Source organism: Pseudomonas sp. J380 (assembly GCF_009827115.1).
Taxonomy (GTDB): Bacteria; Pseudomonadota; Gammaproteobacteria; order Pseudomonadales; family Pseudomonadaceae; genus Aquipseudomonas; species Aquipseudomonas paracarnis.
In genome coordinates, this window is record NZ_CP043060.1 from 1,948,622 (window position 1) to 2,006,292 (window position 57,671).

Annotated in this window: 52 protein-coding genes (1 of these 52 cut by a window edge); 18 read left to right on the forward strand and 34 right to left on the reverse strand. The window is 59.6% G+C overall.

All coding sequences use genetic code 11. From position 1 onward, the window contains the following. Positions 1–864, reverse strand: partial view of a methyl-accepting chemotaxis protein gene (locus FXO12_RS08620; RefSeq protein WP_060772677.1) — the 5' portion only. 762 nt of this gene lie to the left of the window's left edge; the window shows 864 of its 1,626 coding nt (coding positions 1–864); its start codon is at positions 862–864; the stop codon falls past the left edge of the window. 96 nt (positions 865–960) lie between these two features. Next, positions 961–1,983: an amidohydrolase family protein gene (locus tag FXO12_RS08625; RefSeq protein WP_057976714.1), complete on the reverse strand. Its 1,023-nt coding sequence runs from the start codon at positions 1,981–1,983 to the stop codon at positions 961–963. Positions 1,984–2,122: 139 nt separating this feature from the next. Here FXO12_RS08625 and FXO12_RS08630 point away from each other — a divergent pair, with 139 nt between their 5' ends. Then, complete coding sequence (locus tag FXO12_RS08630; protein ID WP_034127200.1) at positions 2,123–2,539, forward strand: OsmC family protein; 417 nt, start codon at positions 2,123–2,125, stop codon at positions 2,537–2,539. Between the two features lie 62 nt (positions 2,540–2,601). After that, entirely contained in the window at positions 2,602–3,468 is an 867-nt protein-coding gene (locus FXO12_RS08635) for a pirin family protein (RefSeq protein WP_057976712.1), read from the forward strand. 98 nt (positions 3,469–3,566) lie between these two features. Here the strand turns inward: FXO12_RS08635 and FXO12_RS08640 are convergent, their stop codons facing one another. The 4 genes from FXO12_RS08640 to FXO12_RS08655 all read right to left on the reverse strand — a co-directional run bounded on the left by FXO12_RS08640 (position 3,567) and on the right by FXO12_RS08655 (position 7,415). After that, positions 3,567–4,295, reverse strand: a complete 729-nt coding sequence (locus tag FXO12_RS08640) for a dienelactone hydrolase family protein (protein WP_160049602.1) — start codon at positions 4,293–4,295, stop codon at positions 3,567–3,569. Between the two features lie 200 nt (positions 4,296–4,495). After that, a complete protein-coding gene (gene htpG / locus FXO12_RS08645) occupies positions 4,496–6,400 on the reverse strand; it encodes a molecular chaperone HtpG (protein WP_014717738.1) in 1,905 nt (634 codons plus the stop codon). A gap of 89 nt (positions 6,401–6,489) precedes the next feature. Beyond that, positions 6,490–6,942: a PaaI family thioesterase gene (locus FXO12_RS08650; RefSeq protein ID WP_057976708.1), complete on the reverse strand. Its 453-nt coding sequence runs from the start codon at positions 6,940–6,942 to the stop codon at positions 6,490–6,492. After that, positions 6,939–7,415 (reverse strand): PaaI family thioesterase, encoded by a 477-nt coding sequence (locus tag FXO12_RS08655; RefSeq protein WP_014717736.1) that lies wholly within the window; start codon positions 7,413–7,415, stop codon positions 6,939–6,941. Before FXO12_RS08655 ends, FXO12_RS08650 begins: the two co-directional genes overlap by 4 nt. Positions 7,416–7,572: 157 nt before the next feature. Here FXO12_RS08655 and FXO12_RS08660 point away from each other — a divergent pair, with 157 nt between their 5' ends. Beyond that, positions 7,573–7,821, forward strand: coding sequence for a hypothetical protein (locus tag FXO12_RS08660; protein WP_057976707.1), 249 nt, complete (start codon positions 7,573–7,575; stop codon positions 7,819–7,821). Between the two features lie 84 nt (positions 7,822–7,905). Here FXO12_RS08660 and FXO12_RS08665 read toward each other — a convergent pair whose 3' ends face one another. Beyond that, positions 7,906–8,646 (reverse strand): DUF599 domain-containing protein, encoded by a 741-nt coding sequence (locus FXO12_RS08665; RefSeq protein ID WP_034127195.1) that lies wholly within the window; start codon positions 8,644–8,646, stop codon positions 7,906–7,908. Between the two features lie 216 nt (positions 8,647–8,862). Between FXO12_RS08665 and FXO12_RS08670 the strand changes: the two genes are divergently transcribed. Beyond that, positions 8,863–12,624 carry a dermonecrotic toxin domain-containing protein gene (locus FXO12_RS08670; protein ID WP_060772679.1) on the forward strand — a complete coding sequence of 1,254 codons (3,762 nt, stop codon included), beginning with the start codon at positions 8,863–8,865 and terminating at the stop codon, positions 12,622–12,624. 90 nt (positions 12,625–12,714) lie between these two features. Here the strand turns inward: FXO12_RS08670 and brnQ are convergent, their stop codons facing one another. The 10 genes from brnQ to sdhC form a co-directional block, all read right to left on the reverse strand. Beyond that, positions 12,715–14,028 (reverse strand): branched-chain amino acid transport system II carrier protein, encoded by a 1,314-nt coding sequence (brnQ, locus tag FXO12_RS08675; protein ID WP_054920086.1) that lies wholly within the window; start codon positions 14,026–14,028, stop codon positions 12,715–12,717. Between the two features lie 428 nt (positions 14,029–14,456). Further along, complete coding sequence (sucD, locus tag FXO12_RS08680; protein ID WP_003190013.1) at positions 14,457–15,338, reverse strand: succinate--CoA ligase subunit alpha; 882 nt, start codon at positions 15,336–15,338, stop codon at positions 14,457–14,459. After that, positions 15,338–16,504 carry an ADP-forming succinate--CoA ligase subunit beta gene (gene sucC / locus FXO12_RS08685; protein ID WP_003190011.1) on the reverse strand — a complete coding sequence of 389 codons (1,167 nt, stop codon included), beginning with the start codon at positions 16,502–16,504 and terminating at the stop codon, positions 15,338–15,340. The genes sucD and sucC overlap by 1 nt, the downstream gene beginning before the upstream one ends. Positions 16,505–16,708: 204 nt before the next feature. Next, positions 16,709–18,145 carry a dihydrolipoyl dehydrogenase gene (lpdA, locus tag FXO12_RS08690; RefSeq protein WP_003190010.1) on the reverse strand — a complete coding sequence of 479 codons (1,437 nt, stop codon included), beginning with the start codon at positions 18,143–18,145 and terminating at the stop codon, positions 16,709–16,711. Positions 18,146–18,244: 99 nt separating this feature from the next. Then, positions 18,245–19,468, reverse strand: coding sequence for a 2-oxoglutarate dehydrogenase complex dihydrolipoyllysine-residue succinyltransferase (odhB, locus tag FXO12_RS08695; RefSeq protein WP_034127192.1), 1,224 nt, complete (start codon positions 19,466–19,468; stop codon positions 18,245–18,247). A 44-nt stretch (positions 19,469–19,512) separates the two neighbouring features. Then, positions 19,513–22,344, reverse strand: coding sequence for a 2-oxoglutarate dehydrogenase E1 component (locus FXO12_RS08700; protein ID WP_054920093.1), 2,832 nt, complete (start codon positions 22,342–22,344; stop codon positions 19,513–19,515). 262 nt (positions 22,345–22,606) lie between these two features. Beyond that, the gene (locus FXO12_RS08705) at positions 22,607–23,311 is read right to left on the reverse strand and encodes a succinate dehydrogenase iron-sulfur subunit (RefSeq protein ID WP_003172807.1); all 705 of its coding nucleotides are present in this window, start codon (positions 23,309–23,311) and stop codon (positions 22,607–22,609) included. Between the two features lie 11 nt (positions 23,312–23,322). Continuing rightward, the gene (gene sdhA / locus FXO12_RS08710; RefSeq protein WP_010211741.1) at positions 23,323–25,095 is read right to left on the reverse strand and encodes a succinate dehydrogenase flavoprotein subunit; all 1,773 of its coding nucleotides are present in this window, start codon (positions 25,093–25,095) and stop codon (positions 23,323–23,325) included. A gap of 3 nt (positions 25,096–25,098) precedes the next feature. Further along, complete coding sequence (gene sdhD / locus FXO12_RS08715; RefSeq protein WP_003172805.1) at positions 25,099–25,467, reverse strand: succinate dehydrogenase, hydrophobic membrane anchor protein; 369 nt, start codon at positions 25,465–25,467, stop codon at positions 25,099–25,101. After that, positions 25,461–25,835: a succinate dehydrogenase, cytochrome b556 subunit gene (sdhC, locus tag FXO12_RS08720; protein WP_014717729.1), complete on the reverse strand. Its 375-nt coding sequence runs from the start codon at positions 25,833–25,835 to the stop codon at positions 25,461–25,463. The genes sdhD and sdhC overlap by 7 nt, the downstream gene beginning before the upstream one ends. A 365-nt stretch (positions 25,836–26,200) precedes the next feature. Here sdhC and gltA point away from each other — a divergent pair, with 365 nt between their 5' ends. Then, on the forward strand, positions 26,201–27,490 hold the full coding sequence (gene gltA / locus FXO12_RS08725) for a citrate synthase (RefSeq protein ID WP_014717728.1): 1,290 nt from the start codon (positions 26,201–26,203) through the stop codon (positions 27,488–27,490). 246 nt (positions 27,491–27,736) lie between these two features. On the opposite strand, the gene FXO12_RS08730 is transcribed toward gltA, so the two are convergent. The 3 genes from FXO12_RS08730 to FXO12_RS08740 all read right to left on the reverse strand — a co-directional run bounded on the left by FXO12_RS08730 (position 27,737) and on the right by FXO12_RS08740 (position 30,787). Next, positions 27,737–29,395: a cation acetate symporter gene (locus FXO12_RS08730; protein WP_003190002.1), complete on the reverse strand. Its 1,659-nt coding sequence runs from the start codon at positions 29,393–29,395 to the stop codon at positions 27,737–27,739. Then, positions 29,392–29,703: a DUF485 domain-containing protein gene (locus FXO12_RS08735; RefSeq protein ID WP_003190001.1), complete on the reverse strand. Its 312-nt coding sequence runs from the start codon at positions 29,701–29,703 to the stop codon at positions 29,392–29,394. Before FXO12_RS08735 ends, FXO12_RS08730 begins: the two co-directional genes overlap by 4 nt. Before the next feature lie 232 nt (positions 29,704–29,935). Then, positions 29,936–30,787: a glycine betaine ABC transporter substrate-binding protein gene (locus FXO12_RS08740; RefSeq protein ID WP_003233255.1), complete on the reverse strand. Its 852-nt coding sequence runs from the start codon at positions 30,785–30,787 to the stop codon at positions 29,936–29,938. Positions 30,788–31,119: 332 nt separating this feature from the next. On the opposite strand from FXO12_RS08740, the gene FXO12_RS08745 reads away from it, so the two are divergent. Beyond that, positions 31,120–32,673 carry a glycosyl hydrolase family 17 protein gene (locus tag FXO12_RS08745; protein ID WP_057976703.1) on the forward strand — a complete coding sequence of 518 codons (1,554 nt, stop codon included), beginning with the start codon at positions 31,120–31,122 and terminating at the stop codon, positions 32,671–32,673. A gap of 106 nt (positions 32,674–32,779) precedes the next feature. On the opposite strand, the gene FXO12_RS08750 is transcribed toward FXO12_RS08745, so the two are convergent. Next, complete coding sequence (locus tag FXO12_RS08750) at positions 32,780–33,148, reverse strand: hypothetical protein (RefSeq protein ID WP_014717724.1); 369 nt, start codon at positions 33,146–33,148, stop codon at positions 32,780–32,782. 233 nt (positions 33,149–33,381) lie between these two features. On the opposite strand from FXO12_RS08750, the gene FXO12_RS08755 reads away from it, so the two are divergent. Then, entirely contained in the window at positions 33,382–34,680 is a 1,299-nt protein-coding gene (locus FXO12_RS08755) for a serine/threonine protein kinase (RefSeq protein WP_032892643.1), read from the forward strand. Continuing rightward, positions 34,673–35,461: a VacJ family lipoprotein gene (locus FXO12_RS08760; protein ID WP_003189993.1), complete on the forward strand. Its 789-nt coding sequence runs from the start codon at positions 34,673–34,675 to the stop codon at positions 35,459–35,461. Before FXO12_RS08755 ends, FXO12_RS08760 begins: the two co-directional genes overlap by 8 nt. A 56-nt stretch (positions 35,462–35,517) precedes the next feature. Here FXO12_RS08760 and FXO12_RS08765 read toward each other — a convergent pair whose 3' ends face one another. Continuing rightward, positions 35,518–36,432: a DUF808 domain-containing protein gene (locus FXO12_RS08765; protein ID WP_034127188.1), complete on the reverse strand. Its 915-nt coding sequence runs from the start codon at positions 36,430–36,432 to the stop codon at positions 35,518–35,520. A gap of 134 nt (positions 36,433–36,566) precedes the next feature. Here FXO12_RS08765 and FXO12_RS08770 point away from each other — a divergent pair, with 134 nt between their 5' ends. Next, positions 36,567–37,172, forward strand: coding sequence for a TetR/AcrR family transcriptional regulator (locus FXO12_RS08770; RefSeq protein ID WP_032897537.1), 606 nt, complete (start codon positions 36,567–36,569; stop codon positions 37,170–37,172). Positions 37,173–37,300: 128 nt separating this feature from the next. On the opposite strand, the gene FXO12_RS08775 is transcribed toward FXO12_RS08770, so the two are convergent. Further along, a complete protein-coding gene (locus FXO12_RS08775) occupies positions 37,301–37,741 on the reverse strand; it encodes a heme-binding protein (protein WP_020302584.1) in 441 nt (146 codons plus the stop codon). Between the two features lie 256 nt (positions 37,742–37,997). Between FXO12_RS08775 and gcl the strand changes: the two genes are divergently transcribed. From gcl to FXO12_RS08820, 9 genes are all read left to right on the forward strand, one after another. Then, entirely contained in the window at positions 37,998–39,773 is a 1,776-nt protein-coding gene (gcl, locus tag FXO12_RS08780) for a glyoxylate carboligase (RefSeq protein WP_003189987.1), read from the forward strand. Positions 39,774–39,783: 10 nt separating this feature from the next. Continuing rightward, positions 39,784–40,566, forward strand: coding sequence for a hydroxypyruvate isomerase (hyi, locus tag FXO12_RS08785; RefSeq protein ID WP_014717718.1), 783 nt, complete (start codon positions 39,784–39,786; stop codon positions 40,564–40,566). A gap of 128 nt (positions 40,567–40,694) precedes the next feature. Continuing rightward, the gene (locus FXO12_RS08790) at positions 40,695–41,585 is read left to right on the forward strand and encodes a 2-hydroxy-3-oxopropionate reductase (RefSeq protein ID WP_034135176.1); all 891 of its coding nucleotides are present in this window, start codon (positions 40,695–40,697) and stop codon (positions 41,583–41,585) included. Positions 41,586–41,742: 157 nt separating this feature from the next. Beyond that, on the forward strand, positions 41,743–43,023 hold the full coding sequence (locus tag FXO12_RS08795; protein WP_057976701.1) for a glycerate kinase: 1,281 nt from the start codon (positions 41,743–41,745) through the stop codon (positions 43,021–43,023). Then, on the forward strand, positions 43,013–44,428 hold the full coding sequence (gene pyk / locus FXO12_RS08800) for a pyruvate kinase (protein ID WP_034127184.1): 1,416 nt from the start codon (positions 43,013–43,015) through the stop codon (positions 44,426–44,428). Before FXO12_RS08795 ends, pyk begins: the two co-directional genes overlap by 11 nt. 131 nt (positions 44,429–44,559) lie before the next feature. Further along, positions 44,560–45,435: an urea transporter gene (locus tag FXO12_RS08805; protein WP_054920108.1), complete on the forward strand. Its 876-nt coding sequence runs from the start codon at positions 44,560–44,562 to the stop codon at positions 45,433–45,435. A 31-nt stretch (positions 45,436–45,466) separates the two neighbouring features. Beyond that, positions 45,467–46,291: an ion transporter gene (locus FXO12_RS08810; protein WP_014717713.1), complete on the forward strand. Its 825-nt coding sequence runs from the start codon at positions 45,467–45,469 to the stop codon at positions 46,289–46,291. A 93-nt stretch (positions 46,292–46,384) separates the two neighbouring features. Continuing rightward, complete coding sequence (locus FXO12_RS08815) at positions 46,385–47,389, forward strand: sulfate ABC transporter substrate-binding protein (protein ID WP_160049603.1); 1,005 nt, start codon at positions 46,385–46,387, stop codon at positions 47,387–47,389. Between the two features lie 251 nt (positions 47,390–47,640). Then, complete coding sequence (locus FXO12_RS08820) at positions 47,641–48,846, forward strand: MFS transporter (RefSeq protein ID WP_034127181.1); 1,206 nt, start codon at positions 47,641–47,643, stop codon at positions 48,844–48,846. Between the two features lie 289 nt (positions 48,847–49,135). On the opposite strand, the gene phnN is transcribed toward FXO12_RS08820, so the two are convergent. The 11 genes from phnN to ccmA form a co-directional block, all read right to left on the reverse strand. After that, positions 49,136–49,708, reverse strand: coding sequence for a phosphonate metabolism protein/1,5-bisphosphokinase (PRPP-forming) PhnN (gene phnN, locus FXO12_RS08825; protein WP_057976699.1), 573 nt, complete (start codon positions 49,706–49,708; stop codon positions 49,136–49,138). Positions 49,709–50,147: 439 nt separating this feature from the next. After that, positions 50,148–50,555: a hypothetical protein gene (locus FXO12_RS08830; protein WP_057976697.1), complete on the reverse strand. Its 408-nt coding sequence runs from the start codon at positions 50,553–50,555 to the stop codon at positions 50,148–50,150. Positions 50,556–50,571: 16 nt separating this feature from the next. Next, positions 50,572–51,762 (reverse strand): c-type cytochrome biogenesis protein CcmI, encoded by a 1,191-nt coding sequence (gene ccmI, locus FXO12_RS08835; protein ID WP_054920117.1) that lies wholly within the window; start codon positions 51,760–51,762, stop codon positions 50,572–50,574. Beyond that, entirely contained in the window at positions 51,755–52,228 is a 474-nt protein-coding gene (locus tag FXO12_RS08840; protein ID WP_020301388.1) for a cytochrome c-type biogenesis protein, read from the reverse strand. The genes ccmI and FXO12_RS08840 overlap by 8 nt, the downstream gene beginning before the upstream one ends. Continuing rightward, positions 52,225–52,761 carry a DsbE family thiol:disulfide interchange protein gene (locus tag FXO12_RS08845; RefSeq protein WP_057976695.1) on the reverse strand — a complete coding sequence of 179 codons (537 nt, stop codon included), beginning with the start codon at positions 52,759–52,761 and terminating at the stop codon, positions 52,225–52,227. The genes FXO12_RS08840 and FXO12_RS08845 overlap by 4 nt, the downstream gene beginning before the upstream one ends. Continuing rightward, a complete protein-coding gene (locus FXO12_RS08850; protein ID WP_057976693.1) occupies positions 52,758–54,746 on the reverse strand; it encodes a heme lyase CcmF/NrfE family subunit in 1,989 nt (662 codons plus the stop codon). The genes FXO12_RS08845 and FXO12_RS08850 overlap by 4 nt, the downstream gene beginning before the upstream one ends. A 3-nt stretch (positions 54,747–54,749) precedes the next feature. Next, positions 54,750–55,208 (reverse strand): cytochrome c maturation protein CcmE, encoded by a 459-nt coding sequence (ccmE, locus tag FXO12_RS08855; protein WP_014717703.1) that lies wholly within the window; start codon positions 55,206–55,208, stop codon positions 54,750–54,752. Next, positions 55,205–55,381, reverse strand: a complete 177-nt coding sequence (gene ccmD / locus FXO12_RS08860; RefSeq protein ID WP_034127174.1) for a heme exporter protein CcmD — start codon at positions 55,379–55,381, stop codon at positions 55,205–55,207. Before ccmD ends, ccmE begins: the two co-directional genes overlap by 4 nt. Further along, positions 55,378–56,133 carry a heme ABC transporter permease gene (locus tag FXO12_RS08865; protein WP_054899080.1) on the reverse strand — a complete coding sequence of 252 codons (756 nt, stop codon included), beginning with the start codon at positions 56,131–56,133 and terminating at the stop codon, positions 55,378–55,380. The genes ccmD and FXO12_RS08865 overlap by 4 nt, the downstream gene beginning before the upstream one ends. An 87-nt stretch (positions 56,134–56,220) precedes the next feature. Then, positions 56,221–56,889 (reverse strand): heme exporter protein CcmB, encoded by a 669-nt coding sequence (ccmB, locus tag FXO12_RS08870; RefSeq protein ID WP_014717701.1) that lies wholly within the window; start codon positions 56,887–56,889, stop codon positions 56,221–56,223. Beyond that, a complete protein-coding gene (gene ccmA / locus FXO12_RS08875; RefSeq protein ID WP_057976690.1) occupies positions 56,886–57,521 on the reverse strand; it encodes a cytochrome c biogenesis heme-transporting ATPase CcmA in 636 nt (211 codons plus the stop codon). Before ccmA ends, ccmB begins: the two co-directional genes overlap by 4 nt. Between the last annotated feature and the right edge of the window lie 150 nt (positions 57,522–57,671).

Here is a 57,671-nt window from a genome sequence, read left to right on the forward strand (position 1 = left end):
GGTCGCATCCTCGGTGACGCAACTGAGCTCTTCGGAAGCCGACGCCAATTGGTTCGACGATTCTGATATGCGCCGGATAGTGTCGCGCAAGCTCTCCTGCATGCGCTTGAGCGCCTGTTGCAAGCGCGCCGGCTCGTCGCTGCCACTGAGCCTGATGTCGCCCGTCAAGTCGCCACTGGCAACGCCCTGGGCCACTTTCAACGACTGTGCCAGCGGCAGCACGATGCTGCGTGTCAGCCACACCGCCAGGCCAATCGTGACCAACGCCGTGACGCCAATCATGGTCATCACCCAGACCCGCGACTGGCTGAACACCTGCTGTGCCAGCCGGGCGGCCTCGTTGGCGCTGGACTTGTTCAGATTGACCAACTCACGCAGCGTCACGGCCATCTGGTCAGCCATCTGATTCATTTCGCCATTGACCACCGCAATGGCTTCCTCCAGCCGATTGGCCTTGGATAAGCCCACCACCTGCTCCTGGCGTTGCAGGTACTGCTGCTCCTCGACCTTGAAGCGATCAAACAGCACGCGCTCCTCAGGCAAGACGATCAATGCCTCGTACACGCCTTCAGCGTGGTGCAAACCGGTTTTTATCTCGGCAATTTTCTGCTCGTTCTGCGCCACCGCCTGGGGGTCGCGGTTGACCAGCAAGCGCAACGTCAGCGCCCGAATGCGCAACACATCTTGGTTCATCTCCCCTACCGCCATCACGCTGGGCAGCCAGTTGGTCTCCACCTGGTCCGACTGCTGGCGCATATTGGCCATCTGCAACAGGGCAAAGCCGCCCAAGACGAACACCATCAACGCCAGCACACCAAAGCCCAGGCCGGCGCGAGGGGCGATATTCAAACTGCGGATATTCATGCCAGGGTTCCTTCCAAAAGTACTGCATCCACCTGCAGCGGGTCTCTTGGACGTTATCGGCACCTCAGGTCATTGGCGTAAGATCAAAACGCGATATCAAGGCGCGTCGCCATCGCCATGCGGCTTGGGCAGGATGGCGAGGAAGTTGTCGCGCGCAACCTTGTGGGCAACGTCTTCGGGCAACGCATCGAGGAAAGGATCGAAACGGCGCATCTCCTTGCCCAACTTATTGAAGCGCCCCACAACATCGGAGCCGAGCATGAAGCGATCCGGGAAGCGCTCCACCAGCGCAACCCATTGCGACCGTGGCTTGCCGGCGTCATCCAGCAGATAGGGCGTGAGCATGCTCCAGGACAGGTCGATATACAGGTTGGGGTACGCCTCAAGCAGGCGCGTCAGGGTAGGCAACAAAAAGTCCATCTGCACCTGATGACGGTGAATTTCCTTGCTGGTACCGGCATGGGCCCAGATAAAACGCGTGTGCGGGTGATTGCGTAACGGCTGTTCGACTTCCGCCAGGTACAGCGGGTTGCGCTCACGTTTGGAGGTGATGTTGGAGTGCAGCATCACCGGCAGGTCGTTTTCGGCCGCTAGGTGATAGATGCGCGTCATGGCTTCGTTATTGGCGCGCGGGGTGTCACCGGAGGTCAGGGCGGTAAGGTCATCGTGCCGGGTGAACACTTCACCGATGCCCTGCCACAGCCCTGGGTTGAGGTCGAGCATACGCTGGATGTGGGCGGCGGAGTTTTTGTCGTTGGGATTGAAACCGGCGAGGAAAGGATGAAAGTGCTGGCGTTGCTCGGGGGAAAGTTTATTGACCGCCGCCGCGACGATCACATCCGTGGCGCTGTACCAATAGGCATCGGCGTAGTCACCGGCGTAATAGCGCGGGCGCTTGGGCTCGTCTTCGTGCCATTTCTTGGCCACGGGAATCCCGGAAATCATGACGTGCTCAATGCGGTTGTCCGCCATGGCCTTGAGCAGCTTGTCCATGCCGGCGGTTTCCTGGAAAAAATCCACGTAATGCAGGTGCGCGTCGCTGTAGGTATAGTCACGGGCCTGCGCGACAAGGCTGCTGGCGGCGAGCAACAAGGCAAGACTCAGGCGGGCTCCAGACACGGTAAAACCTCAATAAGGGTTGAAACGGGTAGACCTTGCGCCAGCCTTCAGGGTTCAGCATGGAAAAAACCGGAACACTGGGGTGCCAGCATGCTCTATAACTGCATGACCTTCATCCTGCGCCCTTATGAGGTTTGCCATGCCTGTTACCGTTAATACGCTGAACGCTGAAAACTTCCGTCACAGCGTGAATATCAATAATCACGAGCTGTTTACCGACCTGCCCAAGAGCCTGGGCGGTGACGATTCGGCGCCCTCCCCCCACGATTATTTCGATGCTGCGCTGGCGTCGTGCAAAGCTTTGACCGTGAGGCTCTACGCGCAGAAAAAAGATATCCCGCTGACCGGCGTGACCGTGGAGGTCACTCACGACAGCGACGAAGAGCAAAAGGGTAAATACAAACTCAACGTCAAGCTGACCCTCAAGGGCGTACTCACCGACGCCCAGCGCGATGAACTGCATCGCGTGGCCGATAAGTGCCCGGTACATAAGCTGATGACCACCGCCGAAGTCACTATCGAGACGAAATTGTCGGAAGGCGCCTTCAGCCAATAGCCCCAACTTCCCATCGAGCGGGTTATGCTCAAAGCATCCAACCCGCTCAGACTGGGATGCCCATGACCACCCTCACCGTGATTCGCCCTCGCCCCGAAGATGTAGAAGGCCAGCCTATCCTGCGGCCCCTGCCCTCACGTGAATGCCGCAGCGTCGGTCCCTTTGTATTTTTCGACCATATGCTGCCGACCCGCTACGCACCGGGTAACGGCATGAATATCCGCCAGCATCCCCACATCGGCCTGTCCACCCTCACCTACCTGTTTGAAGGCACCTTGCAGCACAAGGACAGCCTTGGCTCGGACCAGGTGGTGCAAGCCGGCGGTGTCAGCTGGATGACCGCCGGCAGCGCGATTGCCCACGTCGAGCGCACACCTGAAGCGGTCAAGGCCAGGGGTTTCAACCTGCATGGCCTGCAGGTGTGGCTGGCCTCGCCCAAGGACCACGAGACCGGGCCCGGACACTACAGTCACCACCCAGCCGCAAGTTTGCCGATAAGCGATAACCTCGGCGTGCAGGTGCGTTTGATCGCCGGTGATGGTTTTTGCCTCAGATCACCGGTGCCGGTGCTGTCGCCGACGCTGTATGCCGAGGTACAGATGCAAACCGCCACCACCCTGTTGATTCCTGATGAACATGAGGAACGCGCGGTGTATGTGCTGGAGGGTGAGGTGCAATTGGACGGTGAAGCCCTGGAGGTCAACAGCTTGGTGGTATTGCCGACTGGGCAGGAGATGACTTTGTATGCCGAGAGTGATTGCCACCTGATGGTATTTGGCGGGGCACCGCTGGATGGGCCACGGCGGATCAACTGGAATTTTGTGGCGAGCGACCCGGCTGTGATCGAGCAGGCGAGACAGCGTTGGGCGGCTGGGGATTGGCCCACTGTGCCGGGGGAGTCAGAAAGAATCGAGTTGCCTGTTAGATAGCATTCGCGAGCAAGCCCGCTCCCACATTTCGATCTGTGAACGCACTCAAATGTGGGAGCGGGCTTGCTCGCGAAGAGGCCCGAACAGGCGCCGAAGCATCAGCCCTTGAACACTTCATCCAACAAGTTATGCATCGACTGGAAAGCCCGTGCGCCGGTCTTGGCGTCGTACATCATCTTGCCCGACACATTGGCATGGGGGTCGGTGAAGGAATGCACCGCGCCGCCGTAGCTGAGCAACTGCCAATCCACACCCGCCGCGTTCATTTCATCTTCGAACGCTGGCAGTTGCTCTTTGGGCACCAACGGGTCCGAGGCGCCATGCAGCACCAGCACTGAACCCTTGATGTTCTTCGCGTCTGCGGGGTTCGGTGTATCCAGAGTGCCATGGAACGACACGGCAGCCTTCAGCGGCGCGCCGGTACGGGCCAGTTCCAGGGAGCAGCAACCGCCAAAGCAGAAGCCGAAGGTGGCCAGTTTGGACGTGTCCACCGCGGCTTCAACCTGGCCTTGCAGTTGCTCGAAGGCGGCTTGCATGCGCTTGTTCAGCAACGGGCGATCATTCTTCAACGGCATCATCGCCGCGCCCGCTTCATCGCCATTTGAAGGACGTACGTTTTGCCCGTAGAGGTCGGCAATCAGCACCACGTAGCCTTTGCCGGCAACGGCCTTCGCAATCTCTTCGGCCCCCGTACTCACGCCCATCCAGTTCGGCGCCATCAGCAGTCCCGGCAACGGGCCCTTGTGGCTGGCATCGAATGCCAGACGGCTTTCATAAGACTGGCCATCAATCTGATAGACCACGGAACGTACAGTGACTTGGCTCATCATTTTCTCCAATTCAGATGGATTGACGATGCTCCCTGTAGGAGCGAGGGGGACGCCTAGGTCTTGCTCGCGAAAAACGTGAGATCACCGCGCTCATTCAGCATTTGCGCGTTATCGTTGACGTTCTTCGCGAGCAAGCTCGCTCCTACAGTAGAGCCAGAACGAAAAAACCCGCCGAAGCGGGTTTTTCTACAACGGTGTTAAACCGACAATTCAACCAACAGCTTGTTCAGTCGGCGCACATACGCGGCCGGGTCCTTCAAGCTGTCGCCGGCTGCCAGGGCGGCCTGGTCGAAGAGGATGTGCGACAGGTCGCCAAACCGCTCTTCGCTCTGCTCGCCATCGAGTTTCTCGATCAGCGGGTGAGACGGGTTGAATTCGAAGATGGGCTTGGAATCCGGCACTTTCTGGCCGCTGGCTTCGAGGATCTGGCGCATCTGCATGCCCAGGTCCTGCTCGCCAATGGCCAGGATCGCAGGAGAGTCGGTCAGGCGGTGGGAAACCCGTACTTCACTCACCGCTTCGCCCAGGGAAGCCTTGATGCGCTCAACCAGGCCCTCTTTGGACTTGGCGACTTCTTCGGCTTCTTTCTTCTCTTCTTCGGAGTCCAGGTTACCCAGGTCCAGGTCACCACGGGCCACGTCGACGAAGGTTTTGCCGTCGAACTCGGTGAGGTAGCTCATCAGCCACTCATCGATACGGTCGGTCAGCAGCAGCACTTCGATGCCTTTCTTGCGGAAGACTTCCAGGTGCGGGCTGTTCTTGACCTGGGCGTAGGTTTCGCCGGTCAGGTAGTAGATCTTGTCCTGACCTTCCTTGGCACGTGCCAGGTAGTCAGCCAGGGACACAACCTGCTCACCGTCTTCGCCTTGAGTCGAGGCAAAACGCAGCAAACCGGCGATTTTTTCCTTGTTGGCAAAATCTTCTGCCGGGCCTTCTTTCATCACCTGGCCGAAGTTTTTCCAGAAGCTCTTATATTGCTCAGGCTCGTTCTTCGCCAGCTTTTCCAGCATGTCGAGTACGCGCTTGGTGAGCGCCGACTTCATGGAGTCGATGATCGGGTCTTTCTGCAGGATTTCCCGCGACACGTTCAGCGACAGGTCGTTGGAGTCGACCACACCTTTGATAAAGCGCAGGTACAGCGGCAGGAAGGATTCCGCCTGGTCCATTACGAACACGCGCTGCACGTACAGCTTCAGGCCTTTTGGCGCCTCGCGTTGGTACAGGTCGAACGGAGCACGGGCCGGTACGTAGAGCAGCGAGCTGTATTCGAGCTTGCCTTCAACCTTGTTGTGGCTCCAGCTCAGCGGGTTCTCGTAGTCGTGCCCGATGTGCTTGTAGAACTCCTGGTATTCCTCGTCCTTGATCTCGGTACGCGGACGGGTCCACAGGGCGCTGGCGCGGTTGACGGTTTCCCACTCCACCGCAGGGGCTTCTTCGCCTTCGGCAACGGTCTGTTCCTTGGGCAACTCGATCGGCAACGCGATGTGGTCGGAGTACTTCTTGATGATGTTGCGCAGGCGCCAGCCATCGGCGAATTCGTCTTCACCGGCTTTCAGGTGCAGCACGATGCGCGTGCCACGGTCAGCCTTGTCGATAGTGGCGATTTCAAATTCGCCCTCGCCCTTGGAAGCCCAGTGCACGCCCTCGCTGGCGTCAAGGCCGGCGCGGCGGCTGAATACTTCAACCTTGTCGGCGACGATGAAGGCCGAATAGAAGCCCACGCCGAATTGGCCGATCAGGTGAGAGTCTTTTTTCTGGTCGCCCGATAGGTTCTTCATGAAATCTGCGGTGCCGGACTTGGCGATGGTCCCCAGGTGGGTGATCGCATCGTCACGGCTCATGCCGATACCGTTGTCTTCGAGGGTGACGGTCTTGGCGTCTTTGTCGTAGCTCACACGGATCTTGAGTTCCGCGCCGCCTTCCAGCAACTCGGGCTTGGACAGGGCTTCGAAACGTAATTTATCGACAGCGTCAGAGGCGTTCGAGATCAATTCGCGAAGGAAAATTTCCTTGTTGGAATACAGCGAATGGATCATGAGGTGCAGCAGTTGCTTCACCTCGGTCTGGAAGCCCAGGGTTTCCTTTTGAGTTTCCACACTCATGGTCATCAAACTCCAATTGGATGGCAGTGGCCGCGCCCTTGAGGGTTGGCGGCGGGTTGTCATCAAAGTTGGGGACTAAGACCAGGATTTCAAGGGCGGACCAATTCCTCAATTTTGAAATGTGCCCGGGCAGTGGCGATCGGTTCGGCCGGCGTGCTCTGCCAAGCGGTAATCGCCACGTTGGCCACGCGCCGGCCCTGGCGCCATACCTGACACTTGGCATAGGTGTCCCGAAACTGGCCGGCGCGCAGGTAATCCAGGGAGAAGTCGATGATTTTCGGCAGGCCCGGAGCGCCAGTGAACACCAGCAGGTGCATGGCGGCTGCCAGCTCCATGAAGCCGGCGATCACCCCGCCATGCAACGCTGGCAATATGGGGTTACCAATATTGTCCTTGCTGGCCGGCAGGCGAAACAGCAACTCATCCCCCAGGCGGGTGCATTCGATGCCGATCAGCCTGGCATAGGGCACCAGCTCGAGCAGCGCATCGTAGTTGCCACGGTCGAGGGCTTGCTCCAGGCGCGTCTTGAACCGATGCCTCATGCCTGTTCTCCCTTGATGACAGTGCCCAAGCCTTGAGTGCCTTTGAGGCGCTTGCCCATGCGCATGAACGTGCCTACCACATGGGCGATAGGTTGTTGCGGGTCATCCTGATAGGCAACGCCACGGGTGAAGATCACGTCGGTGGTGACCCGGTAGCATTGCGCGAAGCCATACACCGGCTTATGGGGTTCGGCGGGATGCATGTAGTCGATACGCAGGTCCAGGGTGGGGCACACCTCGAACTCGGGCAATACGCACAGGGTCGCCATGCCGCAAGCGGTGTCCATCAAGGAGGTCAGCGCGCCGCCGTGGATCACCCCGGTCAGGGGATCACCGACAATATGCGGCCCATAAGGCAGTACGAGGGTCATGCCCTCCTCGCTGGCTTCATGCACCGCCACACCCAGCACCTGGCAATGGCGCAGGGCCGAAACGAAGCGCACGGCACGCTCCAACAAAGGGTTTACGGTCATTGTTTTTAGACTCTTATTAGTGTGAATTCGGCGGATTGGAATGACTGGGTAAAGTTCCTGTACGAAACATGCTATATATCTGTGGGACATAAGGAACTAATGCTGGCCCCTTGGGTTCGAAAGGCCAGTAGATATCTTCAATAAGGAGAAACACCCCATGCGTAAGACATTAGCTATTTCCATGATGCTGGCCGCTGCTCTCGGTCTGGCTGCCTGCGACAAGAAATCCGAAGACAAAGCCCAAGACGCTGCTGCACATGCTGAGCAAGCTCAGCAAGATATGGCTAAAGCACAGGATAAAGTGAACGACGCTGCGAAAGAAAACGCCGAAGCTGCCAAAGCTCAGGCCGAATCGAACGAAGCTGCTGCAAAAGAAGCTGCACCTGCAGAACCTGCCAAGCAGTAATCGCAGGGTTTGAAGCTGTATTGCAGCAAAAAGAAAGCCCGCTGACCAAGCGGGCTTTTCTTTGTCCAGGATTTGCTGCCAGCGCTAGGATGCGCCCTCTTTTACAGCGTCGACTGCTGGCATATCGGTCGGGGTGTACACCATCACCTGCAATACATCGGAATGGAACTCGCGGCGGTACAGCACCAACACCACCCCACTGCTCATCAACATGAACAACCAGGGGCTGACAAACCAGGCCAGCATGGTCATGCCGAAGTAATACGCACGCAGGCCAAAGTTGAACTGGTTGGCCGCCATCGAAATCACCCGTGCCGCCCGCAAGGCAAATGCATTGCGCTCCTGCTCCGACACATGTCGTTCACCAATCATCGGCGCCGAGCCCACCAGCACCGCCGCGAAGTTGTACTGACGCATGCACCAGCTGAAAGTAAAAAACGCATAGACAAATACCAGGGCCAGGCACAGCAACTTGACCTCCGACATGCCCTGGGACGCCTGCTGCACCATCGGAATGTCTGCCAGCAACGACACCGCCCGCTCCGAAGCACCGAGCACGGTCAGGATACCCGCAAGGATGATCAAGGTACTGGAGGCAAAGAACGAGGCATTACGCTCCAGATTGCCGATCACGCTGGCATCGGCGATGCGGTTATCGCGCAACAGCATGCGGCGCATCCAGTCTTCACGGTACAGGTGCAACACGCTGGCCAGGCAGGCCGTATCTCGAGCTTTCCAGGTGGCGTAACGGGTATAGCCGCCCCAGCACAGGATGAACCACAGGGCGGCAAGCAGGTGGACTTGATTGGTTTCGACGAACGACATGCGGGTCCTTCTAAATGTGAGCCCGGTGAGTTGTGCAACAAATATCAAAACCCCGGCCGTACTACCTGACTTTTATGAGAATTCCTGTTTCCAGATGTACATGAGTTCGGCCTCGGAACCAATAGGACGCCTCCACTCACTTAGTTGGCCCCAGGGCACGAAGCCTTGATCATTTCTCAGGCGGAAGGAACTGCATATCTATCCTTAGGATGTTAAATGCGCTCAACTTCTCTCTCTGTCAGCCAAACACCTGCGCCGCAAGCGATCCAACTGTCCGTGGGCACAGCCTCTGAATCGACAACGCAACACCCACTTTTATCGCATCACCTTCAGCCCAAGCCGTTGGGACTGGACACTGATGATCGGATCAAAATCCAAGTAGCCGGCATAAAGCCAGTCGTTGCCAATGATACAGGGCCGAACGCAGTCGCCGCGCAATCCCAATTGATTGAGCAGCATCAGGCGTACAACCAGAAAATTATTGATTTACTCAGTCAGCAGATGACATTCCAACGCTTCACCCAGGCTCAGTTGAAAAAAGCCTTTCCCCAGCTCACATCAATCGACCCGAACATTATCCACGTCAACACCTATCGAAAACAGCCGCCGGCAGAGCCCGTGCTGATTTCTACGCAAACCTTATCGGAGGCATTGCTCGAAAAAGTCGCGCAAGTCCACATAAACGCCGTCACTGGCACGCCCAACACTGAAGAGCACAGTGCCGACATACAAACGGGCTTTTACATTGACGGACCTGCGGGTGCTCCCCAAACCAGACTGGAGCATCAGGGTTCCCTGCTGACGCTTGCATACGATATCGCAACCCGCTTTTCAGGCGCGCTCAGTAGCTACTGGAAAAGATCACCCGTAGGCTCCCCCAAGCAGCCATCACGATCAGCCCAACTGCTCGCCCTGCATCGGCAAATGCTTTCCACCGAGGCAGCCCTGCGGGTTGAAGACGGAACCCTCAGCGAGGCTGGCAAAAAGCTGATCGACACCGCCTTTCAGTACCCCACCCTTGAAGCACGCGAGCGCGAACTTCCCGCAGGGGATCGGCCTGGGGTGTATCCGATCCGGATAGATGACAACTCCGCCAACGGCGCATTTTTAGCCGGTTGTTTTCTTATCACTCGCAGCGACGGCTCGTCGGCCGAGGCACCTTACACCGCAAGTGACACCCGTAATATCGGGCTGGATGACACCACCGGGCCTGTAGTGCTTTATACCCCCGGGGACGGTTTCGAGGAGTTCGCGAGCCCTGGCAAAGCCCGCGAAGCATTGATGCAGAGAATCGATAATGATGACGAGAAGGCCAACCTGCTACTCAAAAGTCTACCGGTGTCGGTAGAGCACAGTCGAAACCCTCCGTGGGGTGATGATTTAATGCTGGGATTCGCCCCCGTCTGCGGCGACGTAGTGGCACAAACCTTTCCCCAGTTGTTGCAGCGACAGGCTGACGAGGTCAATGAAACCATGCAGGCCGGGTTCGCCCAAGCGCAAGCCGAAGCTGGCTCCTCTCGCACACCGTCGTTGCTCTCTGCCCAAACTGTCGAAACCATCAATGATGCAGCGGATCTTTCACTGCATTTCGATGGCAGTAATGCCCTGCTCGCACGCAATGAGCAACTGCACAACAAACTGCAGCCACAATGGCTTAAAGAACTGACTCCCCAACAAGAAACGAGCTATAGGGAGCTGGAGGAAGCACAGGATACAAGCCTTACGCACTTGCAAGCGCTATTGGCAAACATCCCGGCCCCCAACATTTTCGCCAAACAGTTGCTGGCCCAGGCGTTGAAAGCCAAGCTGCCGGACCGCTACCGGCACGAGGAAATAGACCCTGACCACGTGATGGTTCAGATGACCACACAGCAGTCGAGCAATCGCGGCCTTTTAGGTTCCGCAAACGCACCAAAGCCGAAGATCCACACCCGATCGCTTACCGACCTGACGCTCATGAACACAACGCCATGGCATGAACGCTCGCCGACGAGCACCTGGGCCGCTCGCGTCGTAAGTGCCAATGGAAAATACCTGCTGACCCTGGATAAGCCGTTTCTCGAGGACCTGATCAGCCAAACCGATGTGGGCGGCAAATACCTCAAACTACTGGATGACAAACTCAGCCCCACTGCCACCTCCGACGAAGCCAGGGTGCTGCCCGACGCGTGGAAAAACCATCTGAAGGCAAGGATGGCCAAGGACGCGTTCATCACCAGCCTGGATCCCGACGCCTATCTGAACAGGCAAAAAATCGCCGAACAATGGATCGAAGCGACGCTTGAGCATAGCGACTCCACCACCTGGCCAATCGTGAATGGTGCGTCCATCGTCTCGCATAGAGTGGTCCTGAACGGCAAACCCGTCCAGGGCATGATGGTCATCAAACCGACCAACCACCCCTCGCTGGTGCTGTACAGCCCGGATGCTCCCGACGGACGTCCTTTCAGAGAAATTGTGGACGAGGATCAACTTAACACGCTGCTGAACACGTCCGAGTGGATGTCCTACATGGATCAGCGGGTATCACCTGTTGATCGATACAATATTCACGACACCCTGTTTTTGCCTCAGCTCGGCACGTGGCTCAAGAAATTCGCGGCCGACCATGAAGCGGGCATCCGGCTGAAGCCGTTCAAAGGTAGCATCACTGAAAACCTGTACATGCAGGAGGTGGGGTTACTCAGAGGGAGAGCGTCGGTTGGGATGACAACCAGCGCAGAGATATCGGCCCGATCCACAGCCAACAAATTAATGTTCGCCGCAGACATAGCCCAATTCGTTCTAAGCCTCATCCCGGTCAACGCTGGTATGTCAGCCACCAACAGGCTCTCCAAGGCTGCGCTAAGAACGTTGCGTACACCCGGACAAAGCCTGCCCAAGCTCCTCACCCAACCGGGACGCTGGGGGGCGGTGTACAACGACTTCGCCATGGCTGCGTCGGGTATCCCTTTACTCAAAAGGACCCCGTTGCGCCCAGTGTTCAGAAGCCCTGGGCGCACGCTCCAACAGCGACTGACAATCACGGCAGGTACAAACGGTACGCCAAGCGGTCACGTCGTACCGGTTCCGGGTACGTCGATATCGGCCGGCCGCCCCTCAAGCATCCCGACTCAATTGCCGAACCCGGCCCACCCTGTACAGAACCGTGGGGACCTCGCCGCGCACGCACTGGATAATCAGCTACTGGCAGGAAAACCGCTCAGCGCCACCGGGCCACAACAAGTCGGTGAAAAATGGTTGATCCGTTACACCGATAACTCAGACGTGAGCAGGGTCTATCAAATAAGCCCAGCGTTCAAATTCGAATCAGGATTTGTAAACGTTATAAACCCCGAGACAAAGCGTCGGGTGGCTACGCTTTTGAACAAAGGGAACGGCGAATGGGTGCTAACCGGTTTGCCGGGAGGCGCCAAACTACCTCAAACGCTAGCCCCCCTACCGCAGCCTCATTCTGCCTCCTCGGCGGAAAACCTAGTGCCTGCAAGCAGCTCCACCACCTCCGGCAGTTCGCGAATAGAGCCGCCCATTCGAAAGCCACTTGCAGTGCTGGTCAATACCAGGGCTCGTGACCTGAACGCCGAACTGCATCTGGCCGGAGCGGCATTGAACCCCCGAGCGGCCCGAGCGGAACTGGTTCGCATCACAAAGCCGGATGACCTGAAGGTTGTATTGAAACCCGATACAGTCAGCAAGTTCGTCTTCACTCAAGACAACCAACTGATCATCGGTACTATCGACAAAAGTGCACCGCCAAAATGGTTATCACATCCTGCCATCGCGGAAATCGGTGCTGGCAGTGGCCAATCAGAAAAGGTAGTCAGCGCAGGCTATATAAGGAAAGACGCCTTCGGGAAATTCCACCTTTCCGATGTCTCTGGACACTATCTACCCAAAAAAAGCGATTTAAGGCCCGCCCAGGAATATTTGAGGAACATGGGAGTGGATTCGACAAAGAGCAAGTTCCCGATACCCTGAAACAGGCAGCCTGGCTTGGCACTGCGTACAAAAAAAGCCCCGGATCATTTGATCCGGGGCTTTTTAATTGCAGCGTATAAGTCAGAGGTTTTAAGCGATCGCTTCGCTGCGCTTGCCCAGCATACGGTCAATCACCACGGCCACGACCAGCGTCATCAACGATGGTACCAGCCACGCCAAACCTTGCTCGCTCAGCGGCAAGTTGGCCAACTGTGTAGGCATCCAACCCGCCAGGCCCGCGCCCTTGAGCGCGTCGATGCAGCCAAAGATGAACGACACCAGCATCACCGGGCCGACGATACGGCCCTGTTCCTGCCAGAACCCTTTGCAGAAGCTCAAGGCCACCAACACGATGCACGGCGGGTAGATCGCGGTCAGCACCGGGATCGAGAAGGCAATGAGTTTGGTCAAGCCCAGGTTGGACACAAACAGCGAGAACAGTGCCAGGATCACCACCAGGGTCTTGTAGGACAGCGGCAGGATCTTGCTGAAGTACTCGGCGCAGGCACAGGTCAGGCCCACGGCGGTCACCAGGCATGCCAGGGAAATCAGCACGGCGAGGAAACCACTACCCAAGGAGCCGAACGTGTATTGCACATAGGCATGCAGTACCGCCGCGCCATTGCTGGCACCCGCGGCCACGGCATGGCTGCCCGAACCCAGACGGAACAGGCTGACGTACACCAGTGCCAGGCCCACGCCGGCAATTAGCCCGGCAATGATCGCGTAACGGGTGATCAGCTTGGGCGACTCGACGCCACGGGAGCGGATAGCGTTGACGATCACAATGCCGAACACCAGGGCGCCCAGGGTATCCATGGTCAGGTAACCATTGATAAAGCCTTGGGAGAACGGCGCGGCAACGTATTCCGGCGTGGCAACCCCCACCTCACCGGCGGGCAAGGCAAACGCAGCGATACCGAGGATAGCCAGGGCGATGATCTTCAGCGGCGCCAGGAAACGGCCCACGGTGTCCAGCAGTCGCCCTGGATACAGGGAGACAAAGAACACCACCAGGAAATACACCGAGCTGTAGAGGAACAACGCCAACGGGCTTTCACCGGTCAAGGGCGCCAGGCCCACTTCAAACGATACTGTTGCGGTGCGTGGGGTCGCAAACAGCGGGCCCACTGCCAGGTAGGCCGCTGCCGCCAGCAGGCCACCGGCAATCTTGCCAATTGGGCTGCTCAGCGCGTCCATGCCACCACCGACCTTGGCTAGGGCGATCACGGTGACCACCGGCAAACCGACTGCGGTGATCAGGAAGCCCAGCGCCGCCATCCACACATGCGGCCCGGACTGCAAACCCACGATAGGCGGGAAGATGATGTTGCCGGCGCCCACGAACAGGGCAAAGGTCATAAAGCCCAGCGCCAGGATATCCTGGCTTTTCAACACTTTCATTTGAGGAAATACCACACTACTGAATCGGAATTTAGAGAGGGCTTCCCTATGGATGAGGGAAATGCTGCCGGCCCTTGTGGGGACCGACCGGTCTAGCGCGCAGCTTCCTTTTGGGACGCGGACGCATAAAGAGGCGGCTAGAGTACAGAATCAGGCTGACAAACGCACTGTTGCGGGGCGAACTGTCCGATAAGCGACATTTGAATGTCGCGTTTTCATACTTAATTGGGCAACACAGAACCCTGTGGGAGCTGGCTTGCCTGCGATGGCATCGAATCGGTTTGGCTGATGCACCCAGTTGTCTGTATCGCAGGCAAGCCAGCTCCCACATTGAACCGAGCACATTCGTCAATCTGGCTATATCCAGAATGCACAAAGGCCACCCGAAGGTGGCCTTTGTGTGGTGAAGCGTCAGCTAAGCGCGAGGCTTACTTGACAGCCCAACCGGTCAGCTCGGCCAGGGCCTTGCCGATGTCTGCCAGCGAACGCACGGTTTTAACGCCTGCGTCTTGCAGTGCAGCGAATTTCTCGTCTGCAGTGCCTTTGCCGCCAGAGATGATTGCGCCAGCATGGCCCATGCGCTTGCCCGCAGGGGCAGTCACACCAGCGATGTAGGAAACAACCGGCTTGGTCACGTGTGCCTTGATGTAGGCAGCCGCTTCTTCTTCAGCCGAACCGCCGATCTCACCGATCATCACGATCGCTTCGGTCTTCGGGTCTTCCTGGAACAGCTTCAGGATGTCGATGAAGTTGGAGCCTGGGATCGGGTCACCGCCGATGCCGACGCAAGTCGACTGACCGAAACCGGCGTCAGTGGTCTGCTTGACAGCTTCGTAGGTCAGGGTGCCGGAACGGGAAACGATACCAACTTTACCTGGCAAGTGAATGTGACCTGGCATGATGCCGATCTTGCATTCGCCTGGGGTGATCACGCCTGGGCAGTTAGGGCCGATCAGGACTACACCCAGCTCGTCGCACTTAACTTTAGCGTCCAGCATGTCCAGGGTAGGAATGCCTTCGGTGATGCAGACGATCAGCTTGATGCCGCCGAAGGCCGCTTCCAGGATCGAGTCCTTGCAGAAAGGAGCTGGAACGTAGATCACGCTGGCAGTGGCGCCAGTGGCTTCTACCGCTTCTTTCACGGTGTTGAACACGGGCAGGCCCAGGTGCTCGGTGCCGCCTTTGCCTGGTGTTACGCCGCCAACCATCTGGGTGCCGTATTCGATGGCTTGCTGGGTGTGGAAACTACCTTGCGAACCGGTAATACCCTGGCAGATAACTTTGGTGTCTTTATTGATCAGGACGCTCATTACTTGCCCTCCGCAGCTTTGACAACTTGTTGAGCAGCGTCGGTCAGGCTGGTAGCCGCGATGATGTTCAAACCGCTTTCTGCCAGTACTTTAGCGCCCAGTTCAGCGTTGTTACCTTCAAGGCGAACAACAACCGGGATTTTAACGCCGACTTCTTTCACTGCACCGATGATGCCTTCGGCAATCATGTCGCAACGAACGATGCCGCCGAAGATGTTGACCAGTACTGCGGCGACATTGGAGTCGGACAGGATGATCTTGAACGCTTCGGTAACGCGTTCCTTGGTAGCGCCACCACCTACGTCGAGGAAGTTGGCTGGCTTGCCGCCATGCAGGTTGACGATGTCCATGGTACCCATGGCCAGGCCGGCACCGTTGACCATGCAGCCGATGTTACCTTCCAGGGCTACGTAGTTCAGTTCGAACTTGGCAGCGTGCGCTTCGCGCGGATCGTCTTGCGACGGATCGTGGAAAGTCTTCAGCTTAGGCTGACGGTACATGGCGTTGGCGTCGATGTTGATCTTGGCATCGAGGCAGTGCAGATCGCCGTCAGCCTTGATCACCAGCGGGTTCACTTCCAGCAGGGCCAGATCGTGATCCTGGAACAGTTTGGCCAGACCTACGAAGATCTTGGCGAACTGGGCAACTTGCTTGCCTTCCAGGCCCAGCTGGAAAGCCAGCTCGCGACCCTGGAATGGCTGAGCGCCAACCAGTGGATCGATAGTGGCCTTCAGAATTTTTTCTGGGGTTTCGTGAGCGATTTTCTCGATGTCCACGCCACCTTCGGTGGAAGCCATGAACACGATGCGACGGCTCGAACGGTCAACGACAGCGCCCAGGTACAGCTCTTTAGCGATATCAGTGCACGATTCAACCAGGATCTTGGTGACTGGTTGGCCATTGGCATCAGTCTGGTAAGTCACCAGACGCTTGCCCAGCCACTGCTGTGCGAAGGCCTTGGCGTCTTCTTTGCTGCGAACCAGCTTGACGCCGCCCGCTTTACCGCGACCACCGGCGTGGACCTGGGCTTTGACAACCCACTCGCTGCCGCCGATTTTGTCGCAAGCTTCTGCTGCTGCTTCCGGGGTGTCTACTGCGTAGCCCTTGGAAACTGGCAGGCCGTATTCAGCGAACAGCTGCTTACCCTGATACTCGTGAAGATTCATGCTTTTTACCGTCTTCGTTAGGTACTGCGCATTCGGCGCTGCGCTCATTATGAGTGCCGCGCCACCTGTGACTGCTGCTTGCGCAACTTGCGGGGCTTATGGCCCGTAAAGCTGCGCAAGGCTGCGTCCAGCGGATATTCCGCGGTGAGTCTTGCGCGCAAGGCTCACGACGGGCAACTCCGCCGTGGTTTCTTATTATCTCGCTTAGCGCTTCTTGCGGTTGGCGATGTGGATGGCGCCGCCATTCACTGCCAACGCTGCTTCGTGCAACGCTTCGGACAGGGTCGGATGGGAGAAGACCATCATGCCCAAGTCCTCGGCACTGGTGCCGAATTCCATGCCGATCGCGCCTTGCTGAACCAGTTCTGCAGCGCTTGGGCCAATCACGTGGACGCCCAAAACGCGGTCAGTCTTGGCATCAGCGATGACTTTGACAAAACCACCGGTGTCGTTGGCTGCCATGGCACGGCCAGAAGCGGCAAACGGGAAGGTGCCGACGTTAACTTCAACGCCTTCAGCTTTCAACTGCTGTTCGTTCTTGCCGACCCATGCAATTTCCGGGTGGGTGTAGATAACCGATGGGATCAGGTCGTAGTTCATCTGGGTCTTGTGACCCTTGATGCGCTCGACAACCATGATGCCTTCTTCGGAAGCCTTGTGGGCCAGCATCATGCCACGAACCACGTCACCAATGGCATAGACGCCAGGCACAGTGGTAGCGCAATGATCGTCAACGTGGATGAAACCACGCTCGTCGATGTTCACGCCGCTGTCGGAAGCCAACAGGTCATTGGTCACTGGGCGGCGACCAACGGCAACGATCAGCTTGTCGAAGGTGATCGTCTGCTCGCCGTCTTTATCGGTGTAGGTCACCACGACTTCTTCGCCGTTGACCTTGGAACCGGTAACACGGGCGCCAAGCTTGATGTCCAGACCTTGTTTGGTCAGGGTTTTCAGCGCTTCCTTGGAGACTGCAGTGTCAGCCGCCAGCAGGAACGTGTCCAGGGCTTCCAGCACGGTGACTTCAGCGCCAAGGCGCGACCATACCGAGCCCAGCTCCAGACCGATGACGCCAGCGCCGATCACGCCCAGGCGCTTAGGCACAGCCTGGAATTCCAGGGCGCCGGTCGAATCAACGATCACGTTGTTATCAACAGGAGCAGGCGGAATGTCGATTGGACGCGAACCTGGCGCCAGGATCACGTTTTCGGCTTCGATGACTTCAACCGAACCGTCTGGCTTGGTGACTTCAACTTTCTTGCCGGCCAGCAGCTTGCCGTGGCCTTGAATCGAAGTAACGCCGTTGGCCTTGAACAAGGTCGCAACGCCGGAAGTCAGGCCTTTGACGATGTTGGCTTTACGGCCGACCATTGCTGGTACGTCCATGGTCACGCCAGCATGGTTGATGCCGTGGATCGCGAAGCCGTCTTGGGCTTCGTGGAATTTCCAGGAGCTGTCCAGCAGCGCCTTGGACGGAATGCAACCCACGTTCAGGCAAGTACCGCCCAGCGCCAGTTTGCCTTCCTTGTCGGTGTATTTTTCGATGCAAGCAGTGGAGAGGCCCAGTTGCGCAGCCTTGATGGCGGCAACATAGCCGCCAGGGCCTGCACCAATCACTACAACGTCAAATTTCTGTGTCATGAAAATAGATCCTCTATTTGCGACAAGCTTCTAGCCACACGTTGCAAGCCAAGCTGCTTTTTCCTACAGCTTGTAGCTCGCAACGTGCGACTGCTTCTATCAGATGTCCAGGAGCAGGCGAGCAGGGTCTTCCAGCAGGTTCTTGATGGTCACCAGGAACGTCACGGCTTCTTTACCGTCGATCAGGCGGTGATCGTAAGACAATGCCAGGTACATCATTGGGCGGATCACGACCTGGCCGTTGATGGCCATCGGACGCTGGATGATGTTGTGCATGCCCAGGATCGCGGCTTGCGGTGGGTTGACGATCGGCGTCGACATCATCGAACCGAAGGTACCACCGTTGGTGATGGTGAAGGTACCGCCGGTCATCTCGTCGATGGTCAGCTTGCCGTCACGGGCTTTCTTGCCGAAGCCAGCGATGCCGCCTTCGATTTCGGCCAGGCTCATCAGCTCGGCGTTACGCAGGACTGGAACCACCAGGCCACGGTCGCTGGAGACGGCAACGCCGATATCTGCGTAGCCGTGGTAAACGATGTCGCCGCCGTCGATGGAAGCGTTGACTGCCGGGAAGCGCTTCAGCGCTTCGGTGGCCGCTTTCACGAAGAACGACATGAAGCCCAGGCGCACGCCGTTGTGGGACTTCTCGAACAGGTCCTTGTACTTCGAACGCAGGGCCATGACTTCGGTCATGTCGACTTCGTTGAAGGTGGTCAGCATCGCCATGTTCGACTGAGCTTCAACCAGGCGCTTGGCCACGGTGGCACGTACGCGAGTCATCGGTACGCGCTTCTCGGTGCGGTCGCCAGCGGCAAACACAGGCGCAGCGGCAGCAGGCGCTGCAGCCTTGGCAGGTGCGGCAGCCGGAGCGTTCTTCTTGGCTTCAACTGCGGCAACCACGTCTTCCTTGGTCACACGGCCATCTTTGCCGGTGCCCTTGATGGAAGCCAGGTTGATGCCGTTTTCTTCAGCCAGTTGACGCGCAGCCGGGGCAGCGATTGGATCTTCGCCACCGGCTGCCGGTGCAGCGGCAGGCGCCGAAGCAGCCGGTGCAGCAGCGGCAGGAGCAGGCGCTGCAGCAGCGCTGCCCTCTTCGATCGAGCCCAGTACCTGGTTCGACAGAACGGTAGCGCCCTCTTCAGCAACGATCGCGCCCAGCACGCCGTCAGCTTCGGCCAATACTTCCAGAACGACTTTGTCAGTCTCGATGTCGACGATCAGGTCGTCACGCTTGACGGCCTCACCTGGTTTCTTGTGCCAGGTGGCAACGGTGCCATCGGCAACCGATTCCGGGAATGACGGGGCTTTGATTTCGATAGCCATTATCTGTAGGTCCTTAAAATTCGGTTTCAGTCAGCGCGAAGGCGTTAAACAGTGAAAGCATCTTGCAGCAGTTTTTCCTGCTGCTCGGCGTGCATCGACGCATAACCACAGGCAGGTGCAGCAGAAGCATCACGACCGGCGTACTCAAGGACCAAGGCCTTGTTGTGGTTGCCGATGCTGCGACGCAGATGATGCTGGCTGCTGTACCAGGCGCCCTGGTTCATCGGTTCTTCCTGACACCACACTACGTTCGTGAGGTTGGTGTAAGGCGCGATGATCTCCATGAGGTCATCTTCCGGGAACGGATAAAGCTGCTCGATACGCACGATGGCGATGTCTTCGCGGCCTTCGGCACGGCGTTTTTCCAGCAGATCGTAGTAGACCTTGCCGCTGCACAGGATCAGGCGAGTGACCTTGGCGGCGTCCAGCGTATCGATCTCTGGAATCACGGTCTGGAACGAACCTTGGGCCAGATCTTCCAGGGTCGAAACGGCCAGTTTGTGACGCAACAGCGACTTCGGCGTCAGCACCACCAGCGGCTTGCGCAGCGGACGGATCACCTGGCGGCGCAGCAAGTGGTAGATCTGAGCCGGGGTCGTCGGCACGCACACCTGAATGTTGTGCTCGGCGCACAGTTGCAGGTAACGCTCCAGACGGGCCGAGGAGTGCTCCGGGCCCTGACCTTCATAACCGTGTGGCAGCAGCATGGTCAGACCGCACAGACGGCCCCACTTGTGCTCGCCGCTGGTGATGAACTGGTCGATAACCACCTGGGCACCGTTGGCGAAGTCGCCGAACTGGGCTTCCCAGATCACCAGCGCGTTCGGCGTGGTGGTCGAGTAACCGTATTCGAACGCCAGTACGGCTTCTTCGGACAGGAACGAATCGTACAGGTCGAAACGTGGCTGGCCTTCGTAAAGGTTCTGCAACGGGATGTAGGTGCCCGCGTCTTTCTGGTTGTGCAATACAGCATGACGGTGCGAGAACGTACCGCGGCCGATGTCCTGGCCGGTCATGCGGATCGGGTGACCTTCGAACGCCAGGGTCGCGTACGCCATGGTTTCGGCGTAACCCCAGTTGATCGGCAGGCCGCCAACTTGCATCTTCTGACGGTCTTCGTAGATCTTCGCAACCTGGCGCTGTACGACGAAGCCTTCGGGAATTTCCAGCAGCTTGGCGGACAGTTCCTGCAACGTCTTCAAATCGAACGAGGTATCGTGACGGGCAGTCCAGGTGTGACCCAGGTACGGGCGCCAGTCAACGAACAGCTCTTTGTTCGGCTCCTTGACCAGGCTTTTCACTACATGCAGGCCGTTGTCCAGCGCGTTGCGGTATTCGTCGACTTTCGCCTGAACACGCGCATCGTCAACCACGCCGGCCTTGGTCAGGCTTTCGGCGTACAGCTCACGGGTGGTGCGCTGCTTGGTGATCTGCTGGTACATCAACGGCTGGGTGCCGCTTGGCTCGTCCGCTTCGTTGTGACCGCGACGGCGGTAGCAAACCAGGTCGATGACCACGTCACGCTTGAACTGCATGCGGTAGTCGACAGCCAGTTGGGTCACGAACAGCACGGCTTCCGGATCATCGCCATTCACATGGAGGATCGGCGCCTGGATCATCTTGGCAACGTCGGTGGCGTACTCGGTGGAGCGCGCATCCAACGGGTTGCTGATGGTGAAGCCCACCTGGTTGTTGATGACGATGTGAACGGTACCGCCGGTCTTGAAGCCGCGAGTCTGCGACATCTGGAACGTTTCCAGGACCACGCCTTGACCGGCGAATGCCGCGTCACCGTGGATGGAAATCGGCAGCACTTTCTCACCGGTGGCGTCGTTACGACGGTCCTGGCGAGCACGCACCGAACCCTCGACCACTGGCGAAACGATTTCCAGGTGGGAGGGGTTGAATGCCATGGCCAGGTGAACTTCACCGCCGGTGGTCATCACGTTGGACGAGAAGCCCTGGTGGTATTTAACGTCACCGGAACCCAACTCGACCTTCTTCTTGCCTTCGAACTCGTCGAACAGCTCACGCGGGTTCTTGCCGAAGGTGTTGACCAACACGTTCAGGCGACCACGGTGAGCCATGCCGATCACGATTTCCTTGGTGCCATAGGAACCGGAACGCTGGATCAACTCGTCGAGCATCGGAATCAGGCTTTCGCCGCCTTCCAGGCCGAAACGCTTGGTGCCTGGGTATTTGGTGCCCAGGTATTTTTCGAGACCTTCGGCCGCGGTCACACGCTCCAGCAGGTGGCCGCGCACATCGGCGGACAATACCGGACGGCCACGCACGCCCTCTAGGCGGTGCTGGAACCACTGGCGCTGCTCGGAATCAGTGATGTGCGTGAATTCAGCGCCGATGGTGCGGCAATATGTCTGCTGCAACGCTTCGTGAATTTCGCGTAGGCTCGCTTCCTCTTTGCCGATGAACAGGTCGCCGGCACGGAAGGTCGTATCAAGATCGGCATTGGTCAAGCCGTAATGATTGATCGACAGGTCTGCAGGTGCAGGACGCTGCCACAGCCCCAGCGGGTCAAGCTGGGCTGCCTGGTGGCCACGCATACGGTAGGCCTGGATCAGTCGCAGTACTTCAACTTGCTTCTTCTCGTGCTCACTGCTCACGCTGCCGGCGGAAACCGGTTGGGCGCGGCGCTGGTTCTTTGCCAGCAGCACGAACTGATCGCGAATTGTTGCGTGCGATACATCGGTGGCAGCGTTGCCGTCTGAAGACAACGTCTGAAATTTGGTGCGCCATTCTTCTGGCACAGCGTTAGGGTCGTGCAGGTAGAGCTCATAAAGCTCTTCCACATAGGCAGCGTTACCACCTGAAAGATAGCCGCTGTTCCACATGCGCTGCATCACGCTTTCTTGCATGCTTGGTCACCCTCGATTTGGGGACACCACCGGCGAAAACACCGAGTCTGCTTGCAAAAGGCCAAGTGCAGCGACCAAAACAAGCCACTTAGGATCACGCTGATAGTTCGGGTACCAACCCGAATGCCCCTGCTTGTCTCATTTCTTCAAAATAAGAGCCGCGGCTTTGTAAGTCGCTGCTCAAGTTAAAACTACGGCGCCGGTTGAAGCCTGCGCCGTAGCATTTACGGGCACAACGGTCCTGCTTTTACTACAACGTCAGTTACACGCCGCTCTGCAGCAGCATGTTACGGATGTGACCAATGGCCTTAGTCGGGTTCAGGCCTTTAGGACATACGTTGACGCAGTTCATGATCCCGCGGCAGCGGAATACGCTGAACGGGTCATCCAGCGAAGCCAGACGCTCGGACGTCTTGGTGTCGCGGCTGTCTGCCAGGAAGCGGTAGGCTTGCAGCAGCGCAGCTGGACCCAGGAACTTGTCCGGGTTCCACCAGAAGGACGGGCAGGATGTCGAGCAGCAAGCGCACAGGATGCACTCGTACAGGCCATCGAGCTTTTCACGTTCTTCCGGGGACTGCAGACGCTCGATGGCCGGAGCCGGCGTGTCGTTCTGCAGGAACGGCTTAACTTTCTCGTATTGCTTGTAGAAGATGCTCATATCGACGACCAGGTCACGGATAACCGGCAAACCTGGCAGCGGACGAACGATCAGCTTGTTGCCTTTGACCACGGCGGACAGCGGCGTGATGCACGCCAGGCCGTTTTTGCCGTTGATGTTCATGCCGTCGGAACCGCACACACCTTCACGGCAAGAGCGACGATAGGAGAAACCCTCGTCCTGCTCTTTGATCAGTGCCAGTACATCCAGCACCATCAGGTCTTTACCACCGGTATCGACCTGGAATTCCTGCATGAACGGCGCAGCGTCCTGATCAGGGTTGTAGCGATAAACACTGACTTTCAACATGGCAGCCACCCTTAGTAAGTCCGAATCTTCGGTTCAAACGTCGGTACCGTCTTCGGCGAGAAGTTCACGGCACGCTTGGTTACGCGCTTGTCACCCGGGAAGTACAGGGTGTGGCACAACCAGTTTTCGTCGTCGCGATCTTCGAAGTCTTCACGAGCGTGAGCACCACGGGATTCTTTACGAACCTCGGCGGCGATCGCCGTCGCTTCAGCCACTTCCAGCAGGTTTTGCAGCTCAAGGGCTTCGATACGAGCGGTGTTGAACGCCTGGCTCTTATCGTTGATCTTGACGTTGGCGATGCGCTTGCGCAGGTCGGCCAGCTGGGCAATACCCTTCTGCATGTATTCGCCGGTACGGAACACACCGAAGTAGTTCTGCATGCAGCTTTGCAGCTCGCGACGCAGGGTTGCTACGTCTTCGCCATCAGTGCGCTCGTTCAGAGCGTTCAGACGCGCCAGGGCAGCTTCGATGTTGGCGTCGGTGGCGTCATCGTATTCGATGCCGTCAGTCAGCGCCTTTTCCAGGTGCAGGCCGGCCGCGCGACCGAATACCACCAGGTCAAGCAGCGAGTTGCCGCCCAGGCGGTTGGCACCGTGAACCGATACGCAAGCCACTTCGCCTACCGCGAACAGACCATGGATGATCTCGTCCTCGCCTTCGGCGTTCTGGGTGATTGCCTGGCCATGAATGTTGGTCGGCACGCCGCCCATCATATAGTGGCAAGTTGGAACCACCGGAACCGGCGCAACTACCGGGTCAACGTGGGCAAAGGTCTTGGACAGCTCGCAGATACCAGGCAGGCGGCTGTGCAGCACTTCTTCGCCCAGGTGATCGAGCTTGAGCAGTACGTGGTCGCCATTCGGGCCACAGCCGTTACCGGCGATGATCTCTTTAACCATCGAACGAGCCACAACGTCACGACCCGCCAAGTCTTTGGCGTTCGGAGCATAACGCTCCATGAAACGCTCGCCGTGCTTGTTGATCAGGTAACCACCTTCACCACGGCAACCTTCGGTCACCAGTACACCGGCGCCGGCGATGCCGGTCGGGTGGAACTGCCACATTTCGATGTCTTGTACCGGTACGCCAGCACGCAGAGCCATGCCGACGCCGTCACCGGTGTTGATCAGGGCATTGGTGGTCGACGCGTAGATACGACCTGCACCACCGGTCGCCAGCACAGTAGCCTTGGCGCGGATGTAGGTGGTTTCACCGGTTTCGATGCAGATGGCGATCACACCGACGAACTCGCCTTGTGCGTTCTTGACCAGGTCTACCGCGTAGTACTCGTTCAGGAACGTGGTACCGGCTTTCAGGTTGCCCTGATAAAGGGTGTGCAGCAGCGCGTGACCGGTACGGTCGGACGCAGCGCAGGTACGGGCAGCCTGCCCGCCTTTACCGTAGTCCTTCGACTGGCCGCCGAATGGACGCTGGTAGATACGGCCTTGCTCGGTACGGGAGAACGGCAGACCCATGTGGTCCAGCTCGAACACCGCGGCCGGGCCTTCCTGACACATGTATTCGATAGCGTCCTGGTCACCGATGTAGTCGGAACCCTTGACGGTATCGTACATGTGCCAGCGCCAGTCATCGTTCGGGTCGGCGGAGGCGATGGCGCAGGTGATGCCACCCTGGGCCGATACGGTGTGCGAGCGCGTCGGGAACACCTTGGTGATCACGGCAGTCTTGTGACCGCCCTGGGCCAGCTGCAGCGCAGCGCGCATGCCAGCACCGCCGCCACCAATAATGATGGCGTCGAATGAAATAGTTGGAATGTTAGCCATGAATCAGATACCCCAAAGAATCTGCACACCCCAGACGAAGTAAGCGAACATCGCAACGCCGCATACTGCCTGGAAGAGGAAACGTACTGCAGTCGCGGACTTGCCCAGCGCCATCGGCGTCAGGTAGTCAGTCGCGATGGTCCACATGCCGACCCAGGCGTGAGCGCCCAGGGCTACAAGGGCCAGCAGACTGAAGATTCGCATCGCATTGTGGGAAAACAGGCCGTGCCATTGCTCATAGCCGATGCCCGGGTTTGCGACGAGGTATCCGATCAGGAAAATGAAATAAGCCGCGAGAACGACCGCAGACACACGCTGTGCCATCCAGTCATAGAGGCCCGAACGCGACAGATTCGTTACGCTGGTTACCATATCCAAACTCCTGCCAGAACGATCAGCACCACGGAAATGGCGACGATGATTTTCGAGCCCAGGCGGCCGCCTTCCAGCGTCTCACCGATGCCCATGTCCATGATCAAGTGGCGCACACCGGCTACCAGGTGATACAGAAGAGAGGACAGGAGGCCCCATGCTACGAACTTGGCCAGCGGGCTGGTCAAGCATGCCTTCACCTCGGCGTATCCTTCCTCGGAACCCAGGGATTTGCTCAATGCATAAAGCATGATGCCCAAGCCCAGGAACAGGATGATGCCGGAAACACGGTGCAGGAACGACGTAACGCCGGTGATGGGGAGTTTGATGGTCCTTAGGTCTAGGTTTACAGGTCGTTGGCTATTCACGGCTTTTTTTCACACTGAAGAGCCCCTAACAATCAGGGCAAAGTTGTTGGGGAGTGCGACTGGTCAGGTAAGCACCACCCAGGGAGTGCGACCCCCAATGAAAGCAAGCCCAAAAGCCCTTGGCGGTCGGTGGCCGAGTATAGACAGTTAGGTTACTAATGACAACGCGCACACCTCACCCTAATAGCTGATTGCGCTGGCGGGATAAAAGGCGTAAATGGCAGTCAATTTCGACGAAAAAGTACGGTTAAAGCCTTCTGGCGCAAGACTTTAGGCAAATTGACATCTGGATTTATATCAATATAGTGGTGCGGGCCCTGCGTGGGGGGTCTGTCTGATGATTTGAAGCATAAATAGGAGGCCACATGGCTGACAAAAAAGCGCAGTTGATCATCGAGGGCGCAGCCCCCGTCGAGCTGCCCATTTTAACCGGCACCGTTGGTCCCGATGTTATCGACGTACGGGGCCTGACGGCCACGGGCCGTTTTACTTTCGACCCAGGCTTCATGTCGACCGCTTCCTGCGAGTCGAAGATCACCTATATCGATGGTGACAATGGCATTCTGCTTCATCGCGGCTACCCGATCGAGCAACTGGCTGAAAAGTCGGACTACCTGGAAACCTGCTACCTGCTGCTAAATGGCGAATTGCCAACAGCCGAGCAGAAAGCCCAGTTCGTCAGCACCGTGAAGAACCACACCATGGTTCACGAGCAGTTGAAGACCTTCTTCAACGGCTTCCGTCGCGACGCCCACCCAATGGCCGTCATGTGCGGTGTAGTAGGCGCCCTGTCGGCCTTCTATCACGACTCCCTGGACATCAATAACCCGCAGCATCGCGAAATTTCCGCGATCCGCCTGGTTGCCAAGATGCCTACCCTGGCCGCAATGGTTTACAAGTACTCCATGGGCCAACCCATGATGTACCCGCGCAACGACCTGACGTACGCGGAAAACTTCCTGCACATGATGTTCAACACCCCGTGCGAGATCAAACCGATCAGCCCGGTGCTCGCCAAGGCCATGGACCGGATCTTCATCCTCCACGCCGACCACGAGCAGAACGCTTCCACCTCTACCGTGCGCCTGGCGGGCTCTTCGGGTGCCAACCCGTTCGCCTGTATTGCCGCCGGTATCGCCGCACTGTGGGGCCCTGCCCACGGCGGTGCGAACGAAGCCGTATTGACCATGCTCGATGAAATCGGCGATGTGTCCAACATCGACACCTTCATCGCCAAGGCCAAGGACAAGAACGATCCGTTCAAGTTGATGGGCTTCGGTCACCGGGTCTACAAGAACCGCGACCCGCGCGCTACCGTCATGAAGCAGACCTGCGACGAAGTGTTGAAGGAACTGGGCATCAAGAACGATCCGCAACTCGAACTGGCCATGCGCCTGGAAGAGATCGCCCTGACCGACCCGTACTTCATCGAACGCTCGCTGTACCCGAACGTCGACTTCTACTCGGGGATCATCCTCAAGGCGATCGGCATTCCAACCAGCATGTTCACCGTGATCTTCGCCCTGGCGCGGACCGTGGGCTGGATCTCCCACTGGAAAGAAATGCTCTCCAGCCCGTACAAGATTGGCCGCCCGCGCCAGCTGTACACCGGCTACGAGTCGCGTGACATCACCAAGCTGGAAGACCGCAAGTAAGCATTCAACTGCTTAGCTGCATTGAGAACGGCCTCCCTTAGTGGAGGCCGTTTTTGTTGGTGTGGCCTGATCTACCGTCATCGCAGGCAAGCCAGCTCCCACATTGGACCGCATTCCAACAAAAGGACACGGCCCAGCGTGGGAGCCGGGCTCGCCCGCGATGAGGCCAGCCCAGGCGACACAAAAAAGCCAAGCAAAAAAATACCCCGGCCTTGCGACCGGGGTATCTCTTATGCAGCTGACGACTTAGTGATTAACCGCCCCACTCGCCCCAAGGCCAGTCTGCGAACGCACAAACTGTGGGAAGTACAGCGCACGCTCTTTCTCTGCCGCCGCCGACTTGTCGGTGATGGAGAAGAACCAGATGCCGACGAACGCAATGATCATCGAGAACAACGCCGGGTACTCGTACGGGAAGATCGCCTTTTCATGGTGCAGGATCGACACCCAGATGGTCGGACCGAGGATCATCAGGCCTACGGCACTGATCAAGCCCAGCCAACCGCCAATCATGGCACCACGGGTGGTGAGGTTTTTCCAGTACATGGAAAGCAGCAGCACCGGGAAGTTACAGCTGGCAGCGATAGAGAACGCCAGGCCGACCATGAACGCGATGTTCTGGCTTTCGAACAGGATACCCAGGCCGATGGCCAATACACCCAAGGCTACGGTGGTGATCTTCGACACGCGAATCTCATCTTTCTCGTTGGCCTTGCCTTTCTTGATCACGCTGGCATACAGGTCATGGGACACCGCCGAAGCACCCGCCAGGGTCAAGCCGGCAACCACCGCCAGGATGGTGGCAAACGCCACGGCCGAGATGAAGCCCAGGAAGATACTGCCACCCACCGCGTTGGCCAGATGCACCGCCGCCATGTTGTTACCACCAAGCAAGGCGCCCGCTGCATCCTTGAACGCCGGGTTGGTGCTGACCAGCAGGATCGCACCGAAACCGATGATGAAGGTCAGGATATAGAAGTAGCCGATGAAGCCGGTTGCGTACAGTACGCTCTTACGCGCTTCCTTGGCGTCGCTCACCGTGAAGAAGCGCATCAGGATGTGCGGCAGGCCAGCGGTACCGAACATCAGTGCCAGGCCCAGGGAGAATGCCGAGATCGGGTCTTTCACCAGGCCGCCGGGGCTCATGATCGCTTCACCTTTGGGGTGAACCTTGATCGCCTCGGAGAACAGCATGTTGAAGTCGAAGTTGACGTGCTTCATCACCATCAGCGCCATGAACGAGGCACCGGACAGCAACAGTACCGCCTTGATGATCTGCACCCAGGTGGTCGCCAACATGCCGCCGAACAGCACGTACATGCACATCAGGATACCCACCAGGATCACCGCCACATGGTAATCAAGGCCAAACAGCAGCTGGATCAGCTTGCCCGCGCCAACCATCTGCGCGATCAGGTAGAACGCCACCACCACCAGCGAGCCACACGCCGACAGGCTGCGGATCTGGGTTTGCCCCAGGCGATAGGACGCCACGTCGGCAAAGGTGTATTTGCCCAGGTTACGCAAGCGCTCGGCGATCAGGAACAGAATGATCGGCCAGCCCACAAGGAAGCCGATCGAGTAGATCAAGCCGTCGTAACCGGAGGTGAACACCAACGCGGAAATCCCCAGGAAGGACGCCGCCGACATGTAGTCACCGGCAATCGCCAGACCGTTCTGGAAACCGGTGATCTTGCCGCCCGCCGCATAGTAGTCCGCCGCCGACTTGTTGCGCTTGGACGCCCAATAAGTGATGCACAGGGTGGCGCCGACAAACGCGACGAACATCACAATGGCCGAGATGTTCAGCGGTTGCTTGTGCACTTCACCGGTCAATGCGTCCGCCGCCCAAACGGCCGGAGCCAACAGCGAAGCACCGAATAGAGCCAATAGACGCCGGATCATTGCGCAGCCTCCTTGAGAATCGCATTGTTCAGGTCGTCAAATTCGCCGTTGGCCCGACGCACGTAGATGCCGGTGAGAATGAAGGCCGACACAATCAGCCCGACGCCCAGGGGAATGCCCCAGGTAATCGAGGAACCAGGGCTGATCTTGGCCCCCAGCACTTGTGGCCCGTAGGCAATCAACAGGATGAAAGCGGAGTAAAGCCCTAGCATGATCGCCGAGAGAATCCAGGCGAACCTTTCCCTTTTCCTGACCAGCTCCTTGAAACGCGGGCTGTTTTGAATCGAGAGGTAAATGCTGTCGTTCATTGTTTTTATCCTCGCAGCACAGCTTTTTATTATTTTGGAACGTATCCACTGTATGCGGCTGCGCAATGGGTTCCAGACGACCTTAGTAGTAGATCGAGCTTAGCGAGGATTTGTAAAAAGTGTAGGAGCGAGCTTGCTCGCGAAAAACGTCAACGATAACGCGTTCATTCTGGATGATCGCGGTGCCTGTGCGTTCTTCGCGAGCAAGCTCGCTCCTACAATTGGGGCGGGGTTATTTAGCAGTCCATTCGGCGACGCGCTCGGGGTGCTTGGCTACCCAGTCCTTGGCCGCGGCGTCCGGCTTGGCGCCTTCTTGAATCGCCAGCATGACTTCACCGATTTCATCCTTGGAGGCCCACTGGAATTTCTTCAGGAAGGCTGCGACTTCCGGCGCTTTCTTCTCCAGGCCCTTGCTGCCGATGCTGTTGACGGTTTCAGCAGCACCATAAATCCCTTTTGGGTCGTCCAGGAAACGCAGTTTCCACTTGGCGAACATCCAGTGCGGCACCCAACCGGTGACCGCAATCGACTCCTGCTTGTCTTCGGCGCGGGTCAGTTCGGCAATCATCGCCGCACCCGAGCTGGCTTGCAGTTTGTAGTCCAGGCCATATTGCTTGATGGCTTCGTCGGTCTTGAGCATTACGCCCGAACCGGCGTCGATGCCGACGATCTTGTTTTTGAAGGTGGTATCGGTCTTGAGGTCTTCAATGGACTTGGCCTTGACGTATTCAGGCACGATCAGGCCGATCTTGGCGTCTTTGAAGTTGGGGCCGTAGTCGACCACCTTGTCCTTGTTCTTGGTCCAGTATTCACCGTGGGTTACAGGTAGCCAGGCGGAAAGCATGGCATCGAGTTTGCCGGTGGCGACGCCCTGCCACATGATCCCGGTGGCAACCGCTTGCAGTTTTACGTCATAGCCGAGCTTTTGCTTGATCACCTCTGCCGCCACATGCGTAGTGGCCACGCTGTCGGACCAGCCGTCCACGTAGCCGATGCTCAGGGTCTTGCTGTCGGCACTGGCCAGTGTGGAGCCCATCGCAACTACCAGAGTGGCAGCTGCGCCCAAGAGTCGTCGCATCTTCATAGTACTTCCCCGAAAGTGCTGCGCCCGACGGATGCCGAGCGACGTCAAACTGTTGTTATAGGGTGCACCGCGCCCCCTTCACGCGCATCGATCCGGTTGCTGAGGCATCAGTGGAGTACTGACAGTTTTATCTTCAACCTGCGTAGGCATTTGCCCTGCTCTGTCAGCGACCTTGGTTGAGCAGGAAACGACATCACATCGCCAGCAGGATGCTTTGTAGGCGTTATCGCCAGAATCCCGCCCGAAGTTTGCATGTCAAAATTATGCAGCCCCACAGGGCTGCGGCAAATCCGGGTAAGATGCGCGCCTTTGCTCCCCCAGATAAGCCGACCATGCCTGCGACTGCCCGCTTCCCTGCCCTGCCCTATTTCTTCGCCTTGATCCTCGGCGTGCTTGCCCTTGTCGGCTACTGGTACGGCCTCGGCCGGCCGGTGGTGTTGCCAGACGTCGCCAGCGCCAGCCATAAGCTGCAATGTGCGTCCTACACACCGTTCGACAAAGACCAATCCCCATTCGATCAACCGTTCGCGCTGCGCCCCGAGCGCATGGACGCCGACCTGGCGCTACTGGCTACGCGCTTTGAATGCATTCGCACCTACTCCATGACCGGCCTGGAGGCCCTGCCGGACATGGCGCGCAAGCATGGGTTGAAAGTCATGGCCGGGGCCTGGGTCAGCAGCGACCCCGTGGCGACCGAAAAAGAGATCAACGAGTTGATCGCGGCGGCCAACGCCAGCCCGGACGTGGTGACCTCGGTGATCGTCGGCAACGAAGCCCTGCTGCGCAAGGAAGTCACCGCCAAGCAACTGGTGGCGCTGATCCATCAGGTTAAAAGCCAAATCAAGCAGCCCGTCACCTATGCCGATGTCTGGGAGTTCTGGTTGCAACACCCGGAAATCGAGCCTGCGGTGGACTTCCTGACCATTCACCTGTTGCCGTATTGGGAAGATGAGCCGTCCGGCATCGACCAGGCGCTCAAGCACGTGGGCGATGTGCGCCAGACCTTCGGCCATAAATTCGCGCCCAAGGACATCGTGATCGGCGAAACCGGCTGGCCCAGCGAAGGCCGGCAGCGCGAAACCGCCGTGCCCAGCCGGGTCAATGAGGCCAGGTTCATGCGCGGCTTCGTGGCCATGGCCGAAGCCAATGGCTGGCGCTACAACCTGATCGAAGCCTTTGACCAGCCGTGGAAACGTGCGAGTGAAGGCGCAGTGGGCGGTTATTGGGGGCTGTTCGATGCAGACCGTCAGGACAAAGGTATCCTCGCCGGCCCGGTGACCAATGTGCCGTACTGGCGGCTGTGGCTGGGCGTCGGCGGGCTCATCCTGCTGGGCACCCTGGTGCTCGGCGGCCGCGTTCGCAGCACTCGCTCTGCGTTAATACTGCCGTTGCTAGGGGCCGTCGCAGCGTGCTCCATCGGCAGTTGGGCCGAACTGACCCGCGTCACTGCGCGTTTCAACGATGAATGGCTATGGGCAGGCTTGCTGGTGGTCTTGAACCTGCTGGTGCTGGCTCATACCGCCCTGGCCCTCAGCGCCCGGCAAGGCTGGCGTGAGCGCGGGTTCAACTGGCTGGAGCAGCGCGCCGGCTGGTTGATGGCAATCGCCGGGTTTGCCGGTGCGGTGATGATGCTGGCGCTGGTGTTTGACCCGCGCTATCGCAGCTTTCCAAGCGCAGCGCTGGTGTTGCCGGCCCTGGTGTACCTGATACGCCCGGTGACCGGGCCACGTCGGGAGATTGCGTTGCTGGCCTTTATCATCGGTGCCGGCGTTGCGCCGCAGTTGTACCGTGAAGGGCTGCTGAACCAGCAGGCCTGGGGTTGGGCAGTGGTCAGCGTGCTGATGGTTGCGGCTTTGTGGCGTTGCTTGCGAGTGCGCAAGGCGTAACACCGCTATCGCAGGCAAGCCAGCTCCCACAGTTGCCCGTGCTCACAGATAGAAATGTGTGAACACAATCAACTGTGGGAGCTGGCTTGCCTGCGATGAGGCCACATCAGGCGCCGCGAGGCTTCCTGACCAACCGCAACCCCGCAATCACCACCGCGAACACCGCAAACGTCGTGTTGTACAGCGCCAGCGCCGGCAACCCGAACACCAACCCCACCACCGCCAACGCCCACCCCGCACGCCCCGGTACAAAAAAGCCCAGCACCGAAGTGATCAACGCCGCCCACCCCAGCAGCTTGAAATGAATCATCAAACCCAGGTTCGAACGCACCTGGCATTCCCAGCGGCTGGCCTCATCAGCGCAGATGCCAACCCATTGCCCATCCTCCATGAAGCCATAGCGTGCGGCATAACTGGCGGCCAGCCATAACGGCAGGGCAATAAGCAGCAGGATCAACGGCAAACGACGGGACATGGGGCACTCCGATAGGCAAAAACGGCGCCCAGCTTAATCCCACGGCGGCCGTTAGCAAGGTGTTCGCACAGATATCTGTTCAACAAAGCATGGCAAAGTGTATCGTCTCGCTACTATTACCCCGATTCCGACGTTTTTTCCGACTTTTCGTGCCGAGTGCTGGCACTTCGGTGACAAGGCGGTGGTCATAGCCTGCGAACTTCATTCAGCCCGTTCCTCTTAGGGATTAAGTCATGCTCCGTTCCTTGCGCTGTGCTGCCTTGCTGGGCAGCCTATTTTTGAGTGCGTCAGCACTGGCCGTCGATATCGACCAAGCCAGCTATGGCTACCCTTTGACCAACCCGTTCGAAGCGACCATCGCCACCACACCTCCCGATCTGCGGCCAACCCTGCCGACCGATGACGAGATCACCCAGTCCGACTACACCCTGACGATGCGCCCCGAGCGCGAGTTCAGCCTGCCGGACAATTTCTGGGCGGTGAAGAAACTCACCTACCGCATTGCCAAGCAGGACCGCGCCGCGCCTTTGATCTTCCTGATCGCCGGCACCGGTGCACGCTTTGACAGCAGCATCAACGAATACCTGAAAAAGCTGTATTACCAGGCCGGCTACCATGTGGTGCAGCTCTCCTCGCCAACCAGCTTCGACTTCATCAGCGCCGCTTCGCGCTTCGCCACCCCGGGCATCACCCAGGAAGACGCCGAAGACATGTACCGCGTGATGCAAGCCGTACGCGCGCAGAACGCCTCGTTGCCCGTGACCGATTTCTACCTCACCGGCTACAGCCTGGGCGCCCTGGATGCGGCGTTTGTCAGCAAGCTGGATGAGACCCGCCGCAGCTTCAACTTCAAGAAAGTGCTGCTGCTCAACCCGCCGGTCAACCTCTACACCTCGATCACCAACCTCGACAAGCTGGTACAGACCGAGGTCAAGGGCATCAACAACAGCACCACCTTCTATGAGTTGGTGCTGAGCAAACTGACGCGTTACTTCCAGCAAAAAGGCTACATCGACCTCAACGATGCCCTGCTTTATGACTTCCAGCAGTCCAAGCAGCACCTGACCAACGAACAGATGGCCATGCTGATCGGCACCTCGTTCCGCTTCTCGGCCGCCGACATTGCCTTCACTTCGGACTTGATCAACCGACGTGGCCTGATTATTCCGCCCAAGTACCCGATTACCGAAGGCACCAGCCTCACGCCGTTCCTCAAGCGTGCCCTGCAGTGTGACTTCGACTGCTACCTCACCGAACAAGTGATCCCGATGTGGCGCGCGCGTTCCGATGGCGGCAGCCTGCTGCAACTGATCGACCAGGTCAGCCTCTACGCCCTCAAGGACTACCTGCGCGACAGCCCGAAAATCGCCGTGATGCATAACGCCGACGACGTGATCCTCGGCCCTGGCGACCTGGGTTTCCTGCGTAAAACCTTCGGCGATCGCTTGACCGTCTACCCGCTGGGCGGCCACTGCGGCAACCTCAATTACCGCGTCAACGCCGACGCCATGCTGGAGTTCTTCCGTGGCTAAATATCTTCTGCTGCTCGCCGCACTGATGTGCGCAGGCGTGGCCAATGCCGACAACAGCAAGGCCCAAGAACCCGTCAAGGTCGATGCCGACGGCTTCAAGGAGCCGCTGACCAAGCTCAAGTTCAACCCAGGCTTGGACCAGCGCGAATTCGAGCGTTCCACGCTCACCGCGCTCAACGTCTACGACCCACTGGAGTCGTGGAACCGCCGCGTATACCACTTCAACTATCGCTTCGACCAGTGGGTGTTCCTGCCGGTGGTGAACGGTTACCGCTATGTTACGCCGAGCTTTCTGCGCACCGGCGTGAGCAACTTCTTCAACAACCTGGGCGATGTGCCCAACCTGATGAACAGCTTGTTGCAGCTCAAGGGCCACCGCTCGCTGGAAACCACCGGGCGCCTGCTGGTCAACACCACCATTGGCATCGCGGGCCTGTGGGACCCGGCCACCGCCATGGGCCTGCCGCGCCAGAGCGAAGACTTCGGCCAGACCCTGGGCTTCTACGGTGTACCGGGTGGCGCCTACCTGATGCTGCCGATTTTCGGGCCGTCGAACCTGCGTGATACCGGCGGCCTGCTGGTGGACTACAGCGCCGAATCGCAGATCAACTTCCTCAACGTGTCTGAAGTCAGCTCCAACCATCCGGAAGTCTGGGCCCTGCGCGCCGTGGACAAGCGCTACCAGACCAGCTTCCGCTACGGCCAGATGAACTCGCCGTTCGAGTATGAGAAGGTGCGGTATATCTACACCGAATCGCGCAAGTTGCAGATTGCCGAGTAAACAGCAGCGATAAAAAAAGGCCATTCGATTGAATGGCCTTTTTTATGCCTGCGGTTTCACCCTCGCAGTGCTTTCCAACCTTTACCTGCCACGCTGACCACTGCCAGGACGACAGCGCCGGCAATGATCCCCGCCACCGCATTGAGCAGCGTTGGCATCAGCCACGCCAACGCGCCGGTGCTCTGGCTCACGGTTTCGATCCAGTGATGCACCACGGGCACGCCATGGGTGAGGATACCGCCACCAACCATGAACATCGCCGCCGTGCCAATCACTGACAGGCTCTTCATCATGTAGGGGGCCGCGCTCAGGATCGCGCCACCAATACTGCGCGCCACCTGGCCCGGCTTCTGCGTCAGCCACAGCCCCAGGTCGTCGAGCTTGACGATACCGGCCACCAATCCATATACGCCGATGGTCATGACAATGGCGATACCCGACAGCACGATCACCTGCTGCGTGAGCTGCGCGTCGGCGACGATGCCGAGGGTGATGGCAATGATTTCGGCGGACAGAATGAAGTCGGTACGGATCGCGCCCTTGATCTTGTCTTTCTCGAACGCCACCAGATCGGTTGCCGGGTCGGCCACCGCTTCAGCCAACTGTGCGTGTTCGGCTTGATCTTCAGCCTTGCTGTGCAGGAATTTGTGCGCGAGCTTTTCGAAGCCCTCGAAACACAGATAGGCACCGCCAAGCATCAACAGTGGTATCACCGCCCAGGGTGCAAAGGCGCTGATCAACAGGGCCGTCGGCACCAGGATCAGCTTGTTGATAAACGAGCCCTTGGCCACCGCCCACACCACCGGGATTTCTCGCTCGGCGCGCACGCCGGAGACCTGCTGGGCGTTCAGTGCAAGGTCATCGCCCAGCACGCCCGATGTCTTCTTGGCGGCCATTTTTGTCATCAGCGCGACGTCATCGAGTACCGCCGCGATATCGTCGATCAACACCAACAAGCTGCTTCCTGCCATGAACCGGACTTCCGTTAGAGAGAGATGGCGCGAGCATAGCGCGGCGCAGGGCCTTGCGGGCAGATTGTTGAGGCTTGCGGATGGCCGGTGCTACCATGCGCAACCGCCTGTCATGGCAAGGAAACGTCTGGTTTATGAGCAGCATTCGCGAGCGCAACAAAGAAAAAATCCTGCGGGCGGCGAGCGAGGAGTTTGCCGACAAGGGCTTCGCCGCGACCAAAACCAGCGACATCGCCGCCAAGGCCGGGCTGCCCAAGCCCAACGTCTATTACTACTTCAAGTCCAAGGACAACCTTTACCGCGAGGTGCTCGAAAGCATTATCGAGCCGATCCTGGCCGCCTCCACGCCGTTCAACCCCGAAGGCGAGCCCAAGGAAGTATTGAGCAACTACATCCGCTCCAAAATCCGCATCTCCCGCGACCTGCCGTTCGCCTCCAAGGTGTTCGCCAGCGAAATCATGCACGGCGCCCCACACCTGAGCGCCGACCAGGTTGAGCAGCTCAACGCTCAGGCCAAGCACAATATCGACTGCATTCAGAGCTGGGTTGACCGTGGCCTGATCGCCGCGATCGACCCCAACCACCTGATGTTCAGCATCTGGGCAGCCACCCAGACCTATGCCGATTTCGACTGGCAGATCTCGGCGGTAACCGGCAAGGCCAAGCTGGATGAGGCCGATTATGAGGCGGCGGCGCAGACGATTATTCGGTTGGTGCTCAAGGGGTGTGAGCCGGATTGATAGACCGCGGCGAGGCTATCGCAGGCAAGCCAGTTCCCACACTGATTGCACTCACACAGTTGAATTTGTGAACACCGCCAATGTGGGAGCTGGCTTGCCTGCGATAGCTTACTCACAGTCAGAACGATTCAAGCCGACACCCCCGCATCCGCCATCAACCCCACTCCTTCTATCGCCGTGATCGCACACTGCTCGTCAATATCGGACGTGTCCCCGCTGATCCCGATCGCGCCCAGCACCATGCCGCTCTGATCCCGAATCAACACCCCACCCGGCGCCGGCACGACGCTGCCCTGCCCCAGGCTGTTCAACGCCGCGATAAACGCCGGTCGCTGTTGGGCGTCCAGCGCCAGCAAACGTGAACCCTTGCCCAGGGCAATGGCGCCCCAGGCCTTGCCGATAGCGATTTGCGGGCGTAGCAGGCTGGCGCCGTCTTCGCGTTGCAGGGTGACCAGGTGGCCGCCGCTGTCGAGCACGGCGATGGTCAGTGGCGCAGCCGAAATGGTGCGGCCTGCAGTAAGGGCCTGGGTGGCCAGTTGGGTGGCGAGTTTCAAGGTTAAAGCGCTCATAGGTGCCGTCCTTATCTTGTTATGGGTAATGCGGTGAGGTCTGTTTGATCAGATGCTCGATCACACAAATAGAACACAATGATGTTTATTTTTGTATACAATATTTTCCAACAAAGGCTCCATACGTCGAAAAAAGCGCTTCCGACGAACGCAAAGGTCAGTTTACGAAAGGCATTGACCAACGCCGCTCGCCGTGAATACACTTTGGACAGACACAACTTGTATACAATTACAAAACGCAAGAGGCACCAAAACCATGAGCAAAATGAGAGCAATCGAAGCCGCCGTCCTGGTGATGCGCCGTGAAGGTGTGGATACCGCCTTCGGTATCCCAGGCGCCGCGATCAACCCGCTGTATTCGGCCTTGCAGAAGGTGGGTGGCATCGATCACGTCCTTGCTCGCCACGTTGAAGGCGCCTCGCACATGGCCGAGGGCTACACCCGTACCAAGGCCGGCAACATCGGCGTGTGCATCGGCACGTCGGGCCCGGCGGGTACCGACATGGTCACCGGCCTGTACAGCGCCTCGGCCGACTCGATCCCGATCCTGTGCATTACCGGCCAAGCCCCCCGCGCCCGGATGCACAAGGAAGACTTCCAGGCCGTGGACATCACCAGCATCGTCAAGCCGGTGACCAAGTGGGCAACCACAGTGCTGGAACCCGGCCAAGTGCCTTACGCGTTCCAGAAGGCCTTCTATGAAATGCGCTCCGGCCGTCCCGGCCCGGTGCTGATCGACCTGCCGTTCGACGTACAGATGGCCGAGATCGAGTTCGACATCGACGCCTACCAGCCGCTGCCGCTGGCCAAGCCGCTGGCGACCCGTGTGCAAGTGGAAAAAGCCCTGGCTCTGCTCGACGCAGCCGAACGCCCATTGCTGGTGAGCGGTGGCGGCGTGATCAACGCCGACGCCAGCGAGTTGCTGGTGGAGTTCGCTGAGCTGACCGGCATCCCGGTGATCCCGACCCTGATGGGCTGGGGCACTATCCCGGACGACCACCCGCTGATGGTGGGCATGGTCGGCCTGCAAACCTCGCACCGCTACGGCAACGCGACGATGCTCAAGTCAGACGTGGTGCTGGGCATCGGCAACCGCTGGGCCAACCGTCACACCGGTTCGGTAGAGGTGTACACCGAAGGCCGTAAATTCATTCATGTCGACATCGAACCGACCCAGATTGGCCGCGTGTTCACGCCGGACCTGGGCATCGTTTCCGACGCCGGCTCCGCGCTGACGATGTTCATTGAAGTGGCCCGCGAGTGGAAAGCCGCCGGCAAGCTCAAGGACCGCAGTGCCTGGTTGCATGACTGCCAACAACGCAAGGCCACCCTGCACCGCAAGACTCACTTCGACAACGTGCCGGTCAAGCCGCAACGCGTTTACGAAGAGATGAACCAGGTGTTCGGCAAAGACACCTGCTACGTCAGCACCATCGGCCTGTCGCAGATTGCCGGCGCGCAATTCTTGCATGTGTACAAGCCACGCCACTGGATCAACTGCGGCCAGGCTGGCCCACTGGGCTGGACCATTCCCGCGGCGCTGGGCGTGGTCAAGGCCGACCCGAGCCGCAAAGTGGTGGCCTTGTCGGGCGACTATGACTTCCAGTTCATGATCGAAGAACTGGCGGTGGGCGCACAGTTCAAGCTGCCGTACATCCATGTGGTAGTGAACAACTCATACCTGGGCCTGATCCGCCAGGCCCAGCGTGGGTTCGAGATGGACTACTGTGTGCAGCTGTCCTTCGACAACCTCAACGCCCCCGAACTCAACGGCTATGGCGTCGACCATGTGGCGGTTGCCGAGGGCTTGGGCTGCAAGGCCCTGCGTGTGTTCGAGCCAGGCCAGATCCAACCAGCCTTGCGCCGCGCCCAAGAGATGATCGAAGAATTCAAGGTGCCGGTGATCGTTGAGATTATTCTGGAACGGGTGACCAATATTTCCATGGGCACCGAGATCAACGCCGTCAATGAATTCGAAGACCTGGCCCTGGTCGGCAACGACGCGCCGACTGCCATTTCCCTGCTCGATTAAGGAGAACCCTATGCCGCGCTTTGCTGCCAACCTGTCCATGCTGTTTACCGAACAGGATTTCCTTGCCCGCTTCAAAGCGGCTGCCGATGCCGGCTTCCAGGGCGTGGAGTACCTGTTCCCGTATGAGTTCAGCTCTGCCGACATCAAGGCGCAGTTGGACGCCAACGGCCTGACCCAGGTGTTGTTCAACCTGCCTGCCGGAGACTGGGCCAAGGGCGAGCGCGGCCTGGCTTGCCACCCGGACCGGGTCGAGGAGTTCCGTGCCGGGGTCAAACTGGCAATCGCCTATGCCCAGGTCTTGGGCAACACCCAGGTCAATTGCCTGGCGGGAATCCGGCCACAAGGCGTTGATGACGAGACCGTGGAAAAGACCTTTGTCGCCAACCTCAAGTACGCCGCCGAGAAGCTGCAAGCGGCGGGTATCAAGCTGGTGATGGAGATGATCAACACCCGCGACATTCCCGGCTTCTACCTCAACAACACGGCGCAGGCCCTGTCGATTCGCGAGCAAGTGGGCAGCGCCAATCTGTTCCTGCAATACGACATCTACCACATGCAAATCATGGAAGGTGACCTGGCGCGGACCATGGCGGCGCACCTGGGCGAGATCAATCACATTCAGCTGGCGGACAACCCTGGGCGCAACGAACCAGGTACCGGCGAGATCAACTACCGCTTCCTGTTCGAGCATCTGGACCGCATTGGTTACGCGGGTTGGGTCGGCTGTGAGTACAAGCCGTTGACCACTACCGAGGCGGGTTTGGGTTGGCTCAAAACCCACAACGCCATCTGACAACTGACACAACACAAAACAATGTGGGAGCTGGCTTGCCTGCGATGCGGATACCTCGGTGTATCAGGCATACGGGGGTGATGCCATCGCAGGCAAGCCAGCTCCCACATGAAAAGAGGATTTTGATCATGGCTAAAATCGGATTTATCGGCACCGGCATCATGGGCCAACCCATGGCCGCCAACCTGCAGAAAGCAGGCCATCAACTGTTTCTCTCCGAACATCACGGCAAGGCTCCGGCTGAACTGATCAGCGCCGGCGCCGTGGCGCTGGCCAACCCGCAACAAGTGGCCCAGGAAGCCGAGTTCATCATCGTCATGGTGCCCGACACCCCACAAGTCGATGACGTGCTGTTTCGCGCCGACGGCGTGGCTGCGGGCCTGTCACCGAACAAGGTGGTGATCGACATGAGCTCGATCTCCCCTACTGCCACCAAAGCATTCGCCGCCAAGGTCAACCAGGCCGGCGCGCAGTACCTGGACGCCCCGGTGTCCGGTGGTGAAGTCGGTGCCAAGGCCGGCACCTTGAGCATTATGGTCGGTGGCGAACCGCAGACGTTCGAACGCGCGCTGCCGCTGTTCCAGAGCATGGGAAAAAACATCACCCTGGTAGGCGGCAATGGCGATGGCCAGACCGCCAAGGTGGCCAACCAGATCATCGTTGCCCTGAACATCCAGGCGGTGGCCGAAGCGTTGTTGTTCGCCTCCAAAAACGGCGCCGACCCGGCCAAAGTGCGTGAAGCGCTGATGGGTGGCTTTGCATCGTCCAAGATCCTGGAAGTGCACGGCGAGCGCATGATCAAGGGCACCTTCGATCCGGGCTTCCGTATCAACCTGCACCAGAAGGACCTGAACCTGGCCCTCGCCGGCGCCAAGGAACTGGGGATCAACCTGCCGAACACCGCCGGCACCCAGCAAGTGTTCAGCACCTGCACGGCAATTGGCGGCGGCAACTGGGACCACTCGGCACTGATCAAGGGCCTGGAGCACATGGCGAATTTCTCGATTCGCGATAAATAACCCACACCGCTGATCGTTCCCACGCTCCGCGTGGGAATGCCTCTTGTGACGCTCCGCGTCACGCTTTGGGCGCAGAGCGTCCCGGACTGCATTCTCACGCAGAGCGTGGGAACGATCGCTGCACCTCTAATAACAAGAATCCCCCGGGAGCCCGCTTATGTCGGTCGATCCGCAACACCTGCTTCGCGAGCTGTTTGCCACAGCCATCGATGCCGCCCACCCCCGGCAAGTCCTTGAACCCTACCTGCCTGCCGACCGCAGTGGCCGTGTGATCGTGATCGGCGCCGGTAAAGCCGCGGCCGCCATGGCATTGGTCGTCGAAGATTGTTGGCAGGGCGAAGTCTCGGGCCTGGTGGTCACGCGCTATGGCCATGGCGCGCCATGCAAAAAAATCGAAGTGGTCGAAGCCGCCCACCCGGTTCCGGATGCGGCCGGCCTGGCCGTGGCCCAGCGCGTGCTGGAACTGATCAGCCATCTGAGTGAAGACGACCGTGTGATCTTCCTGCTCTCCGGCGGTGGCTCGGCATTACTGGCCCTGCCCGCCGAGGGCATCACCCTGGCGGACAAACAAGCCATCAACAAAGCCCTGCTTAAATCCGGCGCCACCATTGGCGAGATGAATTGCGTGCGCAAGCACCTCTCGGCCATCAAGGGCGGGCGGTTGGCCAAGGCTGCGTGGCCGGCCACGGTGTACACCTACGCGATCTCCGATGTACCGGGCGACCAGGCCACGGTGATTGCCTCGGGCCCGACCGTCGGTGACCCTAGCACCTCGCAACAGGCCCTGGCGATCCTCAAGCGTTACCACATCGACACCCCCGCTTCGGTGCGCAGTTGGTTGCAGAACCCGGCCTCGGAAACCGTCAAGCCCGGCGATCCGGTGCTTGCCCGCAGCCACTTCCAATTGATCGCCCGCCCGCAGCAATCCCTGGAAGCGGTGGCGGTCAAAGTGCGCCAGGCCGGTTTCAGCCCGCTGATCCTCGGTGATCTGGAAGGCGAAGCCCGCGATGTGGCCAAGGTACACGCCGGCATCGCCCGGCAGATCGTGCAGCACGGCCAGCCACTGGCGGCGCCTTGCGTGATTCTGTCGGGGGGCGAAACCACCGTCACTGTGCGCGGCGACGGTCGTGGCGGGCGCAATGCGGAATTCCTCTTGAGCCTCACCGACAGCCTCAAGGGCCTGCCCGGCGTGTACGCCCTGGCCGGCGATACCGATGGCATCGACGGTTCAGAAGACAACGCCGGCGCGATCATGACCCCCTGCAGCTACCACCGTGCCGAAGCCCTGGGCCTGTCGGCCAGTGATGAGCTGGACAACAACAACGGCTACGGCTATTTCGCCGCCCTGGGCGACTTGATCGTCACCGAGCCGACGCGCACCAACGTCAACGACTTCCGCGCCATCCTGATCCTTGAGACTGCCAACCATGACGCCTGACAAGAAGGTCAAAATCCTCGCCACTCTGGGCCCGGCCACCGACGGTATCGATGACATCCGCGAGCTGGTGGAGGCCGGGGTAAATATCTTCCGCCTCAACTTCAGCCACGGTGACCACGCCGACCATGCCCAGCGCTACCAGTGGATTCGCCAGGTCGAGCGCCAGCTCAACTACCCGCTCGGCATCCTCATGGACCTGCAAGGGCCGAAGCTGCGGGTGGGACGCTTTGCCGAGGGCAAGGTGCAGCTCGTACGCGGCCAGGCCCTGCGCCTGGACCTGGATGAAACCCTGGGCGACCAACGCCGGGTCAACCTGCCCCACCCGGAAATCATCGCGGCCCTGGAGCCGGGTATGGACCTGCTGCTCGACGACGGCAAGCTGCGCCTGCGCGTAATCACCAAGCATGCCGATGCCATCGACACCACCGTGCTCAATGGCGGCGAACTGTCTGACCGCAAAGGTGTGAACGTCCCACAAGCGCTGTTGGAACTGAGCCCACTCACCACCAAGGACCGCCGCGACCTGAGCTTCGGCCTGGAGCTGGGTGTGGACTGGGTGGCGCTGTCGTTTGTGCAGCGCCCGGAAGACATCCGCGAAGCCCGCGAGCTGATCGGCGATAAAGCATTTTTGATGGCCAAGATCGAAAAGCCTTCGGCGGTGCAACGGTTGCGTGAAATCGCCGAACTGAGTGACGCGATCATGGTGGCCCGGGGTGATCTGGGCGTGGAAGTGCCGGCCGAGAGCGTGCCGCAGATCCAGAAAGACATCATCAGCACCTGCCGCCAACTGGGTAAGCCGGTGGTGGTGGCCACGCAGATGCTCGAATCCATGCGCTTCTCGCCGGCACCCACCCGCGCCGAAGTCACCGATGTCGCCAACGCGGTGGCCGAAGGTGCAGATGCGGTGATGCTGTCGGCCGAAACCGCCTCGGGCGAGTACCCGCTGGAAGCGGTGCAGATGATGAGCAAGATCATCCGCCAGGTGGAAAACGGCCCGGACTACCAGGCACAGCTGGATGTCAGCCGGCCCAAGGCAGATGCCACGGTGTCGGACGCCATCAGCTGCGCGATCCGCCGCATCAGCAGCATCCTGCCGGTGGCGGTGCTGGTGAACTACAGCGAGTCCGGCAGTTCCAGCTTGCGCGCGGCGCGGGAGCGGCCCGTGGCGCCGATCCTCAACCTCACACCCAACCTGTCCACGGCGCGGCGCCTGAGCGTGGCGTGGGGCGTGCACTCGGTGGTCAATGATCGGCTGCGCCAGGTGGATGAGGTGTGTTCCACCGCACTGGAAATTGCCCAGGCCCAGGGCATGGCGCAGCGTGGCGATACCTTGGTGATTACCGCAGGGGTGCCGTTCGGGCAGCCGGGGTCCACCAATTCGCTGCGTATAGAGACGCTGATTTAGCGCCTGTCAGGGCCTCATCGCGGGCAAGCCCGGCTCCCACATTTGATCGAGTTTGCATGTCGAACATCAATCAAATGTGGGAGCTGGCTTGCCTGCGATGAGGGCAACTCGGTCTTATTGACTCAACCCAAATGCACAACCCAACCTGCCCCGACTGGGCCGAAGCCCTGCTCAACGGCTTCAGCCAAATCTTCCTGCAGCGCCACCCGCTGTGCGGCCTGCTGTGCCTGCTGGCGATCCTGATCGGTGCCCCGGCCTTGCTTGGCGGTGCCTTGCTGGGGGGCGTCGCAGGGTTGCTCACGGCCCAGCGCCGGGGGTATCCCAAAGCCGAGCGCCAGGCCGGGCTGTATAGCTACAACGGCGTATTGCTGGGCCTGTTGATCAGCCAGCACTTTGCCTGGTCGGCGCTGGTGCCGCCGCTGATCCTGGCGTGCGGCGGCTTGAGTGCCATCCTCACCCGGCACTGGTTGAAACACGCGACCCAACCCCTGGATTTGCCAGCGTACACCGCGCCCTTTGTTGGCCTGGGCTGGTTGCTGCTCGGCCAGGCCCCGGAGAACACCCTTGCGCTGAGCGAGCCCGACACTGTCGCTGTACTGGCCGCACCCTTCACCGGCCTTGGGCAAATCATGCTGCTGGACCAGCCCCTGGCGGGTGTGCTGATCGCCCTGGGCTTGCTGCTGGCCGACCGTCGCGCCGTCGCGTGGGCCTTGGGCGGCGCCACTCTCGGCATGCTGGCCGGCCTGTGGTTGAACGACCCCACTGGCGCCCTGCTCGGCCTGCATAGCTATAACCCCGCGCTGGCCGCGCTGGCCCTGTGCTCGTCGCGTCGCCAGCCTTGGTTGCCACTGCTGGGTATCGGCCTGGCCATCCTGCTCACCCCTGGCTTTTGCGGCCTGCACCTGCCCGCGCTGACCGCGCCATTTATTCTCGCGTGCTGGCTGGTGCGCGCCGGTCAGCGAATGCTGCACAAGCCTCACATGGACAGCCCGTTCGAATCGCCCTAGGCTTGCTCGATATTCGTTTCAGGCAGGGTTTATGGACAGCAACAACGACTGGCGCCAGCGCCTCTACATCATGGTGTTCCAAAGCGACACCGTCGCCGGGCGGCGCTTTGACGGCATCCTGCTGCTGATCATCCTCGCCAGCCTGGTGATCGTGATGCTCGACAGCATCGACACAATCCATCAGAACTACGCCGACGTGCTGGCCTATATCGAGTGGGGCTTCACGCTGATCTTCGCCATCGAGTACGGCCTGCGCCTGTATTGCTCGCCCAAGCCGCTGCGCTATGCCTTCAGCTTTTATGGCTTGGTGGACCTGCTCGCCATCGTCCCCGGCATCCTCGCGCTGTACTACAGCGACGCCCAGTATCTGCTGATCATCCGCATCATCCGGATGCTGCGCATCTTCCGCGTGCTCAAGCTCAGCCCGTATCTCAAGCAGGCCAACTACCTGATGGCGGCGCTGCGCGGCAGCAAGCAGAAGATCGTGGTGTTCCTGGTCAGCGTGTGCACCCTGGTGACGGTGTTCGGCACCTTGATGTACGTGATCGAAGGCCCGGAACATGGCTTTACCAGTATTCCCAAGGGCATCTACTGGGCGATCGTCACCCTGACCACCGTGGGCTTCGGCGATATCGTGCCCAAGACGCCCCTGGGCCAGGTGATTTCTTCGCTGGTGATGATCACCGGTTACTCGATCATCGCCGTGCCGACGGGTATTTTTACCGCTGAACTGGCCAGTGCCATGCGCGGCGAACAGCTGCATACCGACTGCCCAGTGTGCAAGAAGGACAGCCATGAACCCAACGCCGCGTTTTGCGCGCGCTGTGGCAGCAATCTGTTTCGCAAACTGGAATAAGCAAAGTTCGTTTTAATCTTTAAAGCTCTATGCAGGCCCGGCTATAGTCGCTGGCAAATTGCCTCCCTCTTCTCGAACAACAAGGAATGAGCAGTGAAAAAAATCCTCAGCGCCTCTCTACTGGCCGCCGGCCTGGCCTTGGCGGGCTCCGCCCAGGCAGCGACCACCCTGCTCAACGTCTCCTACGACGTGATGCGCGACTTCTACAAGGACTACAACGCCGCTTTCCAGAAGCACTGGGCAGCCGAGCATCCGGACGACAAGCTGACGCTGCAGATGTCCTTCGGCGGCTCCAGCAAACAGGCACGCTCAGTGATCGACGGCCTGCCCGCCGACGTGATCACCATGAACATGGCTACCGATATCAATGCCCTGGTCGATAACGGCAAGCTGGTGCCGGACAACTGGGTGACGCGCCTGCCGAACAACAGTGCGCCATTCACCTCAGCCACGGTGTTTATTGTGCGCAAAGGTAACCCCAAGGCGTTGAAAGACTGGCCCGACCTGCTCAAGGACGGCGTGCAGGTAATCGTGCCCAACCCTAAGACCTCGGGTAACGGCCGCTACACCTATCTGTCGGCCTGGGGTTACGTGCTGAAGAACGGCGGCGATGAAGAAAAGGCCAAGACCTTCGTTGGCAAGTTGTTCAAGCAAGCGCCAGTGCTGGACACCGGTGGCCGCGCCGCCACCACCACCACCTTCATGACCAACCAGATTGGCGACGTGCTGGTGACCTTTGAAAACGAAGCAGAAATGATCGCCCGCGAGTTTGGCCGTGATCAGTTCGAAGTGGTCTATCCAAGCGTTTCCGCCGAAGCCGAACCGCCGGTGTCGGTGGTGGATAAAGTGGTCGAGAAAAAAGGCAGCCGTGCCGTGGCCGAGGACTACCTCAAGTATCTGTGGTCGCCCGAAGGCCAGGAAATTGCGGCCAACAACTACCTGCGCCCACGGGACCCGAAGGTGCTGGCAAAGTACACCGACCGGTTCCCCAAGGTGGACTTCCTGTCGGTGGAGAAGACCTTCGGCGACTGGCGCACAGTGCAAAAGACCCATTTCAATGATGGCGGGGTGTTTGACCAGATCTACTCTGGCCAATAACCCATCTGACTGAATCAACTCGGTCAAACCTGTGGGAGCTGGCTTGCCTGCGAAAGCGATCTATCAGTCATATTTCTGGTGACTGGTGCACCGCCATCGCAGGCAAGCCAGCTCCCACTTTTTTGCGTAGGGCAGATGTGTCTGAATGTATCATCAGCCGGCATAAGTGATATCACCACAAGCAGCCTACTCACTTGAGAGCCTTGTCTTTACTCTCTCACGCCATCGTCCTTCGCCTTTATGAGTACACCATGAACGCAACCTCTCACGCTGCAGGCACCATGACCCGGGGCATGGTCATGCTGTTCGCGTTTTGCTGCGGCGCCATCGTCGCCAACATCTACTACGCGCAACCGATCATCGAGCTGATTGCCCCAGACATTGGCCTGACGCCGGCAATGGCCAGCCTGATCGTGTCCCTCACGCAAATCGGCTATGCCCTGGGCCTGTTTTTCCTGGTGCCTCTGGGCGACCTGCTGGAAAACCGCAAGCTGATGATCGCCACCACCGTCGTGGCGATCGCCAGCCTGTTGGGTGCGGCGTTTATCGAACAGCCGAACCTGTTCTTGCTGGTGTCGCTGCTGATCGGTTTCAGTTCCGTCTCGGTGCAGATCCTGATTCCGCTGGCCGCACACCTGGCGCCGGCCGAATCCCGGGGCCGGGTGGTCGGCAGCATCATGGGCGGCCTGCTGCTGGGCATCCTGCTGGCACGGCCGGTGTCGAGCGTGGTGGCCGACCACTTCGGTTGGCGTGCGATGTTCATGGCGGCCGCCGCACTGATGGCGTTTATCAGCGTGGTGCTGATGCTGACAATCCCCAAGCGCCAGCCCGATCACAGTGCCAGCTACGGCCAGTTGCTGCGCTCCCTGGGCACCCTGTTGCGTGAGCAACCGCTGTTGCGCCAGCGGGCGTTCTACCAGGGTTGCATGTTCGCCGCCTTCAGCCTGTTCTGGACTGCCGTACCACTGGAACTGGCGCGTAACCACGGCCTGAGCCAAAGCGAGATCGCACTGTTTGCCCTGGTCGGTGCCCTTGGCGCCATCGCCGCGCCCATGGCCGGTCGCCTGGCCGATGCCGGCCATACCCACCGCGCCTCGTTGCTGGCGATGCTGTTTGGCGCGCTGAGTTTCCTGCCGGCGTTGGTACACCCGCTCTACAGCGTGATCGGCCTGGCAGTCACCGGTGTGGTTCTGGACTTCTGCGTGCAGATGAATATGGTCCTCGGCCAGCGCGCCATCTACGCCCTCGATGCCAACAGCCGTAGCCGCCTGAACGCGCTGTACATGACCAGCATTTTTATCGGCGGTGCGTTCGGTTCGGCGATTGCCAGCAGCGTGTATGAACATGGCGGCTGGTTGGCCGTCATGCTGGTGGGCAGCGCATTTGCGCTGGTGGCCTTGTTGCGCTTCCTGAGTGCGTCACGTAAAGCCGCGTTGGCCACTGCCCAAGCGTCCTGACGGGGCCTTCGGCTCATAAATACTTTTCACAACGCACAAAGGGGCGGGACTTAATCAATCATTGAGTAAGTCCCGCCCCGCATTGCGTCAAACAATCGCGCCCCTGCCGCCCCTGTATAGTGCTCAACGAAGTTCAGCGCTACCTTGCCGTCGCGTGCCATTTGCGACAGGTCGATCTTGTCTTCTCCGTATTGAAGTCCACCAACAAGTCGGCATGGGTGCGTATTGAGAATATGAGCTCCGTCTCCGGGTTTTATCTGAGCGCTGGCATTACCCATGCACTACTGGGTCAGGTGTTCACGCTGTGCCCGTGCTCCAGGCAACACAGCAAGCGTTCGACGGTATGCGCCAACGGGCCGGAATTATCCAATACGAACAACCCCGCGCCATGACCGGCAATCAATTCGGCAGTGAACCGCGCATTGCGCGCGAGGCGCTCCTCGATATCCGCCAATGACTCCCGTCCACGCGCAATCAGACGCTGGCGCAGCACCGCTTGGTCCACCGTCAGCAGCAATACCAGCAAGGTCGGATAACGCTCACGGGTTTGCGCCAGGTGCGCACGGGAACCGTTGACCAGAACGTCGTCCCCCGCGGCCAGCCAATCGTCGATTTCCCTGGGGATGCCGTAGGACAAGCCATTAGCCTGCCAGCTCAAGGCAAATGCGCCCTCGGCCTCCATGGCCGCAAACTGCTCGGGGCTCACACCTTGCGCCGCTTCGCCCACCGCCTCCGCGGACCGAGTGATCACCCGTCGCACCATGCGGCACCCACGCTCAACCAGACGTGGGCGTGCGGCATCCAGCAGACTGTCTTTGCCCGAACCCGATGGCCCGATGAGATAGATCAACCTGCCTGCCATTAAAAACCCTCTTCGCTTGTCCCCACACCGGTACATCCCCGGGACCACTGCGCGGCGCCTGGTTTGCACCCGGGGAGCCGCGTCGTAGTAGCCGCAGGAAAGTATACCTAGCAATCCTTCCCACGCCAGGCCAGCGATAGCCACATCACTACAGCGCACTGCGCATTCGGCGCATGCGTCGGGCTTTAATTGCTTGGCCCTACCGTGATCTACACAGTGCGTTTGAAAGCCATGAAAAAGGCGACCCTCAGGCCTAATGCCAGTCAGTTAAGAGCTAGAGCAGACAACCAGTGACTTGTGGCGAGGGAGCTTGCTCCCGCTGGACTGCGTAGCAGTCCCATTTTTGGGGCCGCTTCGCGCCCCAGCGGGAGCAAGCTCCCTCGCCACAGTTACCGATTCTGTCTTAACTGACTGGCATTAACCCTCAGGCCGCCTTTTGTCATTGCGCGTATTGCTTGCTCAACCCCGGCGGCACGCCTTGCACGTTGGTCTCTTCCCATGGCCCGTTGGGGCTGATGGAGCGGCTCCAGCCGTTGCTCCAACGGTAGTAAGTGCGCTGGCGGTAGAAGGTATCAGGCTGATCGTCGAGCACGTACACCTGCATCTTGCCGTCCCAGTGGCTGGCGGCGCCCGGCGGTGGAGCAAAGGTCGGCGACTTGCTTGGCAGCGGTTTGGCCGGTGGCGTCACCGGGCCGGAAGGTTTGGTGCTGGGCTTGGTGCTCGGCTGGGTCGAGGGGCCAGACGGTGGAATAGTCGGGCCGGTCGGCGCCGGAGGTGGGCGGTGGACCGCACAGGCGCTCAGGCCGAGTACCAGGCTGAGCAAGGTGATGCGTGCAAATGCGGTCATGGGAGTGTCCTCAGAATTACTGGTCCGGAGTGTCGATGGTCAGTTGCTGCAACGCAGTGGTGCTGCTGGCCAACGGTTGGCTGCGGCCGATCCATTCGCCAGTGGTCGGTTGGCCGGCCCGGGATATGCGCGCAACCAGTTGGACTTCGGGGAAGTTGGACAGTTTCAACTGCGGCATCATCGCGTCGGCATCGCCCAGTTCGACGGTGACCGGCAATGCGTCGACGGTCACACGCTTGGCAGCCAAGGGCGCCGGGGGGCCGTTTACGGCGCGGGCAAAGATGAACACGCTGTCGCCTGGCAGGACGTTGGCCTTCACTTCGGCAGATAAGTCCACCCGCACGGTCAGTAGCGCCTTGGGCGCCTGGGCGACGCTGCCACCGCTCTCCTTGAGCTTCTCTGCCGCGCGATCAATGCCGCCTTGCAGGGCGACACGGGAATTGTCTTCTGGCGGCAGTTGCGCGAGCAGGCGGTTCCAGTAGTCGATGGCTTCCTGATAACGCTGGCCCTCAAAGGCAGCGATACCCAACAGGCCAAGACTGGTGACTTCCTTGGGATCGAGCTTCAAGGCTTCGTCGGTCAGCGCCTGAACCTGAGGCGACCATTGTTTGTTGTCAGCAAAGTACTGCGCCTGGGCCCATTGCCCGAGCAGTTCCGGTTGGCGCCCGGCCAACGCAACCGTACGTTCAAAGACTTTGGCGGCATCGCCGGCACGGTCCTGGGCCATATAGGCGCGCCCAAGGAAGTACAAACCTTCTGCCGAATCCGGTTGTGCAGCGGCGGCGCGTTCCAGGCGACGGGTCATGTCGGCCATGGACACCGGCGGTTGGGAAAACTCACGGGTCAGTTCAACCTTGTCGCTCGCGCCATAATGCAGGTACAGCGCCACGCCCAGCACAGGCACCAGAAACGCCGCCAAAAACGGCAGCGGTTTGCCTAACCGCGATTCGCGGGGTTTTTCCACACCTTCGGTGTCGGCCAGCAACTCGCGGGCCGCTTCGGCGCGGCCGGTATCAAGTTGCGCGGTATTCAACACACCTTCGTCCTGCTGCGCTTGCAGCTCGGCGACGCGTTCCTGGTACAGCGCCACGTTCAACGCGGTGCGATCCTCTTCACGCTGGGCACGACGGCCACGCAACACAGGGATCAACAGGAAACTCAGGGCAATCAGTAGCAGCAAACCGGCTGCGAGCCAGAAATCAATCATCAGTCTTGGTGTCCAGCAATTGGTCGAGGCGTTTACGCTCTTCAGGGGACAGCGCATCGGCGCCATCAATCGGTGCGACACGGCGCCGACGCACGATCACGGCCATCACCACCACACCGGCCAGCAGCAGCCCGGCCGGGCCAAACCACAGCAGCGCGGTCTTGCCGGTGAGTGCCGGTTTGTAGCGTACGAAATCACCGTAGCGGTCGACCATGAAGTCGATGATCTGCTGGTCGTCCTTGCCCTCCCCCAGCATGCGGAAAATCTCTCTGCGCAGGTCGGTGGCGATCGGGGCGTTGGAGTCGGCGATGTCCTGATTCTGGCATTTGGGGCAGCGCAGTTCCTTGGTCAGGTCGCGGAAACGCTCACGCTGCGCGTCGTTGGCGAATTCATAGGTGTCGATGGCGGCGTGGGCCACGCCGGCCAGGCCCAGGGCTAAAACGGCAGCGGTCAACCAACGCTTCATGGCTTGGCCTCATCGACCAGGGCCTGGTACTTGGCGGCCAGTTGCTCACGCCACACCGTTTCGTCGATCACGCCGACGTACTTGTCGCGGATCACACCTTTGGCGTCGATGAAGAAAGTTTCCGGCGCGCCGTACACACCCAGGTTCAATCCCAGGTTGCCGTCTTCGTCGCGGATATCCAGCTGGTACGGGTTATGAAATTCCGCCAACCACTTCAAGGCCGACGCATTGTCGTCCTTGTAGTTGATGCCGTAGATCACCACACCCTTCTCGGCCAGCTTGTTCAACACCGGGTGTTCGACGCGGCAAGAGATGCACCAGGTGGCCCACACGTTGACCAGCGCCGGCTTGCCCTGCAAGTCTGCCTGGGTCAGGGTCTTGTCACCCTGCACCGTTGGCAGGTTGAAGGCGGGGAACGGCTTGCCAATCATCGCCGAAGGCAGCTCGGCAGGGTCCAGGTACAACCCGCGATACAGGAACACCGCCACCAGCAGGAACAACGCCAGCGGCACAACCATCAACCAACGCTTCATACCGCAGCTCCCGAAAGGCCAAGCGCTTCACGCACCCGGCTCTTGACCTTGACCCGATAGCGCCGGTCCAGCGCTGCGAGCAACCCGCCGAACCCGGTGAGCAAACCGCCGAACCAGATCCAGCGCACGAAGGGTTTGACATGCACGCGCACGGCCCAGGCCCCGTCGCCCAAGGGTTCACCGAGGGCCACATACAGGTCACGGGTGAAACCGGCGTCGATGCCAGCCTCGGTCATCATCGAACTCTGCACGGTGTACAGGCGTTTCTCCGGGTGCAGCACGGCGATTTCCTTGCCATTGCGCACTACGCGCACCGTGCCTTTGTCGGAGGTGAAGTTCGGCCCTTCGAAGTGCTTGGCACCTTCGAAGATGAAGTGGTAACCGGCCAGGTCCATGGACTCGCCCGGCGCCAGGCGCAGGTCGCGCTCGGCGCTGTTCTGGCTGGACAGCACTACCCCAAGGGCGCACACCGCGATACCAATGTGGGCGATCTGCATGCCCCAATAGCTGCGGGTCAGGGTGGGCAGGCCCTTGAGCAAACCCTTGTGGCGCGTTTTGTCGACGATGTCCCGCGCCCCCGCGAGCAACACCCAGGCTGCCAGCAGGAACGTCGCGAGTACCGCCCAATTGAAGTCGCCGTAGGCAAACCCGGCGATCACCGCCAGGGCCACGCTGCCGAGCAGCACCGGCATCAGCATGCCCGCCAGCCATTTCACCGGGGTGTCTTTCCAGCGCACCAGCACGCCGACCGCCATCACCACCATCAACAGGCCCATCAGCGGGATGAACAACGCATTGAAGTACGGCGGCCCCACGGACAGCTTGGCGCCGCTCAAGGCGTCCAGCACCAGCGGGTAGAGGGTGCCGAGCAGGATCATCGACGCGGCTACCACCAGCACCAGGTTGTTGCCCAACAACAGGGTTTCCCGCGACCACAGGTTGAAACCGACCTGGCTCTTGACCACCGGCGCGCGCAGGGCAAACAAGGTGAGCGAGCCGCCGACGACAAACAGCAGGAAGATCAGGATGAACACGCCGCGCTCAGGGTCTGAGGCAAACGCATGCACCGAGGTCAGCACGCCCGAGCGCACCAGGAAAGTGCCGAGCAGGCTGAGGGAAAACGCCGCGATGGCGAGCAGTACCGTCCAGCTCTTGAACACGCCACGTTTTTCGGTGACGGCCAGGGAGTGAATCAGCGCGGTACCCACCAGCCACGGCATGAAGGAGGCGTTTTCCACTGGGTCCCAGAACCACCAGCCGCCCCAGCCGAGTTCGTAGTAGGCCCACCATGAGCCCAGGGTGATACCGATACCGAGGAAGGCCCAGGCAACGATGGTCCATGGCCGTGACCAGCGCGCCCAGGCGGCGTCGAGACGACCGCCGAGCAAGGCGGCGATGGCAAACGCGAAGGCCACGGAGAACCCCACATAACCCATGTAGAGCATCGGCGGGTGCACGATCAGGCCGATATCCTGCAGCAACGGGTTGAGGTCGTGACCGTCCACCGGGATCTGCGGCAGGATGCGGGTGAACGGGTTGGAGGTCATGATCAGGAACAGCAGGAAGCCGATGCTGATCATGCCCATCACCGCCAGCACCCGCGCCAGCATCACTTGCGGCAATTGGCGCGAGAACACCGAGACGGCGAAGGTCCAGCCGCCGAGGATCAAGGCCCACAACAGCAATGAACCTTCGTGGGCACCCCACACGGCGCTGAACTTGTAGTACCAGGGCAAAGCGCTGTTGGAGTTGTTGGCAACGTAGGCGACCGAAAAATCGTCGGTCATGAAGGCGTAGGTCAGGCACCCAAAGGCGAACAGCAAGAAGGCAAACTGGCCCCAGGCGGCCGGCTGCGCCAGGCTCATCCACAGGCGGTCGCCGCGCCAGGCACCAAGCAAGGGCACCACGGCCTGGACCACGGCAAAGCACAGCGCGAGGATCATCGCCAACTGGCCCAGCTCCGGAATAAACAGTGCGAACGTCATGGCTCAGCCCTCCTTGACTGGGGTGGCGGGAGCGGTTTGGCCGCTGTCTTTCAAGGCTTTGGTGACCTCGGGCGGCATGTATTTTTCATCGTGCTTGGCCAGCACTTCGTCAGCCACTACCACGCCATCGGCGTTGAGCTTGCCCAGGGCGACAATGCCCTGGCCTTCCCGGAACAGGTCCGGGAGGATGCCGCGATAGGTGATGGTCACGGCCTTGTTGAAATCGGTGACGACGAAGGTCACGTCCAACGAATCGCCGGAACGCTTCAACGAGCCCTGCTCTACCATGCCGCCAGCGCGGATGCGCGTATCGACCGGTGCCTCGCCATTGGCGATCTGGGTGGGCGTGTAGAACAGGTTGATGTTCTGCTGCAGGGCGCTCAGGGCCAGGGTCACGGCAATGCCGACGCCGGCCAGGATGGCAAGGATGATCAACAGACGCTTTCTACGCAGCGGATTCACTTTTCGGTCTCCCGGCGCAGACGTCGCGCCTCTTGTTGCAGGTAACGCTTGCGGGCCAGGATCGGCGCGGCGACGTTGAGGGCCAGCACCGCCAGGCAGATGCCATAGGCCGTCCAGACATACAGGGCGTGGTGGCCCATGGCGAGAAAATCGCTGAAAGAAGCAAAACTCATCCGCGTGCTCCCAGGCAATTTTGCACTTCGGCTTTCACCCAACTGGTACGGGCTTCACGCTTGAGCACTTCAAGGCGCATGCGCAGCAGCAATACGGCGCCGAAGAAACAGTAGAAGCCCAGCACCATCAACAGCAACGGCGCCCACATCTCCACGGGCATCGCCGGTTTTTCGGTGAGGGTGAAGGTGGCGCCCTGGTGCAGGGTGTTCCACCACTCCACCGAGTACTTGATGATCGGGATGTTGATCACGCCGACAATCGCCAGCACCGCGCAAGCCTTGGCGGCGCTGTCACGGTTGCTGATGGCGTTGCCCAGGGCAATCAGGCCGAAATACAGGAACAGCAGGATCAGCATCGAGGTCAGGCGCGCATCCCACACCCACCACGAGCCCCAGGTCGGTTTGCCCCAGATCGCACCGGTCACCAGTGCCACGGCGGTCATCCATGCACCGATCGGCGCGGCGCATTGCAGGGCCACGTCGGCCAGCTTCATCTTCCATACCAGGCCGACGATGCCACACACCGCCAGCATCACATAGCAGGACTGGGCCAGCATCGCGGCAGGTACGTGGATATAGATGATGCGAAAGCTGTTGCCTTGCTGATAGTCCGGCGGCGCAAAGGCCAGGCCCCAGACCAGGCCAGTGCCGATCAGCAGGATGGCGGCGATACTCAACCACGGCAGCAGCTTGCCACTGATGCCATAAAACCATTTGGGCGAGCCGAGCTTGTGAAACCAGGTCCAGTTCATTGCTGTTTCCATCACGGTGCTTTTCGTCGTGGCGAAAAGCTCAGGGTCTTTACTGACTCAGCGTCATTGACGCCGGGTCAGACCTCATTATTCACCGACGCTGATTTTCAGGCCGGCGGCTATAGCAAAAGGTGTCAGGGTTACCGCCAGGGCGGTCAGGCTACCCAGCCACAAGAGGTAACCGGTCGCCGGCATACCCATGAGCGCGGCTTGCAACGCGCCACTGCCCAGGATCAACACCGGGATATACAAAGGCAGAATCAACAGGGCCAGCAACAGCCCGCCACGCTTCAAGCCGACCGTCAACGCTGCGCCCACCGCCCCCAACAGGCTGAGCACCGGCGTGCCGAGTAACAAAGACAGGAGCAGCACCGGCAGGCATTCAACGGGCAACCCAAGCATCATGGCAAGCAGTGGCGAGAGCAAGACTAGCGCCAAGCCGGAAAAAACCCAGTGTGCCAGCACCTTGGCCAGTACCAGAAGTGGCAACGGGTGCGACGAAAGGACCCACTGCTCCAGGGAACCGTCCTCGAAATCACTGCGAAACAGCCCGTCCAGCGAGAGCAGAACCGATAAAAGCGCGGCGACCCACACCAGTCCTGGGGACAAGGTTTGCAACAGTTTAGTCTCCGGACCAACCGCCAGCGGGAACAGCGCGATCACGATGGCAAAGAACACCAGCGGGTTGGCCAGTTCGGCGGGGCGACGGCACAACAGCCGGGCTTCGCGGGCGACCAACAGGGCGAACACACTCATAGCGACCACCGCCCCAGGTCCAGCTCACGGTAGCCAGCAGGCATACGCGCCAAGGTGTGGTGGGTGGTGAGCACCACCAGGCCGCCTTGCTCGCAGTGCTGGGCCAGGTGTGCTTCGAGTTGAACCACGCCTTGTTTGTCGAGGGCGGTGAAAGGTTCGTCGAGAATCCACAACGGCGGGCTGGGCAAGTACAAGCGGGCCAAGGCCACGCGGCGCTGCTGGCCGGCGGACAGGGTGTGGCAGGGAACGTCCTCAAAGCCCTTGAGGCCCACCGCGGCCAGGGCCTGCCAGATGGCGTCACGGGAAGCAGGATGATGCAGGGCGCTGAGCCAACTGAGGTTTTCTTCAGCAGTGAGTACGTCTTTGATGCCGGCGGCGTGGCCGATCCAGATCAGGTTGCGCGCCAGCTCGCTACGCTGTTCGTTCAAGGGCTTGCCGTTGAGATGCACCACGCCGGCCGTCGGCTGCATCAGCCCGGCCAGCAGGCGCAGCAGGCTGGTCTTGCCGCTGCCATTGGGGCCACTGATTTGCACCATGTCCCCACCCGTCAGCCGCAGGTCGAGTTGCTCGAACAGCAGGCGCAGGTCGCGTTCACAGGCAAGCGCTACGGCTTCAAGAAGAGGGCTGGTCAAAAGATCGCGGGCCTTTACGGTTCAAGTCGGCGGTGCAGCGGCCGTTATAGAGAGATGCACAATAACGGCTTTGGCGACCGATTTTAGAGAGCTGGATCAAATAGTTGTGAGGTTTTTACCGCTCTCTTTGCAGACGGGCGGCATTATACA

Excerpts from the sequence above, each read along its gene's own strand:
- FXO12_RS08730 (WP_003190002.1), bottom strand. The coding sequence starts at position 29,395 with ATGATCCGGCGTCTATTGGCTCTATTCGGTGCTTCGCTGTTGGCTCCG.
- FXO12_RS08670 (WP_060772679.1), top strand. The coding sequence starts at position 8,863 with ATGCGCTCAACTTCTCTCTCTGTCAGCCAAACACCTGCGCCGCAAGCG.
- FXO12_RS08750 (WP_014717724.1), bottom strand. The coding sequence starts at position 33,148 with ATGTCCCGTCGTTTGCCGTTGATCCTGCTGCTTATTGCCCTGCCGTTA.
- FXO12_RS08640 (WP_160049602.1), bottom strand. The coding sequence starts at position 4,295 with ATGAGCCAAGTCACTGTACGTTCCGTGGTCTATCAGATTGATGGCCAG.
- FXO12_RS08775 (WP_020302584.1), bottom strand. The coding sequence starts at position 37,741 with ATGAGCGCTTTAACCTTGAAACTCGCCACCCAACTGGCCACCCAGGCC.
- odhB (WP_034127192.1), bottom strand. The coding sequence starts at position 19,468 with ATGGCTATCGAAATCAAAGCCCCGTCATTCCCGGAATCGGTTGCCGAT.
- FXO12_RS08845 (WP_057976695.1), bottom strand. The coding sequence starts at position 52,761 with ATGAAGCGTTGGTTGATGGTTGTGCCGCTGGCGTTGTTCCTGCTGGTG.
- ccmB (WP_014717701.1), bottom strand. The coding sequence starts at position 56,889 with ATGAGTGTGTTCGCCCTGTTGGTCGCCCGCGAAGCCCGGCTGTTGTGC.
- FXO12_RS08755 (WP_032892643.1), top strand. The coding sequence starts at position 33,382 with ATGCTCCGTTCCTTGCGCTGTGCTGCCTTGCTGGGCAGCCTATTTTTG.
- FXO12_RS08665 (WP_034127195.1), bottom strand. The coding sequence starts at position 8,646 with ATGTCGTTCGTCGAAACCAATCAAGTCCACCTGCTTGCCGCCCTGTGG.
- FXO12_RS08810 (WP_014717713.1), top strand. The coding sequence starts at position 45,467 with ATGGACAGCAACAACGACTGGCGCCAGCGCCTCTACATCATGGTGTTC.
- sucD (WP_003190013.1), bottom strand. The coding sequence starts at position 15,338 with ATGAGCGTCCTGATCAATAAAGACACCAAAGTTATCTGCCAGGGTATT.
- FXO12_RS08840 (WP_020301388.1), bottom strand. The coding sequence starts at position 52,228 with ATGAAGCGTTGGTTGACCGCTGCCGTTTTAGCCCTGGGCCTGGCCGGC.
- FXO12_RS08850 (WP_057976693.1), bottom strand. The coding sequence starts at position 54,746 with ATGACGTTCGCACTGTTTATTCCGGAGCTGGGCCAGTTGGCGATGATC.
- FXO12_RS08660 (WP_057976707.1), top strand. The coding sequence starts at position 7,573 with ATGCGTAAGACATTAGCTATTTCCATGATGCTGGCCGCTGCTCTCGGT.
- ccmD (WP_034127174.1), bottom strand. The coding sequence starts at position 55,381 with ATGAGTTTTGCTTCTTTCAGCGATTTTCTCGCCATGGGCCACCACGCC.
- gcl (WP_003189987.1), top strand. The coding sequence starts at position 37,998 with ATGAGCAAAATGAGAGCAATCGAAGCCGCCGTCCTGGTGATGCGCCGT.
- FXO12_RS08650 (WP_057976708.1), bottom strand. The coding sequence starts at position 6,942 with ATGAGGCATCGGTTCAAGACGCGCCTGGAGCAAGCCCTCGACCGTGGC.
- FXO12_RS08790 (WP_034135176.1), top strand. The coding sequence starts at position 40,695 with ATGGCTAAAATCGGATTTATCGGCACCGGCATCATGGGCCAACCCATG.
- FXO12_RS08700 (WP_054920093.1), bottom strand. The coding sequence starts at position 22,344 with ATGCAAGAAAGCGTGATGCAGCGCATGTGGAACAGCGGCTATCTTTCA.
- sucC (WP_003190011.1), bottom strand. The coding sequence starts at position 16,504 with ATGAATCTTCACGAGTATCAGGGTAAGCAGCTGTTCGCTGAATACGGC.
- lpdA (WP_003190010.1), bottom strand. The coding sequence starts at position 18,145 with ATGACACAGAAATTTGACGTTGTAGTGATTGGTGCAGGCCCTGGCGGC.
- phnN (WP_057976699.1), bottom strand. The coding sequence starts at position 49,708 with ATGGCAGGCAGGTTGATCTATCTCATCGGGCCATCGGGTTCGGGCAAA.
- FXO12_RS08820 (WP_034127181.1), top strand. The coding sequence starts at position 47,641 with ATGAACGCAACCTCTCACGCTGCAGGCACCATGACCCGGGGCATGGTC.
- pyk (WP_034127184.1), top strand. The coding sequence starts at position 43,013 with ATGACGCCTGACAAGAAGGTCAAAATCCTCGCCACTCTGGGCCCGGCC.
- FXO12_RS08740 (WP_003233255.1), bottom strand. The coding sequence starts at position 30,787 with ATGAAGATGCGACGACTCTTGGGCGCAGCTGCCACTCTGGTAGTTGCG.
- FXO12_RS08635 (WP_057976712.1), top strand. The coding sequence starts at position 2,602 with ATGACCACCCTCACCGTGATTCGCCCTCGCCCCGAAGATGTAGAAGGC.
- ccmI (WP_054920117.1), bottom strand. The coding sequence starts at position 51,762 with ATGATTGATTTCTGGCTCGCAGCCGGTTTGCTGCTACTGATTGCCCTG.
- sdhD (WP_003172805.1), bottom strand. The coding sequence starts at position 25,467 with ATGGTAACCAGCGTAACGAATCTGTCGCGTTCGGGCCTCTATGACTGG.
- FXO12_RS08770 (WP_032897537.1), top strand. The coding sequence starts at position 36,567 with ATGAGCAGCATTCGCGAGCGCAACAAAGAAAAAATCCTGCGGGCGGCG.
- FXO12_RS08655 (WP_014717736.1), bottom strand. The coding sequence starts at position 7,415 with ATGACCGTAAACCCTTTGTTGGAGCGTGCCGTGCGCTTCGTTTCGGCC.
- FXO12_RS08705 (WP_003172807.1), bottom strand. The coding sequence starts at position 23,311 with ATGTTGAAAGTCAGTGTTTATCGCTACAACCCTGATCAGGACGCTGCG.
- brnQ (WP_054920086.1), bottom strand. The coding sequence starts at position 14,028 with ATGAAAGTGTTGAAAAGCCAGGATATCCTGGCGCTGGGCTTTATGACC.
- FXO12_RS08805 (WP_054920108.1), top strand. The coding sequence starts at position 44,560 with ATGCACAACCCAACCTGCCCCGACTGGGCCGAAGCCCTGCTCAACGGC.
- FXO12_RS08765 (WP_034127188.1), bottom strand. The coding sequence starts at position 36,432 with ATGGCAGGAAGCAGCTTGTTGGTGTTGATCGACGATATCGCGGCGGTA.
- FXO12_RS08735 (WP_003190001.1), bottom strand. The coding sequence starts at position 29,703 with ATGAACGACAGCATTTACCTCTCGATTCAAAACAGCCCGCGTTTCAAG.
- FXO12_RS08630 (WP_034127200.1), top strand. The coding sequence starts at position 2,123 with ATGCCTGTTACCGTTAATACGCTGAACGCTGAAAACTTCCGTCACAGC.
- htpG (WP_014717738.1), bottom strand. The coding sequence starts at position 6,400 with ATGAGTGTGGAAACTCAAAAGGAAACCCTGGGCTTCCAGACCGAGGTG.
- hyi (WP_014717718.1), top strand. The coding sequence starts at position 39,784 with ATGCCGCGCTTTGCTGCCAACCTGTCCATGCTGTTTACCGAACAGGAT.
- gltA (WP_014717728.1), top strand. The coding sequence starts at position 26,201 with ATGGCTGACAAAAAAGCGCAGTTGATCATCGAGGGCGCAGCCCCCGTC.
- sdhA (WP_010211741.1), bottom strand. The coding sequence starts at position 25,095 with ATGGCTAACATTCCAACTATTTCATTCGACGCCATCATTATTGGTGGC.
- FXO12_RS08795 (WP_057976701.1), top strand. The coding sequence starts at position 41,743 with ATGTCGGTCGATCCGCAACACCTGCTTCGCGAGCTGTTTGCCACAGCC.
- FXO12_RS08745 (WP_057976703.1), top strand. The coding sequence starts at position 31,120 with ATGCCTGCGACTGCCCGCTTCCCTGCCCTGCCCTATTTCTTCGCCTTG.
- FXO12_RS08865 (WP_054899080.1), bottom strand. The coding sequence starts at position 56,133 with ATGAACTGGACCTGGTTTCACAAGCTCGGCTCGCCCAAATGGTTTTAT.
- FXO12_RS08830 (WP_057976697.1), bottom strand. The coding sequence starts at position 50,555 with ATGACCGCATTTGCACGCATCACCTTGCTCAGCCTGGTACTCGGCCTG.